This is a genomic window from Catenulispora rubra (genome assembly GCF_015356825.1).
Taxonomy (GTDB): domain Bacteria; phylum Actinomycetota; class Actinomycetes; order Streptomycetales; family Catenulisporaceae; genus Catenulispora; species Catenulispora rubra.
This window is the reverse complement of the sequence record NZ_JAACYW010000017.1, coordinates 1-57,671: the sequence shown is the minus strand read 5'-3', so window position 1 is coordinate 57,671 and position 57,671 is coordinate 1. Positions and strand designations below refer to the sequence as shown.

Sequence of the window (57,671 nt, the reverse complement as noted above, 5' to 3'; positions counted from 1 at the left end):
CCGCCAGCCCATTGCGGAAGTCTCCCGGCTCCCGACCGACCACAACCGCCCGGTGCTCGAACACCGAACGCCCCAGCAGCGCATGCCCCACCTGCGACAGTGCCGCCTCCGGCCGGGCATCGAGATGGTCCAGCAGCTGCCGCGCCTGCTCGGCCAGCGCCTCCGGCGACTTCGCCGACACCACCCACGGCAGCACCCCACCGGTCGCCACCCGCGGCTCGGGCACATCCGGCAACTCAGCATCCTGCGGCGCCTGCTCGACGATCACATGCGCGTTGGTGCCACTGATGCCGAACGACGAGATCCCGGCCCGGCGCGGACGTCCGGGATCCGGCCACGCCCGAGTCTCGGTCAGCAGCTCCACAGAGCCCGCCGACCAATCGACGTGCGAGCTCGGCGCATCCACCCGCAACGTCATCGGCAACGTCTCGTGTTGAAGCGCCATGACCATCTTGATCACGCCGGCCACACCCGCGGCCGCCATCGTGTGCCCGATGTTCGACTTCAGCGAACCCAGCCACAGCGGCCGGTCCTCGGGCCGGTTCTGGCCGTAGGTCGCGATCAGTGCCTGCGCCTCGATCGGGTCACCGAGTGTCGTGCCGGTACCGTGCCCTTCGACGGCATCGACTTCGTCCGCTGTGAGCCGGGAGTTGGCCAGGGCCTGACGGATCACCCGCTCTTGCGACGGACCGTTCGGCGCTGTCAGACCATTGCTAGCGCCGTCCTGGTTGACCGCGCTGCCCCGCACCACCGCGAGCACCTGGTGGCCGTTCCTCCGCGCGTCGGACAGACGCTCCAGCAGCAGGACGCCGACGCCCTCGCCCCAACCGGTACCGTCGGCCGCCTCGGCGAACGCCTTGATCCGGCCGTCGGCGGCCAGCCCGCGCTGTCGGCTGAACTCCGTGAACAGCCCGGGCGTCGCCATCACCGACACGCCACCGGCCACCGCCAGCGAGCACTCCCCCTGGCGCAGCGCCTGCGACGCCTGGTGCAGAGCGACCAACGACGACGAACACGCCGTGTCCACCGTGATCGCAGGCCCCTCCAGCCCCAGGAAGTAGGCCAGCCGACCCGAGATCACGCTGGTGGTCCTGCCGGTCAGCACGTAGCCGTCGAACCCGGGCGTGGTCATCGACCCGTAGTCCTGCGCCACCGCACCGATGAACACCCCGGCCTGGCTGCCGCGCACCGACTCCGGACGGATGCCCGCGCGCTCGAACGCCTCCCAGGCGACCTCCAGCAACAACCGCTGCTGCGGATCCATCGCCGTGGCCTCGCGCGGACTGATCCCGAAGAACCCCGCATCGAAGTCGGCCGCGTCGTAGAGGAAGCCGCCCTCACGCGCATACGTCTTGCCGGGCCGGTCAGGATCGGGGTCGTACAAACCCTCGACGTCCCAGCCCCGGTCGGTCGGCATCCCGCCGATCGCCTCAGCGCCGGACACCACGAGCTCCCACAGCTGCTCGGGCGACCCGACGCCGCCGGGCAGCCGGACCCCGACGCCCACGATCGCCACCGGCTCGTCCAGCGTGACGGCAGCCGCCGTCGGCTCTGCGACCGGCGTCGCATCGCGGAGCACCTCGCCGCGCAGATACCGGGCCATCAGCGCCGGCGTGGGGTAGTCGAACACCGCCGTCGCCGACATCCGCACGTCGATCACCGAGGTCAGCCGGTTGCGCAGCTCCACCGCCGACAGCGAGTCGAACCCCAGCTCCCGGAAGGCACTGTCCGGCCGGATCTGATCCGGCGCCGCGTGGCCCAAGACCGTCGCGGCATGAGCCCGCACCAGATCCAGCAACTCATGCTCGACATCGGCAGCCGACATCCCGGCGTACTTGCGACCCGCCGCCGAACCGCCGCCAGCAGCCGCGACCCGCCGCACCGCCCGCGACGGCACCAGCGCCCCCAGCACCACTGGCACCGAGCCCGCATCCGAACCCTGAGCCCGCGCCAACCGGGCCACGTCCATCCGCGCCGGAACTACGGTGGGCTCGTCGAGCGCGACCGCCGCGTCGAACAGCGCGACGCCCTCCGCCGACCGCAACGGCAGCAGCCCGAACCGGCCGAAGCGGGCCAGGTCCTCCCAGTCCACGTCCCCAGTCATGGCACTGCGCTGCTCCCACAGACCCCAGGCAAGCGAAGTCGCTGCAAGCCCCTGCCCGCGCCGATACTCAGCCAACGCGTCGAGGAAGACGTTCGCCGCCGCATAGTTCCCCTGGCCCGGGCTGCCCAGAACACCGGCCATCGACGAGAACAGCACGAACTCGGCCAGATCAGCATCCCGAGTCAGCTCGTGCAGGTTCCAGGCCGCGTCCGCCTTCGGTCGGAACACCCGGTCGACGCGCTCGGCCGTCAGCGACGTCAGCAGGCCGTCGTCGAGCACGCCTGCGGCATGCACGACCGCTGTCAGCGGATGTTCGCTCGGGATCGCGGCCATCACCGCGGCCAACGCGTCACGATCAGCCGCGTCGCAGGCGGCGAACGTCGTGCCCACGCCGAGTCCGGCCAGTTCGGCGGCCAGCTCCGAGGCGCCCGGGGCATCGGCGCCCCGGCGGCTGACCAGCACCACATGACCGGCCCGGCCTGCCTGCGCGTAGTGCCGCGCGAGCAGCCCGCCGAGCGTCCCGGTGCCACCGGTGATCAACACCGTGCCCTGCGGGTCCGGCGCCGGCGGGATGGTCAGCACGAGCTTGCCGACGTGCCGGGCCTGGCTCATGAAGCGGAACGCCTCGGCCGCCCGCCGGATGTCGGACGCGCGGACCGGCAACGGCCGCAGCGTCCCCGCCTCGAACAGGTCCACCAGCTCGGCGAGCAGCTCGGCGATCCGGTCCGGACCGGCCTCCATCAGGTCGAACGCGCGGTAGTGCACTCCAGCGTGCCGCTGCGCGATCTGCCCGGGGTCGCGGACGTCGGTCTTGCCCATCTCGATGAAGCGCCCGCCGCGCGGCAGCAGCCGCAGCGAGGCGTCCACCAGCTCGCCGCTGAGCGAGTCCAGGACGACGTCCATCCCGGCGCCCGCGGTAGCCGTGCCGAAGCGGCTCTCGAACTCGGCCGTGCGCGAGGAGGCGATGCGCTCGTCGTCGAGCCCGGCCGCGCGCAGCACGTCCCACTTGCCCTCGCTCGCGGTGCCGTAGACCTCAGCACCCAGATGCCGCGCCAACTGCACCGCAGCCATACCCACGCCGCCAGCCGCCGCATGAACCAGCAGCCGCTCGCCGGCCCGGAGCCCGGCCAGGTCGGTGAGGGCGTAGAGCGCGGTCAGAAAGACCGTGGTGGCCGAGGCCGCCTGCTCGAAGTCCCAGTCGGCGGGGACCGGCGCGACCAGGCGGCGGTCCACCACCGCCAGCGGCCCGAAGGCGCCGGGGATCAGGCCCATGACCCGGTCGCCGACCGCCAGGTCCGCGACCGCCGACCCGACCTCCACGACGGTGCCCGCGCCCTCGTTGCCCATCGACGCCGCACCCGGATACACGCCGAGCGCGATGAGCACGTCACGGAAGTTCAGCCCGGCCGCGCGCACGGCGACCCGGACCTCGTGCGGCAGCAGCGGCCGGACCGCGTCGGGCGCGGGCACCAGCGACAGCGCGTCCAAGGTGCCGGGAACCGTCGCGTCCAGCCGCCAGGCCGCCTGACCGGGCGGCGGTGTCAGGACACTGCCGGGCGCGGCGCGAACCAGCCGCGGCACCAGCAGCTCACCGGCACGGATCGCGAACTGCGGCTCACCGCCGGCCAACGCGGCGGGCAGAGCCTGGACGGAGCGCTCGTCCTCATCGAGATCGACAAGAACGAACCGCCCTGGGTTCTCCGCCTGGGCCGAGCGCAGCAGGCCCCACACCGGGGCGGTGCTCAGATCAGGCTGCCGGGTGTCACCGGCCGCCACGGCGCCGCGCGTGACCACTGCCAGGCGCATGCCCTCGAACCGCTCGTCGCCGAGCCACGCCTGGACCAGCGACAGGGCCTTGAGCAGTTCGGCGCGCGCCGAGTCGCTGGAAAAGTCGCCATCGGACAAGGCGGTGCCGGAGAACGCAGCGGCGCCGGAAGCTGCGCCATCGGACAAGACGGCCGTGCCGGAGAAGGCAGCCGCGCCGGAGCCTGCGCCATCGGACAAGACGGCCGTGCCGGAGAAGGCAGCCGCGCCGGAGCCTGCGCCATCGGACAAGGCGACCGCGCCGGAGAAGGCAGCCGCGCCGGAGCCTGCGCCATCGGACAAGGCGACCGCGCCGGAGAAGGCAGCCGCGCCGGAGCCTGCGCCATCGGACAAGGCGACCGCGCCGGAGAAAGCGGCCAGGACAAAGTCGTGTCCGGCGCTGGCATCGAGCTCGGCCAGGTCCGTGCACCGGATCGCTGCCACGCCGCCGAGACCGAGCCCGTCCTCGCCGACCAGGGCCAGCGAAGCCGCGGCGGCGGCCGGGGCCGGGGCCGGCCGACTGACCCACTCCATCCGGAACAGCGCATCCCGCATGCCGCCGAGCCGATCAGCCTCGACCGGCCGCATCGCCAGCGAACCGACCGAGGCGACCGGTGCACCGTCGGCGTCGGCGACGTCCACCCGGAGCGCATCGCGGCCCGCGGCGGCCAGCCGCACGCGCACGCTCGTCGCGCCGGTCGCATGCAGCCGCACATCCGTCCACGCGAACGGCAGCCGCAGCGGCTCATCCTCCGCGCCGGTCACCAACGCCGCATGCAGGGCAGCGTCGAGCACCGCGGGATGGATCCCGAAAGCGGTCGCCTCGGCGTGCCGATCCGTCGGCAGCTGGACCTCGGCGAACACCTCATCGCCACGCCGCCACACCGCCTGCAACCCCTGGAACGCCGGACCGTACTCATAGCCGGTCGCAGCCAGCCACAGATACCAACCGCCATCCGGCGCCGCAACCACGGTCGCCCCGGTCGGCGGCCACTCGCGCGCGTCCCACGGCGACTGCGCGCCGCCGGTGGCCAGCACACCAGCGGCATGACACGTCCACGGCGAGCCAACGACCGCACCACCAGGCCGCGAGTGAACCTCCACCACGCGCCGACCGGCCTCATCGGGCTCGCCGACCTCGACCCGCAGCTGCACCTCACCGGTCTCAGCCAGCACCAGCGGCGCCTGGAGCGTCAGCTCCTCCACCAGGTCGGCGCCCACCTCGTCACCAGCACGCAGCGCCAGCTCCACAAACGCCGCGCCCGGCAACAGAACGCTGCCTGCCACCGCATGATCAGCCAGCCACGACAGCGACGACAGCGCCAACCGGCCGGTCAGCACCACACCGTCGGAACCCGCCAACTCCACCACGGCACCGAGCAACGGATGCTCGACCGCCGCCTGCCCACTCGCCACCGCCGACCCGACGCTCTCCGACGCCGGCAGCCAGAAGCGTTCGCGCTGGAACGGATACGTCGGCAGGTCGAGAGCGCTGGGGTGAGTGCCGGGGTAGAAGCCGGCCCAGTCCACGGTGGTGTGGGTCGCGGCAACGGCCAGCGAAGCCAGCAGCCGATCCCAGCTGTCGTCATCGCGGCGCAGCGTGCCGGTGACAGCGACCGCGTACTCCTCGGCGGCCTCCTGCACCGCACCGGTCAACACCGGATGCGGACTGGCCTCGACGAACAACACGTGACCGTCGTCGAGCAGCGAGCGCGTGGCAGCGTGGAAGTCGACGGTACTGGCCAGGTTGTCGTACCAGTACTCGGCGCCCATCACCGTGGTGTCGGCCATCGAACCGCCGACATGGCTGGAGACTGTGGAGTAGAACGCGACTGTCGCCTGGTGTGCCTCGACCGGAGCCAGCACCTCCAGCAGTTCCTGACGCAGCTCCCGCACCTGCGCGGTGTGCGAGGCGTAGTCCACCGGGATCCTCCGAGCCCGAACACCCTCGGCCTCGCAGTGGACCAGAAACTCGTCCACGGCCTCGATCTCACCGGCAACGACCGTCGACGACGGCCCGTTCACCGTCGCGATAGCCAACCGATCCGACCACGGGGCGATCAGGCTCTCCGCATCGGACGCGGCAAGCGGCACCGACACCATCCCGCCCCGACCGGCAATCCCGGCCAGCGACTTCGAACGCAGCGCCACAATCCGAGCGGAATCCTCCAGCGACAACACACCAGCGATGTGCGCGGCGGCGATCTCACCTTGCGAGTGACCCACCACCGCATCCGGCGTCACGCCGAACGACTCCCAGAGACGCGCCAGTGACACCATCACGGCCCACAACGCAGGCTGCACCACATCGACGCGATCAAGATCCCCAGACAGCGCCTCGATCAGATCCCAGCCCGTAAACGGCTCCAACGCCGCCGCACAAGCCCGCATCGACTCCGCGAACACCAACGACGAGCCCATCAACTCGACGCCCATGCCCAACCACTGCGAACCCTGACCCGGAAACACGAACACCGTCTTGCCGGACTCCGTAACCCCCCTACCGGTCACCACGCGAGCCGAAGGATCACCGGCAGCCAACGCCGCCAGACCATCCCGGAAATCAGCAGACTCCCGGCCGATCACCACCGCTCGCTGCTCAAGTACCGAACGCCCCAGCAGCGCATGCCCCACCTGCGACGGCGTGAGTTCCGGACGGACATCGAGACGTCCCAACAGCTGCCGCGCCTGCTCGGCAAGCGCCTCCGGCGACTTCGCCGACAGCACCCACGGCACCGTCCCGTCCGTGCTCGTCGCCGGTTCCGGCGTCTCCGCGTCCGCGGCCTCAGGGGCCTGCTCCAGGATCAAGTGCGCATTGGTCCCACTGATCCCGAACGACGACACCCCGGCCCGCCGCGGACGTCCGGGATCCGGCCACGCCCGAGTCTCGGTCAGCAGCTCCACCGCACCGGCCGACCAGTCGACGTGTGACGTCGGCGCGTCCACCCGCAACGTCATCGGCAACGTCTCGTGCTGAAGCGCCATGACCATCTTGATCACGCCGGCGATGCCCGCGGCCGCCATCGTGTGACCGACGTTCGACTTCAACGACCCCAGCCACAACGGCCGGTCTTCGGACCGGTTCTGGCCGTAGGTCGCGATCAGCGCCTGCGCCTCGATCGGGTCACCCAACGTGGTGCCCGTGCCGTGCGCCTCGACCGCGTCGACCTCGTCCGGGGTCAGCCGGGAGTTGGCCAGCGCCTGCCGGATCACCCGTTCCTGCGACGGCCCGTTAGGCGCAGTAAGACCATTGCTGGCACCATCCTGGTTGACCGCAGAACCCTGAACCACCGCATATACCTGATGGCCCTTTTCGAGAGCATCCGAAAGGCGCTCCAGCAGTACAACACCGACGCCTTCGCCCCAGCCCGTGCCATCCGCCGCTTCTGCGAACGCTTTGATCCGGCCATCGGCCGCCAGCCCTCTCTGCCGACTGAACTCCGTGAACAACCCAGGCGTCGCCATCACCGACACGCCACCGGCCACGGCCAGGGAGCACTCGCCCTGGCGCAGCGCCTGCGACGCCTGGTGCAGCGCCACCAACGACGACGAACACGCGGTGTCCACCGTGATCGCAGGCCCCTCCAGCCCCAGTGCATAGGCCAGTCGGCCGGAGATGACGCTGGTCGTCCTGCCGGTCAGCAGATAGCCGTCGAAACCCGGCGTCGTCATCGACCCGTAGTCCTGCGCAATAGCGCCGACGAACACGCCGGTCTGGCTGCCGCGCACCGACTCCGGACGGATACCGGCCCGCTCGAACGCCTCCCAGGCAACCTCCAGCAGCAACCGTTGCTGCGGATCCATCGCCGTGGCCTCACGCGGACTGATCCCGAAGAACCCCGCGTCGAACTCCGCCGCGTCATACAGGAACCCGCCCTCACGGGCATAGGTCTTGCCATGACGGTCGGGATCGGGGTCGTACAACCCCTCCACGTCCCAACCCCGGTCAGTGGGCATCCCACCGATCGCCTCACGGCCGGACACGACCAGGTCCCACAGGTCCTCCGGAGAGCTGACGCCCCCGGGAAGCCGAATCCCGATGCCCACGATGGCAACCGGCTCGTCCAAAGCCATAGCGGCCGCCACCGGTCCGGCGACCGACACCGGCTCACCCGACAACTCGCTGCGCAGGAACCGGGCCAGAGCCACCGGGGTCGGGTAGTCGAACACCGCCGTCGCGGACAACCGCACGTCGAACAGCGAGGCCAGCCGGTTACGCAGCTCCACCGCCGACAACGAGTCGAACCCCAACTCCCGGAACGCACCGTCCGGCCGGATCTGGTCCACAGCCGCATGCCCCAACACCGCAGCGGCATGGGCCCGCACCAGATCCAGCAACTCGCGCTCGACATCCGCCGCCGACATCCCGGCGAACCGCCGACCGGCAACCGGACCGCCGACGGCCGCGACCCGCCGCACCGCCCGCGACGGCATCAGCGCTCTGAGCACCGCAGGCACCGAGCCCACGCCCGAGCCGGCGCCGGAGCCCTGGGCCCGCGCCAACCGGGCCACGTCCACCCGCGCCGGGACCACGGTCGGCTCGTCAAGGGCGACCGCAGCGTCGAACAGCGCCACCCCGTCCTGCGAACGCAACGGCAGCAGGCCGAACCGGCCCAGCCGGGCCAGATCCTCCTGATCCACCTCCCCGGTCATGGCACTGCGCTGCTCCCACAGACCCCACGCGAGTGAGGTCGCCGCAAGCCCCTGAGCGTGCCGATACTCGGCCAACGCGTCGAGGAAAACGTTCGCCGCCGCATAGTTCCCCTGGCCAGGGCTGCCCAACACGCCAGCCATCGAGGAGAACAGGACGAACGCGGCCAGATCAGCATCCCGCGTGAGCTCGTGCAGGTTCCAGGCGGCGTCGACCTTGGGCCGGAACACAATCCGCAGCCGCTCCGCCGTCAGCCCGCCGACCAGACCGTCGTCGAGCACGCCCGCCGCGTGCACGACCGCGGTCAGCGGATGCTCGGCCGGTATCGCATCCAGCACCGCCGCCAGCGCGTCCCGGTCGGCGGCGTCGCACGCAGAGATGGTCACCGCCACGCCCGACGCGGTCAGCTCCGCGACCAGTTCCGCCGCACCCGGGGCCGCCGGGCCGCGCCGGCCGAGCAGGACCAGGTGACCGGCCCGGCCGGTCGCCGCGACGTGCCGGGCGATCTGCGCGCCCAGCGTCCCGGTGCCGCCGGTGATCAGGACCGTGCCCTGCGGGTCCCATTCCGGCGGCATGGTCAGGACCAGCTTCCCGACGTGCTGCGCCTGGCTGAGCGTCCGGAAGGCGTCGGGGGCGCGCCGGATGTCCCAGGTCCGCACCGGCGAGAGCGTCAGCGCGCCCCGCTCGAAGAGGGCGACGACCTCGGCCAGCATCCGCTGGAACAGGTCCGGGTCCGCGAGCGCCGCCGCGGCCAGGTCGAACGCCTGGTAGTCGACCCCGGGATGAGCCCGGGCCACGGCCTGCGGATCGCGCAGGTCGGTCTTGCCCATCTCGATGAAGCGCCCGCCGCGCGGCAGCAGCCGCAGCGAGGCGTCCACGAACTCCCCGGCCAGGCTGTCCAGCACCACGTCCACGCCCCGACCACCGGTCGCGGCCAGGAACCGCTGCTCGAACTCCAGCGTCCGCGACGAGGCGATGTGCCCCTCGTCCAGACCGGAAGCACGCAGCGCGTCCCACTTTCCGGCGCTCGCGGTGCCGTAGACCTCAGCACCCAGATGCCACGCCAACTGCACCGCGGCCATACCCACCCCGCCGGCCGCCGCGTGCACGAGCACCGATTCGCCCGGCTGCACCCCGGCCAGGTTCACCAGGCCGTGGTAGGCGGTGACGAACACCGTCGGCACCGACGCCGCGTCCTGAAACGACCAGGCGTCCGGAACCCGGACGACCAGCCGGTGGTCGGTCACCGCCACCGGGCCGAACGCGCCGGCCATCAACCCCGTCACGCGGTCGCCGGGCCGCAGTCCGGCCACGTCCGAGCCGACCTCGGTGACTACCCCGGCCCCCTCCATCCCCATGGAGGCGGCGCCCGGATAGACGCCGAGCGCGATGAGCACGTCGCGGAAGTTCAGCCCGGCCGCGCGCACGGACACCCGGATCTGGTGCGGCAGCAGCGGCTGGGCCGACTCCGGGGCCGGGACCAGGGACAGCGCGTCCAGGGTCTCGCGGCTGGTCACGTCCAGCCGCCACGGCGTACGGCCCGGCGGCGGCATGAGCGCGCCGCCGGCCGCACCGGCCCGGACGAGCCTCGGCACCAGCACTACTCCCTCACGCACCGCGAACTGCGCATCGCCATCACCATCGCCATCACCGATGGCGAGCGCAGCCGGCAGGGCTTGCAGGGAGCGCGGGTCCTCGTCGATGTCGACGAGCACGAGACGGCCTGGATTCTCCGTCTGCGCACTGCGCAGCAGGCCCCAGACCGGTGCCGAGGCGAGGTCCGTGCGCTGCTCGGAGCCGACGGCCACCGCACCCCGGGTGAGCATCAACAGTCTGCTGTCGGCGAAGGCCTCGTCGGCCAGCCACGCCTGCGCTGTTTCCAGGGCGTACTGAGCAGCCTCGCGCACGGATCCGGGGACATCGCCTTCAGCGAGGCCGGAGTTCTCCATCAGGCCGGTCGCGACAACCAGGTCCGGCACGGCGGCGACAGCGCCGGCCGCGAGCGCCGCGAGTTCGGAACGGCTCGCGACCACGGCCGCGTCGGGCCACACGTCGACCAGCGCCTCGGGCACATCCCGGACGAGGAACACGACCCGACCGGCCGCGGATGAGCCGGTGGCGGACACCGGTGTCCACGCCAGCCGGAACAGGTTCTCGGTCACCGCGGAGGCCTCGGCCGTCGCCGGCTCGGCGACCGAAAGCGGCCGCATCGCCAGCGACCCGACCTCGGCGACCGGTTGCCCGGCCGGATCGGCGAGCCGGACCCGGACCGCGCCGGCGTCGGCGGGGGCGATCTGGACGCGCAGGGTGCGCGCGCCGACGGCGTGGAGCCGCACGTCCGACCACGCGAACGGAAGCAGCACCTGGCCCGCGTCCGGATCGGGACCCGTGGCGGCGATCGGGTGCAGCGCGGCGTCGAACAGCGCCGGGTGGATGCCGTACTGGTCGGCGTCGGCGAGGTCGGCCGGGAGCGCCACCTCGGCATAGAGGGTGTCGCCGGCCCTCCACGCCGCGGTCAGACCCTGGAAGGCCGGGCCGTAGTGGTAGCCGAGGTCGGCGAGGCGGTCGTAGAGGTCTGCGACGGACACGGAGGTGGTACCGGCCGGAGGCCAGACCGCCGGACCTGCCCACTCGTCCCAGTCCGGGACAGCAGCTGCCTGCGACGTCAGAACACCGGTGGCATGACGTGTCCAGGCATCCTCGGGGGCGGCACCGTCGGGCTGGGAGTGGATGGTCAGGGCCCGACGGCCGTCGTCGTCGGCGGCTGACACGTACACCTGGAGGTGCACGCCCCCGGAAGCCGGGATGACAAGGGGCGCCTCCAGGACGAGGTCTTCCAGCCACGGTGCTTCCACGGCCTCGCCGGCGTGCAGCGCCAGTTCGGCCAGCGCCGTCCCGGGCAGCAGCGGGCTGTGGACGGCGTGGTCGGCCAGCCAGGGATGGCTGCGCAGCGACAGGCGCCCGGTGAACAGGCGCCCCTCACCGTCCGCGAGCACCACGGCCGCACCGAGCAGACCGTGCTCGGCGGCGCGCAGGCCCATGCTGTGCGGATCGGCGGAGCCGGAGGTGCGCTCGATCCAGTAACGCTGACGCTGGAAGGGGTAGGTCGGCAGGCCGAGGTGGCCCGGCCGGGTCGCGGGGTAGAAGGCGGCCCAGTCCACGGCGGTGTGGGTCGCGGCGGTGGCCACGGAAGCCAGCAGCCGGTCCCAGCTGTCGTCATCGCGGCGCAGAGTGCCGGTGACAGCGACCGCGTACTCTTCGGCGGCTTCTTGGATTGCGCCGGTCAACACGGGATGCGGGCTGGCCTCGACGAACAACAAGTGGCCGTCTTCAAGCAGAGCGCGCGTGGCGGCATGGAAATCGACCGTGCTGGCCAAGTTGTCGTACCAATACTCGGCACCCATCACCGTGGTGTCAGCCATCGAACCACCGACGTGACCGGCCACCGTCGAATAGAACGCGACCGTCGCCTGCTGCGGCGCGACCGGAGCCAGCACCTCCAGCAACTCGCCACGCAACGCCTGAACCTGCGCGGTGTGCGAGGCATAGTCCACCGGGATCCGACGAGCCCTAACACCCTCGGCCTCACAATGGACCAGAAACTCGTCCACGGCCTCGATCTCACCGGCAACGACCGTCGACGACGGCCCGTTCACCGTCGCGATAGCCAACCGACCCGACCACGGGGCGATCAAATCCTCAGCATCGGATGCGGCAAGCGGAACCGACACCATCCCGCCCCGACCGGCAATCCCGGCCAGCGACTTCGAACGCAGCGCCACAATCCGAGCGGAATCCTCCAGCGACAACACACCGGCGATGTGCGCGGCGGCAATCTCCCCTTGCGAATGGCCCACCACCGCATCCGGCGTCACACCCAGCGACTCCCACAACCGGGCCAGCGACACCATCACCGCCCACAACGCAGGCTGCACCACATCAACGCGATCAAGATCCCCAGACAACGCCTCAATCAGATCCCAACCCGTAAACGGCTCCAAAGCCGCCGCACAAGCCCGCATCGACTCCGCGAACACCAACGACGAGCCCATCAGCCCGACACCCATGCCCAGCCACTGCGAACCCTGACCCGGGAAGACAAAGACGGTCTTGCTCAACCGACCTGGCGCAGCGCCGGTCACCACGTGCGCAGAAGGATCACCCGCAGCCAACGCCGCCAAGCCGCCCCGGAAGTCAGCCGACTTCCGACCGATCACCACCGCCCGCTGCTCGAACACCGAACGCCCCAGCAGCGCGTGCCCGACCTCCGTCGGCGCGACCTCCGGGTTCCGGTCAAGGTGCTCCAGCAACCGCCGCGCCTGGTCGGCGAGCGCCTCCGGCGACTTCGCCGACACCACCCACGGCAACGTTCCGTCGGTAGTCGTGACCGGCTCGGGCACAGCCACCGACTCAGCACCCTGCGGCGCCTGCTCGACGATCACATGCGCGTTCGTCCCACTGAACCCGAACGAGGACACGCCCGCCCGGCGCGGCCGCCCGACCTCCGGCCACGGCGTGGCCGCCCGGACCGGCTCGACCGCCCCGGCCGACCAGTCCACGTGCGACGACGGCTCGCCGACGTACAGCGACTCGGGCACCACGCCGTGCCGCATCGCCTCGACCATCTTGATCACGCCCGCCACCCCGGCGGCCGCCTGGGTGTGCCCGATGTTCGACTTCACCGAGCCGATCAGCAGCGGACGGTCCGCGGGCCGGCCCCGGCCGTAGGTGGCCAGCAGTGCCTGCGCCTCGATGGGGTCGCCGAGCGTGGTACCGGTGCCGTGCGCCTCCACCACGTCCACGTCGGCGGTGGTCAGGCCGGCGTTGGCCAGCGCCTGCCGGATCACCCGCTGCTGCGAGGGACCGTTCGGGGCGGTCAGGCCGTTGGAGGCGCCGTCCTGGTTGATCGCGCTGCCCCGCACCAGGGCCAGCACCCGGTGGCCCTTCCGTTCGGCCTCGGACAGCCGCTCGACCAGCAGCACGCCGACGCCCTCGCCCCAGCCGGTGCCGTCCGCATCGTCGGAGAACGCCTTGCACCGGCCATCGCGCGCCAGGCCCCGCTGCCGCGAGAAGTCAACGAACGTGTCGGGGGTGGCCATCACGGTCACCCCGCCGGCCAGCGCCAGGTCGCACTCGCCGGACCGCAGCGCCTGCACCGCCCAGTGCAGCGCCACCAGTGACGACGAGCACGCGGTGTCCACGGTCACCGCAGGGCCCTCCAGGCCGAACGTGTACGACACGCGCCCCGAGGCCACGCCCCCGGATCCACCGGTGCTGAGATACCCCTCGGTGCCGGGAGTGGCGGCGCCGCCCTGCGCGTAGTCGTGGTAGATCAGCCCCGTGAACACCCCGGTCCGGCTCCCCCGCAGGCCCGCGGGATCGATGCCGGCGTCCTCGAACGCCTCCCACGACGCCTCCAGCAGCAGCCGCTGCTGCGGGTCCATCGCCACCGCCTCGCGCGGGCTGATCCCGAAGAAGGCCGCGTCGAACTCCCCGGCGCCGTACAGGAACCCGCCCTCGCGCGCATAGCTCTTGCCCGCCGCGCCGGGGTCCGGGTCGTAGAGGTCCTCGGCCCAGCCACGGTCGGCGGGGAAGGCACCGATGGCGTCGCCACCGCGCGCCACCAGCTCCCAGAGCCCTTCCGGCGACTCGACACCGCCGGCGTAGCGGCAGCTCATGCCTACGATGGCGATCGGATCGGCGTCGGCGTCAGCATCGGCGGAGGCGGCCGGTGACACCGTGTTCTGCGACACGGCCACGTCCGCCTCGACAATGTCGCCCACCAGCTCCGCACGCAGGAACTCGCCGAGCTCCGCCGGAGTCGGGTAGTCGAAGACCAACGTGGCCGGCAGCCGGAGCCCGGTCTCGGCGGCCAGCCGGTTGCGCAGCTCCACGGCGGTCAGCGAGTCGAAGCCCGACTCGCGGAAGGTCCGCCCGGGATCCAGGGCGTCGGCGCGGGAGTGCCCCAGCACGTCCGCCACACTCGCCCGCACCACCTCCAGGACCTCAGCCGTCGCCTGCTCGGCGGACAGTCCGGCCAGCCGGGTGGCCACGTCCGCGCCACCAACACCGGCACCTGCACGACCCGCGCGTGCCGCCTGCTCGGCGCGTCGGCGGCCCGGAGCCCGGACCAGCCGGCGCAACAGCGGCCGCACAGCGTCGCCCTCGGCTCGCAGCCGGGCGAGGTCCAGATGAACCGGCAGCAGAACGGCTTCGCCAGGGGCATCTGCGGCGTCGAACAGCGCCATGCCGTGCTCGGCGGACAGCGGGATCATGCCCCCACGCGCGAGGCGCTCGTGGTCGACGCCGCTCATCGCGGCCATCAGGGCGCTGGTCTGCGCCCACGGCCCCCACGCCAGCGAAGTGGCGCGCAGGCCGAGGCCGTGTCGATGAGCGGCCAGCACGTCCAGGAACGCGTTCGCGGCCGCGTAGTTCGCCTGCCCCGCGCTGCCGAAGGTCGCCGACACCGACGAGAACAGCACGAACATCGACAGGTCGAGTCCGCGGGTCAGCTCGTGGAGATGCCACGCGGCGTCCACCTTCGGCCGCATCACGGCGTCCACGCGCGGCGCGGACAGCGAGCCGATCACTCCGTCGTCCACCACACCGGCGGCGTGCACCACCCCGGTCAGCGGATGGTCCGGCCCGATCGAGGCGATCACCGCGGCGAGCGCCTGCCGATCAGCGGCGTCGCAGGCCTCGAACCGCGCGGTGGCGCCGAGCGCTTCCAGCTCGGCGACCAGCTCGGCGGCACCCGGGGCGTCGGCACCGCGCCGGCTCAGCAGCACCAGCCGACGCACACCTCGTGCGGCGACCAGGTGCCGCGCCAGCAACCCGCCCAGGGCACCCGAGGCGCCGGTCACCAACACGGTCCCGTCCGGATCCGGTGCCGACGGAACGGTCAGGACGACCTTCCCGACGTTGCGCGCCTGGTTCAGGTGACGCAGCGCGTTCGGCGCGCGCCGCACGTCCCAGGCGGCGAACGGCAGCGGACGCAGGCTGCCGCTTTCGAAGAGCCCTGCCAAAGCCTGGAACATCTCGGCGATCCGGTCCGGGCCGACGTCCATCAGGTCGAACGCCTGGTACTGGACGCCCGGATGGTCAGCGGCGACCTGATCCGCGTCGCGGATGTCGGTCTTGCCCATCTCCAGGAAGCGCCCGCCGCGCAGCAGCAGCCGCAGCGAGGCGTCCACGAACTCGCGCGCCAGGGAGTCCAGGACCACGTCCACGCCGCGACCGTCGGTGGCGGTCAGGAATGCGTGCTCGAAGTCCAGGGTCCGGGACGAGGCCACGTGCGCCCCCTCCAACCCCCAGGACCGCAGCGCGTCCCATTTGCCGGGGCTGGCCGTCCCGTAGACCTCGGCGCCGAGGTGTCGGGCCAGCTGCGTGGCCGCCATCCCGACGCCGCCGGCCGCCGCGTGGATCAGGACCGACTCGCCGGCGCGCAGACCGGCCAGGTCGACCAGGCCGTGGTAGGCCGTCAGGTAGACCACCGGCGCGGTCGCGGCCTCGGCGAACGACCAGCCGGCCGGGACCGGCGCCATCATCCGCCGATCGGCCACGGCCACCGGCCCGAAGGCCCCGGGGAACAAGCCCATCACCCGGTCGCCGGGCGCCAGGTCGGTCACGCCCGGACCGGTCTGGAGGACCACGCCCGCGCCCTCCAGCCCGAGCAGGCCGGCCTCACCGGGATACATACCGAGGACGTTCAGCGCGTCCCGGAAGTTCACGCCCGCGGCCCGGATTCCCACCCGGACCTCGCCGGGGCCCAGCGGACCGGACACGTCGGAGCGTTCGATGACGCGCAGCGCGTCGAGGCTTCCGCGCTCTGCGACGTCCAGCCGCCAAGCAGAAACTCCATGCGGGACCTGGAGCGCGCCGGACGACGCCGCCCGCGCGAGCCCGGGCACGCGCAGCTCGCCGTCACGGACCGCGAACTCACCGAGCTTCGCGCCGGCCAGGACCAGGTCGCCGGATCCGGCGAGCTCATCGACGTCGGCCAGCACGAACCGGCCGGGGTTCTCCGAGCGCGCGGTGCGCAGCAGACCCCACAACGGGGCGGCGGCCAGGTCCAGGGAGCCCGCCGGGTCGCCGGCCGCGACGGCCCGCCGAGTGAGGACGACCAGGCTGGAGTCCGCGAACCGCTGGTCGTCCAGCCAGGTCCGGACGACGTCCAGGACCTGGTGCGCGGCCTGCCGAGCGGCGTGCGCGACCTGCGAACCGCCGTCGCCGAACTCACCCGGCAGGCAGGGCAGCAGGACGTGGTCGGGCATCGCCGCGCCGGCCTCGACCGCCGCACCCAGCGCCTCAAGGTCCGGATACGTCGGGACGCTCTGGCTGAATCCGAGCCCTGGATCGTCGCCGAGGACGGCCCAGGTACCCGTGCCTGCCGCAGGGTCCGGTGCTCCGGCCGGGACCGGCGACCACTCCATGCGAAACAGCGAGTCACCGATCGCCGCAGACGCGCGCTCCAGCTGGTCGACGGATGCTTCCCGCAGGTGCAGGGCGCTCACCGTCGCCACCGGAGCGCCGCTGCCGTCGGCGATGTCCAGGCTGATGGTGTCGGCGCCGACCGAGGTCAGCCGCACGCGCAGGGCCGTGGCTCCCGTGGCCAGCAGGGAGACCCCGCGCCAGGAGAACGGCAGCAGCGGAGCGTCGGGGTGCGCCACGAGGTCGCCGAACCAGATCGCGTGCAGCGCGGCGTCGAACAGCGCGGGGTGCAGACCGAAGCCCGACCACTCGACGTCCTCAGGCAGTTCGACCTCTGCGAACAGCTCGTCGTCACGCCGCCACACCGCTCGCAGGCCACGGAACGCCGGTCCGTAGTGCAGACCGGTCGGCGCCAGATCCTCGAACTCCGCGTCCGGCTCCACCGGCACGGCACCCGCCGGCGGCCACTGCCGCAGATCAGAGCCCTGGCTCCCGCTGCCGACCGTCTCGGACGCCAGCGTGCCCTCGGCGTGCTGAACCCACGGATCGCCCACCGCCGAACCTGTGGGCTGCGAATGGACGCCCACCTCCCGGCGTCCCGCCTCGTCCGGCGCCCCGACCACGACCTGGATCTGCACACCGCCGCGCTCCGGCACCACCAGCGGCGCCTGCAACGTCAACTCCTCCACCCCGGCGGCGCCGACCTCGTCGCCGGCCCGCATCGCCAGCTCGACGAGGGCCGTCCCCGGCACCACCGCCGCCGCGCCGACCCGGTGGTCGCCGAGCCAGGGGTGCGAGCCCAGCGACAGCCGGCCGGTCAGCAGCACCTCGTCGGAACCCGCGAGCGCGACCGCGGCTCCCAGCAGGCCGTGCTTCGCAGAGCTCTGTCCCAGTCCGTCCGCGTCCGTCGCGGCCGGGGTCCGGAGCCAGTAGCGCCGGTGTTGGAAGGCGTACGTGGGCAGCTCGACCCGCTGCGCGTCCCAGCCGGCCAGGTAGCTCCGCCAGTCGACCGGCACGCCTTGGACGTGCAGCCGCCCGAGCCCGGTGACCAGCGCCCGCGCCTCGTCCTGGTCCGGGCGCAACAGCGCCAGCAGCGCCACGTCCGCGGCCGGGTCCTGCTCGACGGCGGCGGTGGCCGTCGCCATCAGCACGCCGCTCGGCCCGACCTCGACGAACGTGCGCGCGCCGGCGTCGCGCATCGCGTGCACGGCGTCGGCGAACCGCACGGTCTCGCGCACGTGCCGTACCCAATACGCCGGGTCGGTCATCTCCCCGGCCCGCACGGCCCGGCCGGTCAGCGCCGAGACCAGCGCCATCCGCGGCTCGGCGAGCGTCAGGCCCGCGACCACCGAGGCGAACTCCGCCAGCATCGGCTTCATCAGCTCCGAGTGGAACGCGTGGCTGACGCGCAGCCGTCGGTTCCGCACGCCTCGGGCGTCCAGGTCGGCCGCCATCGCCGCTACGGCGGTCTGCGTCCCGGAGACCACGACCTGCGAAGGCCCGTTGACGGCCGCGAGGTCCAGGCCCGCGCCGAGCAGCGGCCGCACGTCGGGCTCGGCCGCCTCGACCGCGAGCATCGCCCCGCCTTCGGGCAGCGCCTGCATCAGCCGGGCGCGGGCCGCGACCAGCGCGCAGGCGTCGCTCAGCGAGAACACTCCGGCGACGTGCGCGGCAGCGATCTCGCCGACCGAATGACCGGCCAGCACGTCCCCGCCGACGCCCAGCCAGGAGAGCAGCCGGTGGAAGGCCACTTCGAAGGCGAACAGCGCGGGCTGCGTCATCCCGGTCTGGTCGAGGACGCCCTCAGGGTCGCTGAACATGGTCGGCCGGATCGGGTGCTCCAGCAGGGGATCCAGAACCCGGCAGATCTCCTCCAGCGCCTCGGCGAACACCGGGAACGCCGCCGCCAGACCAGCTCCCATGCCGGGTCGCTGGCTGCCCTGGCCGGCGAACAGCAACGCCACCGGGCCGGCCGAACCAGCCGGGCCAGCTGTGCCAGCCCTGCCAGCCGTGCCGACCGGGCCGCTGCCGGTGACCGCGCCCAGCGCGCTAGCACCCTCGGCCACCGTGCGCAGGTTCGCGACGAGCTCGTCACGGTCGGCGCCGACGACCACGGCACGGTGGTCCAGCATGGCCCGGTCGCCGGCCAGAGCCGCGCCGACGGCGGCGATCGGCACGTCGCCGGCGGCCCACGACGCCAGCCGGGCGGCCTGCGCGCGCAGCGCCTGCGGGTCCGCGGCGGATATCACCCACGGCACCACTTCCGGCGTGTCCGGGGCGGAAGCGTCGGCCTCGGCACCGACGTCGGCGTCCGGGGCCGACTCAATGATCACGTGCGCATTGGTGCCGCTGATACCGAACGACGAGACACCGGCCCGCCGCGGACGGTCTGTCTCAGGCCACGTCTGCGCCTCGGTGAGCAGTTCCACCGCGCCGGACTCCCAGTCGACGTGCCGCGAGGGCTCGTCGACGTGGATGGTCCGGGGCAGCACGCCGTGCTGGAGGGCCATGACCATCTTGATCACGCCGCCGACGCCGGAAGCCGCCTGCGTGTGGCCGATGTTCGACTTCAGCGATCCCAGCCACAGCGGCCGGCCCTCGGGCCGGTCCTGACCGTAGGTCGCGATCAGTGCCTCAGCCTCGATCGGGTCACCGAGGGTGGTGCCGGTGCCGTGCGCCTCCACCGCGTCGACCTCGTCCGCGGACAGCCCCGCGGCAGTCAGCGCCTCGCGGATCACCTGCTCCTGCGCCAGCCCGTTCGGCGCGGTCAGACCGTTGCTGGCGCCGTCCTGGTTGATCGCCGAGCCGCGGATCACGGCCAGCACCCGGTGCCCGCGCTCGCGGGCGTCGGAGAGCCGTTCCAGCACGAGCAGCCCGGCGCCCTCGGCCCAGGCCGTGCCGTCCGCAGCCGCGGCGAACGGCTTGCACCGGCCGTCGGCGGCCAGCCCGTGCTGCCGGCTGAACTCCACGAACATGCCCGGCGTCGCCATGATCGCGACGCCGCCGGCGAGCGCGAGCTCGCACTCCCCGCGCCGCAGCGCCTGCGCCGCCTGGTGCAGCGCCACCAACGACGACGAGCACGCGGTGTCCACGGTCACCGCAGGGCCCTGCAACCCGAGCGCGTAGGCGACCCGCCCGGAGATGACGCTCGCGCTGGTGCCCGTCAGCAGGTAGCCGTCGAACCCCTCGGCACCGTCCTGCAGACGCGCGCCGTACTCAAGGTTCGTAGCGCCGACGAAGACGCCAGTCTTGCTGCCCCGCAGTCCGTCCGGGTCGATGCCGGCCCGCTCGAACGCCTCCCAGGCGGTCTCCAGCAACACCCGCTGCTGCGGATCCATCGCCGTCGCCTCGCGGGGGCTGATGCCGAAGAAGCCGGCGTCGAACTCCGCCGCCTCGGACAGGAAGCCGCCGCTGGCCACCGAGGAGGTGCCGGAGCGCTCCGGGTCGGGGTCCAGCAGCTTGGTGAGGTCCCAGCCGCGGTCCGTCGGGAAGCCGCTGATGGCATCGACGCCGTCGCTGACGACCCGCCACAGGTCTTCCGGGCTGCGGACGTCGCCGGGAAAACGGCACGCCATGCCCACGATCGCCAGCGGCTCGCGCGCCGCCTCCTCCAGCTCGCGGGTACGCCGGCGCAACGCCTGCGCGTCATCGACGGCACGGCGCAGATATGACCGGAGCTTGTCGACTTCGTCCACCGGAACCTCCCCAACGAAATAGGTGCTGCTGGCTGCTAGACGTATCCGCGGTCGATCAATTCGAAGATCTCGTCGTCACTGCGGCTGGCCGGAGGCACCCCGACGGGGTTCTCCGCAGCGGCAGGAGACTCCTGCGGCGCCAGGACCGAGAACAGGTGGCGCCCGAGCGCCTGCGGCGTGGGATACAGGAACGCCACCGTCGCCGGAAGCCGCACTCCGCCGGCCGCGATCAGCCGGTTGCGCAGCCGCACCGCCATCGAGGAGTCGAAGCCCAAGTCCTTGAACGTCCGGGTCGATCCAGCCGCCAGATCGCCGCCGGTCACCCCCGAGTCCTTCTCGTTCAAGACCGCCGCGGCCTCGGCGCACACGAGCTGCAGGACAGCCGACTCAGAGATCAGGTCTGCTGCCGCGAAACCGCCGGTACTGGCACTGGAATCGCCGGTTTCCTCGGGTGCGGTCAGCCAGAACTTCTGGCGTTGGAACGCGTATGTCGGCAGTGCGACCCGACGCGGCCGATGAGCCGCGAACACCGCGTCCCAGTCCACCGGCACGCCCCGCACATGCAGCTCGGCGAGCGAGGCCAGGATCCGGCCGGCGCTCCCGTCGTCCTTGTGCAAGGTGTCGGCCAGCACCGGCGAGGCCTGCAATGCGTCGGCCGTCTCGGCCATCGCCACCGCGAGCACCGGATGCGGACTGACTTCGACGAACACCGCGCCGGCTCGCATCAGGTTCTCGGCCACCTCGCCGAACCGCACCGTCGAGCGCAGGTTGTCGTACCAATAGGAGCCGTCGAGCTGGCGCGCGCCGAGCGGTCCGCCGGTCACCGTGGAGTGGAACTCGACCGTCGGCGGCCGCGGATCCAGACCCGCGGTGTCCGCCAGCAGCCGCTGCCGGATGCGTTCGACCTGGTGGGAATGGGCCGCGTAGTCCACGCGGACCCGCCGCACCCGGACGCCCTCGCCTTCGGCCCCGGCCGCGAACTCCTCCAACGCCTCGATCTCGCCGGAGACCAGCACTGAACTCGGCCCGTTGACAGCGGCCAGGGAAAGCCGGCCCGGCCACCGCCGCAACCGCTCCTCGGCCCAGGCCCGGGACGCGGCCACCGCGTGCAGTCCGCCCAGGCCCGCCAGCTCGGTCAGAGCCTTGCTGCGGACGGCGACGACCCGCGCCGCGTCCTCGACGGACAGCGCTCCGGCCACACACGCCGCGGCGATCTCGCCCTGCGAGTGCCCCACCACAGCCTGAGGGACCACCCCGAGCGACTGCCACACTCGCGCCAGGGAGACCATCATCGCGAACAGCGCCGGCTGGATCACGTCGTCGCGGCCTTCCAGCGACGCCGTCGACTCCACCCCGGTCACCACGTCGACCAGGGACCAATCCACCCACGGCGCCAGCGCCCGCGCGCACTCGTCGATCGAGGACGCGAAGACCTCCGACTCCGCGTACAGCCGCCGTGCCATGCCAGGCCACTGCGATCCCTGGCCGGGGAATACGAAGACGACGGGACCCACCGGCGCCGCAGCCACGCCGCGCACCAACCGCGCCGCGTTCCGGTCCGCGGCCACCGCGTCGAGACCGGCCAGCAGCTCGGCCCGATCCGTGCCGAGCACCACCGCCCGGTGCTCGAACTCCGACCGCGTCGCCGTCAGCGAGTACCCGACGTCGGCCGGCGACAGCGACGCGTCGGCAGCCACGAGCTCCTGCAGCCGCTCCGCCTGCTCCCGCAACGCCGGCGCCGAGCGCGCCGACAGCACCCACGGCAGCATCCCGGGGACGCCAGCAGCCTCGGCCCCGGTGTCAGCCCCGGTGTCGGCTTCCGGCGCGCGCCGCGGCTCCGGCGCCTGTTCGAGGATCGCGTGCGCGTTCGTGCCGCCCATCCCGAACGACGACACCCCGGCCCGCCGCGGCCGGTCCGGCCCACCGGGCCAGGGCCGCGCGCGGACGACGACCTCGAAGTCCGCCAGCAGGCCGGGGATGTCAGGGTTCGGGGACTCGAAGTTCAGGCTCGGCACCAGGTGCGCCCGGTCCAGGCACAGTGCCGTCTTGACGAACCCGGCGATCCCGGCGGCCGCCTCCAGGTGCCCGACGTTCGTCTTCACCGAGCCGATCGCCACCACGTAGTCGCGGCCGGTCTGCCGGAACACTTCGCGCAGCCCGGCGATCTCCGCCGGATCGCCGCGCCGGGTGCCGGTGCCGTGCGCCTCGACGTAATCGATGCCGTCGAAGGGGACGCCGGCGCGCTCCAGGGCGGCCAGGACGGTCGCGGCCTGCGCGTTCGGGCTGGGGTCCGGCATCCGCGTGGCGGCACCGCTCCCGCCGACGTCCCAGCCGCGGACCACCGCGTAGACGTGGTCGCCGTCCGCAACAGCCAGGTCGAGCCGCTTGAGCACGACGAACGCCCCGCCCTCGCCCCGGACGAAGCCGTTGGCCCGCGCGTCGAAGGTGTGGCAGCGGCCGTCGGGCGACAGGACGCCCAGATTCGCCAGCCCGGCACCGGATGCCGGATCGACGATCAGCTGCACGCCGCCGGCGATCGCGATGTCGACCGCGCCGCCACGGATCCGGTCGCACGCCAGCGCCAACGACACCAGGGAGGAGGACTGGCCGGAGTCGGCGCAGAAACTCATGCCGCGGACGTCGAACAGGTTCGAGATCCGGTTGGCGACCAGGGCACCGCTGGATCCGAGCGCGGCGTAGTGGTCGTCCCGGTCGCTGCCGGAGGACGCGCGCAGCTGCTCGTATCCGGAGGATGCGGTACCGACCACCACGTCGATCTCCCGGCCGGCGAGCGCGGACGCCGGAACCCGGGCGTCCTCGACGGCCTCCCAGGCCAGCTCCAGCCCGAGCCGCTGCACCGGATCCATGGCTGCCGCCTCGGCCGGACCGGTTCCGAAGAACTGCGCGTCGAATCCGTCGATAGTGTCGAAGTACGACCCCGAACTCAGCGTCGCAGCGTCAGGATCGGCGGCGTTCTGCGGGAAGTCGCCCCGCTGCTCGGGAAAGCTCCCGACGGTCGACCTGCCGTCGATGAGCAGTCGCCAGAACTCCTCCAGGCCGGCCACGCCGGGGAACCGACACGCCATCCCGACCACGGCGACATCAGTGCGCGCGCCGCTCATATCCATCCGACCAGCGCCTTGCTCAGTTCTTCCGGCGGCGTCGCGAAGTCCTGGCGCCCGCCGTCGACGACGCGGATCTCGACCGAGTCCGCGTAGCGCCGCCACTCCTGGATGTGGTCCGTGCTCACGTCGGGGTCGTCCCGCCACTGCAGGACCACGATGGGGCAGCCCACTGCGACGGGCTCGTCCCGCCGGTAGGCGCGCGCCGCGGCGACGTCGCCCCGCAGTGTGAGCATGCCCAGATCGATCATGTCGGGCCGCGGCTCGATTCCCCGGCCGCGGACCACCGCCTCCAGCTCCGCGCGCAGCTCGGCCTCGCTCATGGCCAGCATCCGGTCGCTGCCGGCGTGCCGCGGCGCCGGCTGGCCGGACACGATCAGGCAGCTCGGCAGCGGCAGCGAGCGTTCGGCGAGCCGGAGCACGGTCTCGAAGGCCGGCATCGCGCCGGCGCAGTGGCCGAAGAACGCGAACGGGCGGTCCAGCAGCGGCGTCAGCGGTTCGACCAGGCGGTCGGCGAGCTCTTCGTACGTGCCGTAGTGGGGTTCGGCCAGCCGGTTCTCGCGGCCGGGGAACTGGATCGGGCAGACCTCCGCCTCGCCGATCGCAGCTGGCCACGCGCTGAAGGCCGAGGCGCCGGTCCCGGACCGAGGGAAGCAGAAGATCCGGGCGGCGGGGCCGGACGGGGCCGGCGGCCGCAGGAACCACGGCGACCGGGTGGAGGTGGTACCGGATGTCATGACGTCATTCATTTCTTGGCGACGACGGGCAGGTGGGTCATGCCGGCGATGAAGTAGGAGCGCAGGTGCTCCGGCTCGCCGGCGAGTTCGACGGATCCGAACCGCCGCAGCAGTTCGCCGAAGAAGATCCGCAGGGTCAGCCGGGCCAGCGGGGCCCCGATGCAGTAGTGCGGCCCGAATCCGAACGCGATCTGCCGGCCGGCGTTGCGGGTGACGTCGAACTCGTGCGGATCAGGGAACTGCGACTCGTCCCGGTTGGCCGACCCGATCCAGGCGACGACCGCGCCGCGGGCCGGGACCACGCCCCCGCCGATCGGGGTGTCGCCCACCGCGTAGCGCATGAAGTTGCAGGCGGCCGAGGTCCACCGCAGCCCCTCCTCGACCAGGTTCGGCACCAGCGTGGGGTCGGCCTTGACCTTCGCGAACTGTTCGGGGTGCTCGATGAGCGCGAGCACCGTGCCGGAAACGGTGTGCGGGGTCGTCACGTTGGCGCCCAGCAGGATGCTGTAGCCGTCCAGCGCGATCTCCTCGTCGGTCAGCGGCACACCGCCGACGCTGACGTTCATGAGGTGGTCCAGCAGGCTGCCGTCCCGGCCGCCGGTGGAACGCCGTGCCCTGACCCACTCGGTGACGTAGGTGACGAGTTCGTGGTGCGAGATGGCCAGCGTCGAGGCCTCGTTGCCGAGCTGGAAGTGCGGGTCCGAGGGGGCCGTGACCATCGCGGTCAGCTGCACGAGCTTGTCCCAGTCCGGCTCCGGGATCCCCAGCACCGGGCCGGCGACGACCATCGGCAGGCGGAGCGCCCGCTCGGCGAGGTCGAAGACGCCGCCGTCGAGCGCCGGTTCGAGGAAGCGCCCGACCGCCGCCCGGATCCGGTCCTCCCACGGCGCCACGGCCCGCGCGGTGAGCATGGTGCCGATCGCCCGGCGGACCTGGCTGTGCCGCGGCGGGTCGGTGGAGGTCAGCAGAGTGCCGGCGGCGACGTCGTCGACCCCGAGGTGGGTGACCACCGTGCCGCGCTCGGAGGTGAAGAACCGGTGGTCGCCGAGCACGCGGCAGACGTCGTCGTACCGGGTCACCGACCAGAACTCCCGGCCGTCGGGCAGCACCTGGTGGTGCAGGGGCGCCTCGGCGCGCATCACGTCCCAGACGCGGTGCGGATCGCCGGAGCTGTAGAGGTCCAGGTCGAACAAGTCGACGCGGTCGAGGTCGGTTTCCTGGCCGGTACCGGGCGTCAACCTCACGGCGGTGCCCTCCCTGTTCCCTGGAGTGGATTGCAGCCAGAAGCGAATTGCTGCCGGCAGCAAAGAAACCACATTTCTCGGAGGAATCTCCATTACCCGGGCCGACGCCGCCGTCTTGGCAGGTGGGACCACACAGCCGTCCCGCCGACAAGACAGCGGCCGATTCGGAACCACGGGTATCACAAAGATGCCGCACGCCACTGATAGTGCTAGTAGGCGGGCGGCTCTGAACGACCGACAATAGCCGGTCGAGGAATAGTGGGGGGCCTAACCGATCTGCGGCAAATGCAGATCGTTGCGCTCGCCGGTGGCTTCCGCCACGGCCACGAGGATCTGGGCGACCCACGCGTCGAGGTTGAGACCGAGTCTGTTGGCCGTCGCCAGGCAGAACTCAAGACAGTCCGGGGGGACCGACACGCTGAGCGAGACCGTGCCTTCCGCCGAGGTGGCGGGCGTCGGGTCGCCGGCCCTGACCGGGAGCTGGTGCACGTTCTGGGCCTCGTCGGGGAGCTGGCCCACGCCGCCGGTGTTCCGTTCCACCAGGCTGGCCCGCACCTCGCGGCGCAGCCGCTTGACCGACCACGCGTGCTGTTCGGCCTTCAGCAGCCAGAAATCCTGTTCGGGTTCAGGAAGGGCCGCCACCTCGGCGTGGTGGGTGAAACTCAATCTGTCCCGGCGACGAGACATCGGGAAACTCCGGGCCACCCAAGCGTGATTTCGCAGTGTCTGGTAGTCCAGTGAGGTCAATTCGATCGCATCGCGGTATCTTCCAGTGAAGGTCGCCTCCCCGTAGACCAGCCAGTCCCCGAGGCACCACGACGAGGCCGACATCACCCCGGACAAGTAGTTGCCGATTCCCACCCATTTCTCGAACGCCATCCGCCTGGGCAGTCGCAGACCTCGCCTCGTTATGAATGTCGAGGTGTCCAATGCGCTGCCAAGGTCTCTGTCGCCTCTCGCCACGTCTTTCCGGGCTTGCACAGACGGGTCCCCGTGAAGCATGCGTCTCCTTAGGTTGCAGTTTCGTTCACCTGCAGATACATCTCAGAGAACTGACATTCAACCTAGCATGAGGAGGCATGGCCAAAAAGGCTTTAGGAACCCGCCCGGTGCGCGGACGGTGTCAATGGCCGATGTTATCCGGTCACGCTCCGCTGCGCCTGGCGAAAGCGTGCGGAAGCACATCCGGGCCCCGGACCTGCAACAACTGTGCGACCGACCGGCGCCTCTCGGTAGTCGATCTTTATGTTGGCAAAAGGGGGGAATCACAATGCGCTGGGACAAACAAGGACGAGTCGCAGCCCGAAACATGCCACGTCAATCCACGGCAATTTCTCAGGAATCTGTCATCCGCTTCCCCCGGCCGGCCCGACGCGCGCCGCCCCGCGGCCGACGGTGATCACCGGGGCGCCGGGTACGGGCGGATCGCGTGAAGCCGTCTCGGGTCGGCCCGTCAAGGTCAAGATCGAAGAGGCCCGTCGGCGATGACACCATCCGGTCCATCTGCGTACCGACCGCCTACCGGCCCGCCGGCACCTCGACCTGCCCGCTCTCGGCGTCGCGCTGGATTTCCCGTCATCGCCGGCCTTCGAGATCGGTCTGGTGGATTTCCGAACCCGACCGGAGTCAAGACTGTTGAAACTTCATGGAAACCCCTGCGGGCAAACCCTGCCTCCGGCGATCATCGGTGCCGGGCGCCGACGAACCCCGCTCCGAGCAGGCACATGTGGAATCCCGTGGATTGCTGAGCGAGATCCGCTCACCATCGACCGTGCCGAACGGCCGGGTCCCGGGTGTCCCGTCGGCGGGACACCCGGGACAAGCGGACAGCCCGCTCTATGCCGCCTGACAACCGCCCCGGACAATGCATATGAGAGACCGAACTACCTCTCAATTCTCTGACACAAAATCAGAGATTACATATGTGACCTGAGCCTTCAGGCAGCGAAAAACACATGGCAGACGACCGGGAGAATTCTTGATGAGTGAGAGTGAACACGATATCCACGACGTGGTAGGCGTCGGTTTCGGTCCGTCCAACCTGTCGCTTGCCATCGCCCTGGAGGAGCAGCGGACGGAGGCTCCGGAGAGCCGGATCAGCAGCCTGTTCCTGGAGCGGCAGGCGGCCTTCGGCTGGCACCGCAACATGCTGCTGCCGTCGACCACCATGCAGATCTCCTTCCTCAAGGATCTGGCGACCTTCCGCAACCCGACGTCGAGCTTCAGCTTCATCGCCTTCCTGCACGCGTCGGGGCGGCTGCTGCAGTTCGTGAACAACCAGGACTTCTTCCCCACGCGCAAGGAGTTCCACCAGTACCTGGACTGGGCGCAGGCCAGGGTGGCGCACCGGGTCTCCTACGGCTCGGAGGTGCGGTCGATCCGGCTGGCCCCGGACGCCGCGCCGGAGCGGCCGGTGCTGGAGCTGGAGGTCGCCGACACCGCCGGCCGGGGCAGCCGGACCGTCCTGGCGCGCAACGTCGTCATCTCCACCGGGCTGGTGCCGAGCATGCCCGAGGGGGTGAGCCGGGACGAGCGGGTGTGGCACAGCTCGGAGTTCCTGGAGAAGTACCGCACGATGGACCCCCGCGAACTGCGGCGCGTCGCGGTCGCCGGAGCCGGCCAGAGCGCCGCGGAGATCGTCAGGTTCCTCTACGACGAGCTGCCGCACGCTCAGGTGCACGCGATCGTCCCGGCCTACGGCTACCCCATCTCGGACGACTCACCGTTCGCCAACCAGGTGTTCAACCCCGAGGCCGTCGACGACTACTACTTCGGCAGCGACCGCACTCGGGACACGTTCTGGCGGTACCACCGCAACACCAACTACTCGGTCGTCGACGAGGACGTCATCAAGGGCCTGTACCAGCGGTGGTACGACGACGAGATCCAGGGCGTCAAGCGCCTGGAGTTCATCAACCTGACGCGGGTCGCCGGCGTCAAGCGCGTCGGCACCGAGACCCGTGTGTCCCTGCAGGAAGGCCCCGGCGCCGAGATCCGCGACCTCAACGTCGACGCCCTGGTCTGCGCGACCGGCTACGCCGCGATGAACCCCTCGGGCCTGCTCGGCGAACTGGACCGCTTGTGCCTGCGCGACGAGTCGGGCCGCTACCGTATGGAGCGCGACTACCGCATAGCCACCGCTCCCGAACTGCGCTGCGGCATCTACCTGCAGGGCGGCACCGAGCACAGCCACGGCCTGGCCTCCTCGCTGCTGTCGAACATCGCGCTGCGCAGCGGTGAGATCATCGACTCGATCGTGGCCCGGCGCGCCGACCAGGACGCCCAGGGCCCGGTCCTCGCCGAGTTCGGAGGATGACGTCCGTGGACGACGAACTACTGATCCGGCGCTACCGCGACGATCACGGGTGCCGGACCAAGCTGGTCTGCTTCGCGCCGGCCGGCGCGGGCGCGAGCACCTTCCACACCTGGGCCAAGGGGCTCCCGTCGGACGTCGGCCTGCTCGCCGTCCGATACCCGGGCCGGGAGGACCGCCTGCGCGATCCGATCCCGCCCCGGCTGGAGGACCTCGCCGACGAGATCGCCGACGGGATCAGGGCCTTGAGCGGGTACCGGCTGGTGCTGTTCGGCCACAGCATGGGGGCCACCGTCGCGCACGAGGTGGCGCTGCGTCTGCAGGAGCAGGGCAGGCCGCCGGCGGCCTTGTGCGTGTCCGGGCGCCGGCCCACGCATCTGCTGCCCGGCCGGAAGATGATCTCCGGCTCCGACGCTGAGATCATCGCGCACATCGTGGGTTTCGACGACAGCCGCTCGGCGGTCTTCGACGACGAGGCCCTGCGCGAGCTCGTGCTCCCCGCGATCCGTGCGGACTACCGCCTGGTGGACAACTTCGACGGCGGCGAGCGCCCGCTGCTGGACTGTCCCATCTACGGCTACACCGGCGACGTCGACACCGAGGTGACCCCGGAGCAGATGGACCGCTGGGCGGACCTGACCCGGGGCTCGTTCCGGCTCGTGGTGATGCCCGGCGGGCATTTCTATCTCAGGGCCGAGGAGGCCGCGCTGCTGGCCGACCTCAGCGGCGTCCTCGCCGAGGTCAAGGCCCGGAAGTCCCGGACGGCGACCGTACCGTGAGCCGGTGACCCCACCGCCGGCGAGCCGGCAGCGCGTCCGCCGGTCGCCGGCGGTGGGCTGCCGGCTCTTCCATGTCGCCCGATGGTCAGGCCGGCCGGATCAGGCAGGTCGGGCAGGCCGGTCAGGAAGGTCAGGAAGGTCAGGTAGGTCAGGTAGGTCAGGCCGACCCGGCCGGGTCGGGCAAGCGGTTCATCAGGTCCCCCACGGCCTGGCGCCGGGTGTCCGCGTGCGCGCGGAAGGACTGTTCCACCCGGGCACGGACCGGATCGCTCTGCTCCTGGCTCAGCTTGAACATCCCCTCGGCTCCGGTCACGTGGACCCGGAAGGCACCGACCGCGGGGACGATGCGGCGGAAGTACTCCACCGACTCGGTCATGTCCCACTGGCTGCCGAAGCGCCCTTCGAAGGTCTTCACCGTGGCCTTGACCACGTCGAGCGTCTCCTCGAGCGTATCGATCTTGTACACCGTCCCGCGCACGTGCACCGAGGTGAAGTTCCAGGTCGGCGCGGCCGGGGTGTAGTCGTAGGCGGTCGGCGTGACGTAGCCGTGCGGCCCGGTGAACGTCAGCAGCACGGCGCCGCCGTCCTCCAGCGCCGCCCAGTGCGGGTTCGCCCGGTTCAGGTGGCCCAGCAGGACGCTGCCGACCAGGTCGGGCGCCTCGGTGACGAGCGATTCCGGGATCGACGGGAGATGGGTGGCGAACGGGACGCCGTCGGCCGGGCCGTTGCTCGTCATCAGGGCCAGCGGATTGTCATGGAGGACCTCGATCATCCATGAGGCGTCGGGCGCACGATAGTGACCGGGTACGAACATGGGGGCCTCCCTGGACTCCTCGGATGACGCCGCGCTCGGTGGCGGACGGAAGGCCCAGCGGCGCACGCGCGAGGGGACGTTCCCTGTCTCGTCGCCGGGACACGCTGGGCTTCACTCACCTTGGCCGAGGTCTCAGTGCCCTGCCTACCTTTGGACAAGGCCTGAGCTGGTTTCCACCACGCTTGTTTCCACCACCACCGCGGTCACCACGAACCCGTCCGCCACCGCGAACCGCCCGCTCATCCGCGTCAGCGGCACTCCCCCGACGTCCGGCCCGACCTGCTCCAGCTCCGCCACGAACGTTCGCGCCTCCGGCTCGAACCGCACCGTCGCGTCCTGGAAGTCCAGCCACCGCCGGGCCAGCGGGAACCAGGCCTTGTACACCGACTCCTTCGCGCTGAACATCACCTTGTCCCAGTGCGTCGCCGGATACCGCGAGCGCAGCTCCGCCAGCACCGGGATCTCCTCCGGCCGCGCCACGACCTCCAGCACCCCCTCCGGCAGCCGCAGGTGCGGCTCGGCGTCGATGCCGACCGCCGCCAGGCGTCCGGCGCGCGCCACCGCCGCGGCCCGGTAGCCGTCGCAGTGCGTCAGGCTGCCGATGACGCCCTCGGGCCACACCGGCTCGTGCTTCGGCCCCGCCAGGATCGGCCCGGCCTCGCACCCGAGCTCGGCCAGCGCCTTGTGGGCGCACCAGCGCGCCGTCGCGAACTCCCGGCGCCGCTTGTCGACGGCCCGGGCGACCAGCGCGGCCTCCTCCGGGAACAGGTCGTCGGCATCGGCGTACGACTCAATCGCCACGACGTCCGCCGGCAGAATCCCGTCGATCACAGTTGCCCCCAAGCTCTCTGTACTACGGCCACTGACATGGTCGGCCAGACGCTGGGCGTCCAACAACTCTGATATCGCGGAGGTCCTTGACTCCTCACACTCTTATTCATACATTCACGCATCATCTGTATGAATGGATGGCAGCGATGGGCAGAGGCGGCAGAGGCACAGCGGTCGTGGCAGGCGGCAGCATCGCAGGGCTTTGCGCTGCGGGGGTACTCGCCCGCCACTTCGAGAAGGTGATCGTCCTGGAGCGGGACCAGCTGCCGTCGGACGCGGAGCACCGACGGGGCGTCCCGCAGAGCAAGCACCCGCACTTCCTGCTGAACTCCGGGCGGCGGGCGATCGGCGAGATCTTTCCAGGCTTCGAAGACGCGCTGATCGCCGCCGGCGGGATGCTGCTGATGCCGTCGATGGACGCCGCGTACTGCGAGAACGACGGCTGGGCGCCACGCAAACGCGGCTCCATGACGATGGTCTACAGCTCCCGCGTACTGATCGAACGCGTCCTCCGCGACTTGGTTCGTCGGCTGCCCGTCATCGAACTACGCGAAGGCGCCACAGTTGTCGGCCTGCTCTCCCTCGGCGGAGGCTCCACGACCGGACGCGTCGCCGGGGTCGAATACCGCACCGCCGACGGCGACCTCACCCGAGTACCGGCCGACCTGGTCGTCGACGCCCTCGGCCGCGGATCGTCGACCGTCGACTGGCTCGCCGCAGCCGGCTGGCCCGCGCCGCCGGAGAAGACGCTCGACGCCAAGGTCACCTACACCTCGCGCTGGTACGACCTGCCGCCGACTCCTCAGCGGCCGACCTCCTGGTGGTGGAAGCACCTGATCATCACGCCGACCCAGGACACCGGCAGCCATCCCGCCGAGCACGAGTTCCTGAGCAACTTCTTCCCGATCGAGGGCGATCGCGCCATCGTCTGTCTGGGGTCGTGGGGCATCGCCATGCCGCGCGACGTCGAGGCCTTCGAAACGGCGGCGGACCGGGTGCGGGCCACGGCGTTCGGCGCGGCGGCCAGGGCCTGCACGCCGACCTCGCCGGTGCACCTGACGCGCTCGACCGGCAACAAGTGGCGCCGGTTCGATCTGCTCGACGCCCCGCCGACCGGCCTGGTGTGCGTCGGGGACTCGATCTGCGCGTTCAACCCGTTCTACGCGCAGGGCATGAGCTCCGCGGCCCGCTCGGCGTTGGTCCTCGGCGACATGCTGCGCGAGCGCGGCGTCTGCGACGCTGCGTTCTTCCGGCAGTTCCTCACCCGGCAGAGGAAGTCGCTGGCCGTGCCGTGGATGCTGGCGATGGCACGCGACCAGGCCTACGACTTCGCCACCGGAACGGAGCTCCCGCCGCGGTGGCGTCGGCGGCTGGCCGCGCGCTTGAGCTGGCCGGTCTTCAATGCCATCAACGCTGCCAGCCGGGAGGATGCCTACGTCGAGCGGACGTTCGCGGAGGTCTTCAACCTGGACAAGTCGCTGCGGCGGCTCGTCGCGGATCCGCGCTTCTGGTATGGCGTCGGGCGTTACAGGCTGCGGCAACGGCTCGGGCGGACGGTCGTGCCCGGCGGGTTCGACCAGCGGCGGGATCCGCCGGCCACGGACTACAGCGACTACACGACTTGCACGACCTACACGACCTACACGACCTACAAGGCCTAGACGGCCTACGCGGCCTGAGAAGCGGAGGCACCTGTGTTGGACCCGACCTGCGATCCGACCGCCGAGCGCATCGCTGAAGGCCTCGGCTTCTCCTGCCGCCACGCCAACGCGATCGTGACCTTCCGCGACCCGTTCAGGCTGAGCAACGGCACCATGCCGGTGCTGGAGCTGCTCATCGTCGGCGGCGCCGTGTTCGCGCTCTGGCACGCGTGGCGCCGGTGGCGGCACGATGGGGATCCTGCCAACCTCACGCTGTGGTTCGCCTCGGTGGTCTACCTGGCCGTCATCGAACCGCCGTTGTACTTCCCCGGCTGGTTCGGGCTCGACAGGCAGGTCGGGTTCGTCTTCTCGCACAACGTGTTCACGGTGCAGTTCATGTACGACCGGCTGCCGCTCTACATCGTGGCCTTCTATCCGGCGCTGTCACAGCTCGCCTACGAGCTGGTCCGGACGCTGGGCGTGTTCGCACGGCGCGGCGCCCTCGGCGGTGCGCTGGCTGTGGCGTTCGTCTGCCAGGTTTTCTACGAGGTCTTCGACCAACTCGGTCCGCAGCTGCGGTGGTGGGCTTGGAATCCCGGCGACGCCAAGGTGAACCAGCCTGCGTTGGCTTCTGTGCCGATGAACAGCATGTTCCTGTTCGCTTCGGTGTCTTTCGGGGCGCTAACGTACCTCGTCGTTAGGCTGACCAGCCCCAGCACCAGCCTCGCCATCGCCTGGCGATCCGTCGTCGCAGGAGCCCTCGCTCCCCTGGCGATGCTCATCGCCGGCGCACCTGCGGGTGCCTTCCAAGGCCCCAGCCACCTCACCATCCAAAAGACGATCATCGGCATCGAACTCGCCGCCGTCTGGATCATCGGCCTCGCCCTGATCGCAGACTCCTGGCGCGCGCCCCGCACCGCCCCGGCGCCCGCTCCCGCTCCTGCTGCTCTGGCGCCCGCTTCTCCCGCTCCCGCTCCCGCTCGTGCTTCCGCTTCCGCTTCCGCTCCCGCTTCCGCTTCCGCTTCCGCTCCCGCTTCCGCTCCCGCTTCCGCTCCCGCTTCCGCTCCCGCTTCCGCTCCCGCTTCCGCTCCCGTTCCCGCTCCTGCTCCCGTTCCCGCTTCCGCTCCTCCCGCTGCTGCTCCTGCTGCTGCTTCCGCGCCTGCTCCCGCCCCCGCGACATTGTTCGCCCGCACCTATCCCCCGATCTACCTGGCCACCCTGGCCGCCCTGTGGCTGACCGCACTGCCCGCCTACTTCGCCGCAACCAACGGCGTCACCTCGGCAGGCGCACCGATCGGCAGCCTGTGGTACTCCACCCTCTGCGCGACTGCGGCCACCGGCGTCATCCTCGCTGCACGTCATGCGACCAGGTAGAGTCCTGAGGTCGTGGCGAAGCACGGATGGGGCGGCCGGCCCCCGGCGTCGGAGGCCGAGGCGCGGCAACGGATCGTCGACGCGACCGCGCGCTGCGTCGACAGGTACGGCGTCACCAAGACGACCCTGTCCGACGTCGCCACGGAGCTGGGCGTCACCCGCCAGACGGTGTACCGGCACTTCGCCCGCGTCAGCGACATCATCGCCGAGGTCGCGGCCCAGGGCGCCGACGCCTTCGTGGACCGCCTCGTCGCGCACCTGGCGGGCATCACCGACCCGGCCGAGGCCGTGATCGAGGGCATGCTCTTCTGCACCCGCACCATCCCGACCGAACCCCGCGTCAGCCTCCTGCTCCGCCTCGACGACTCCACCGCCTTCGCCCGCGGCGCCACCACCGACACCACCATCGCCTACGGCGCCCGCATGCTCCGCCGCTTCGCCGTCGACTGGACCGCCGCCGGATTCACAGACGCAGATCTGCACGACCTGGCCGAGGTCATCATGCGGCTGCTCACCTCGTTCCTGCAGAACCCTGACGCGCCTGAGGACGAGGACCGGTTGCGGGCGCTGCTCAACCGCTGGCTGGCGCCGGCGTTTCGCGCGGGTGCGGTTCGGTGACGGTGGCGGTGGCGGTGGCGGTAGCCAGCGGGCGAGGTGCGGTCGGGCTGTGGTTTACAGGCGTTTTCTGACGGCTTCGCCAATGGTTGGATGACCTCGCGGGGGGACGCAGTTCGGTTGTGCGGCTCATGTCGCGCTGGCGGCCGCCGGTATTCGTGGACACGACCGCGCGGCGGTTCAGGTCTCCGCGGCTGTGCGTTGGCGGCTGACGGTTTTCGCGTACAAGACCACGCATGGGTCCGAGTCACTGCGCACGCGTCGTGCGGGCGGGCGGCGGCCGCGTTTGGTGGGTGCGTTGAGGCCTCTGGCGGGCCTCCTCGACGAGGGGGCGACCCGCGCGTCCGGCAGTTTGGCGGCGGCCCGCGACTGTTCGGCTTTCTATCCGCTGTTGCCTGCGCCGCGTTGGTCGGCGGCGGTGCTGCTTGTGGTCGCCGAGGTTCTGGGTCCCTCGCCGCGTCATCGCCGTAAACGGAACCAGCCCGGTCTGGCGGAATCAAGCCGCACCCCACCTGCTGTGGTCCAGCTCCGTCCGGCTTGACACCGCCAAACCGGGCAGGTTGGCTGCACCCGCTGACGCGGCGAGGGACCCAGAACCAAACCCCCGCATGGTCCGGTCGGACCCGACGAACCGCGCGGCCGGTCGCGCTGGCCCGTCACCAACCGCTGCCGCCACAAGGCGTCGGCTCACCGCGAGCGAACCGTAGCCTTTCGCGAATCAGCCGACTGCGAACCCCGCGCCGGTCTAGTCTCTGCTGGTGTCCTCCACGCGAGCACCCTTCCGAGCCTCTTACGCGCTGGCCGCCATCGCCGTCGCCGTGTCGATAGGCACCGCGGCCTGTAGCTCCTCGGCCACCACCTCGGCTCAAGCCGCGAACTCGGCGACATCCGCGTCGCTCACCCCCGCATCTGGCGCCGCCGCGACTACGCCCCACGCGTCGCCGTCCTCTTCCTCCGCGCCGGCGGCGACGAGCGCCAAGTCCGCCCCGTCCAGCGCCGGCGCCGCGACTACCGCCGTCCCGCCGCCGGCGGCGTTCGGCAACCCCGACGGCCATGCCCCGGTCCCGGCGGCGGCGCAGGCGGTCGACACGTCGCACCCGACCACCGTCGTCGGGGACGGCAGCGCGGCAAGCTGCACGTCGGCTGCCGTGGTGGCGGCTGTCGCGAAGGGCGGGGTCATCACCTTCTCGTGCGGTTCCGCGCCGGTGGTGATCACCATGTCGGCCACCGCCAAGGTGGTCAACACCTCCCAGCGCGTCGTGCTCGACGGGGGCGGCAGGGTCACGCTCAGCGGCGGCGGTCAGCGGCGCATCCTGTACATGAACACCTGCGACCAGGCGCAGACCTGGACGACGTCGCACTGCCAGAACCAGTCCACCCCGCAGCTGACCCTGCAGAACATCACCTTCGCCGACGGCAACTCGACCGGCCAGCAGGCCTATGGCGGCGGGGGCGGCGCGGTGTTCGCCAACGGTGGCCGGCTGGCGATCGTCGACGCCCGCTTCATCAACAACCGCTGCGATTCCACCGGCCCCGACCTCGGCGGCGCTGCGGTGCGGGCCTTGGAGCAGTGGCAGAACCTGCCGGTCTACGTCGTCGGCAGCACCTTCGGCGGCAGCCCGGGCCAAGGCGGCGTGTGCTCCAACGGCGGCGCCCTGAGCAGCATCGGCGTCTCCTGGGACGTCATCAACTGCGTCATGTCCTACAACAAGGCCATCGGCACCGGCGCCAACCCCGCGGCCCCGGGCACCCCCGGCGGCGGCAGCGGCGGCGCCATCTACACCGACGGCGACGACTACACCGTCACCATCGCCGGCAGCCGCATCGACCACAACACCGCCGCCGAGGGCGGTGGCGCCCTCTTCTACGTCAGCAACAACCGCACCGGCACCCTGACCATCCGCGACTCCACCCTGACCGCCAACATCAACGACAAGTTCTCCACCGACGGCTACCCCGGCGTGTTCTTCCTGGGAGCCGGCAAGCCGGCGGTCAGTGGATCAACGCTCGAATAAGGCGGCCGGGGCGCACCTCAATCAGGCAGCCACGCACCCTGGCGCTCAAGCTCTCGACGAACGGTGGTCGTTTCGATATCCGTGCCGCCGACGGCGAAAGCCGCCGCCACGCCCGCCGCCTGTCCGGTCGCGAAGGCCGTACCCATCACCCGCATCGAGGCGCCCGCGCCGCGATCGCCGTCCACGGTGCGGCCCGCCGCGAAGAGGTTCGGCGTGTTGCGGCTGCGCAGCACGTCCAGGGGGATGCCGTAGTACCCCGGCTCGCCGAGATACATCCATTCCACCGGCATACCGGGACCGGGATGGGACTCTATCGGCCATGCGCCCAGCGCCACGGCGTCACCCGTCGGTCCGGGTTCCAACACCTCCTTCTCAGTGAGCTGAGAGAGTCCGATCACGTGTCGCGACTCCCGCGTGCCCAGCTCGGGCCCGGTGCTCACGATGTACCCCGAAGCTCCCCCAGGCATGGCCCGGATGACCTGGAGCACGGCCTGGGCCTGGCCCCGCCCACCCCGCTCGGCGCGGCTGGTGTCCGCGGCGCTGCGCGCGTCGTACTCCTCGTCGGCGAGATAGGTGATTAAGTCCCCTGACACCGGCATCCGCGCTATCAGGCCGGTGGTCCCGCTCAGTCCGGGCGTTCCGGCCACTTTGGCCGCGCGGAGCGCCGCGGACAGCGACGCGCGGGTGATCGGCGCGTCGGCCGGTATGCCCCCGAACCGCACGCCGAGGGTGCCGTTGAGCACCTTGCCGTCGTTGCCGTAGCGCACGTCCGCGCCGCCGAGATGAGCCAGGTCTGCCTCGCCGGTGGCGTCGACGAACGTATCGGCGCAGTACTCGTGGATGCCGGAGTGGTCGGTGACCTGCACGCCGACGATCCGCTCCCCCTCGCGGACGGCCGCGCAGATGTGGCTGTGCAGGAGCACGTCCACTCCCGCGCGCTCACAGAGCTCGTCCGCGACCCGTTTGACCGCCTCGGGATCGAAGACGACGGCCACCGCCATCAGCTTGCGCGGCTCGGTCACCGCACCGAGTTCGCGCAGCCCGGCCAGCATCTCCTCGGCGACTCCGAACACGACCTGCTTGAGGTCCTGCGTGTAGAGACCGCAGTAGGTCACCACATTGCGCAGGGTCGCCGCGCCGCCCAGGCAGGCCCCGCGCTCGATCAGCAGGACCCTGGCACCCGCTCGCCTTGCCCCGATCGCCGCCGCGATCCCCGCGGATCCCCCACCCGCGACGATGACGTCATAGTGATCAATCACTGACAACCTCTTCCCCCGAGGAACGGACCGTCGGCCAATGTCCGCCTAGTAGATCGACTTTGACAGGGCCCGTCCAATGCCGACGCATCAGAGCTCATATGCTCTACAGGCATATCCGGGAGGAAAGAGAGCCCCGTGGAACTGCGTCATCTCAGGTATTTCGCGGCCGTCGTGGACGAGGGTTCGTTCTCCCGCGCGGCCGACGTGCTGCACATCACACAGCCGTCGCTGAGCCGGCAGATCCGGCACCTCGAACGCGAAGTCGGCGCGCAGCTGTTCGAGCGCAGCGCCAGCGGAACGAAGGTCACCGACGCCGGCGTGGCGCTGCGCCACCACGCGCTCGTCGTGCTGCGGCTCGCCGACGCCACCAAGGAGATGGTCCACACCGCGACCAGCTCGGCGCGCGAGGCGGTGCACGTCGGGATCCCTCAGGGGCTCACGGCCGAATGGCTGCTCCGCCTACTGGCCGCCCTGCGGATCGACGTCCCGCACGCAGCGATCACCTTCACCGAGGCCGGCAGCGCCGACCAGCTGCACATGCTCCGCGAAGGCCGCCTCGACCTGGGCATCGTGCGCGAACAACCCAGCGCCGAACTCAACGGCAGGCACCTGTTCGACGTCCCGTTCGGCATCGCCGTCCGCCCCGGCCACCCCCTCGCCGACAAGCCGACCTGCCGCCTCAGCGACCTCGACGGCATCCGCACCCTGGCCCACGGCAGAGGCCAGGTCCCCACCGTCGACGACCGCCTGGTCCTCGCCGCCCACAACGCCGGCGCAGCCCCCCTCTGGCAGTTCGCTCAATTCTCCGAGCACGCCCTGGCCTGCGCCGAAGCCACCAAGGCCGACGCAGTCCTGCTCATCGAACACTCCGCCCGCCGCCTACTCCCAGGCTGGCCCTGGCTCCCCCTGACCGAACCAGGGGTCGCACTCTCCACCTGGCTCGCCTGGCCACCGGACGCCCGCCCGGTCGTGAGCGAGGTCGCGCGGGTCACCATCGCTTGCAGCGCTGAAGGTGAAGCAGGGTTCTCACACGGTCGCCAGCCGTCTGCTCAGCCGGGCGGTCCACACGCCGGCCCGGAGCGCGCTATAACGGTCGTCCGCCGCTAAGGACTAACCGGAAAGGGTGAACCTATAGCAAAGCTCTGCTTTAGTCCGTTCCGCTCGGGTAGGCGACCGGCCGACCGCGCCCCGACCACGGCGCCCTGCTCCAGAATGAGGTAGCCCCATGGCCCAAGCATCCGACGGCGTCTACCGGTTCGATGACCATATGGGATTCCTGGCAATCCGAGACCCCAGTCCCGAATCTCCGGTGGTCGTCTCCACCGGCTACTCCCTGCCGCCGGTCTGGCAGATCAAGAACGAGGACGACGGCACCCTCACGATCTGGTCGACGTTCCAGGGCTTGCGGATGTACCTGTCCTACACCGGCGGGCCGCGAGTGGCGACGCCACTCATCTCCGGCGCCCAACCGACCCGGTGGGAGCTCCGGCCCGGCTTCGACGAATACCACGTCGTCATCGCCGTCCCCGCCAGGCTGCTGGCGCCCGAGGACAAGGACGGGCTCGCCGTCGACCTCGGCAGGGCGCGCAGCTACCCGGCCGAAACCGCGCTCATGAGGCTCGACCCCGAGAAGGACGTCCAGAACTGGCGCCTTCAGCGTCTGAGCTGACCACCGTGAGGAAGACGCCCCGGTGCGGCGCACGCCGCCGGCCCGGGGCGTCTGCGCGGCCCGACGATGCGTCAGGGACGGCTTCCAAGGGCCTCGCGCCCGTATCGAGAAACCGCCCCTGAACTACGAATCAGATCCTCACCCCACCCAGCACCTGCCGAGCCATCACGATCCGCTGCACCTGGTTCGTGCCCTCATAAATCTGCGTGATCTTCGCATCCCGCATCATCCGCTCCAGCGGATAGTCCTTCGTGTACCCGTACCCGCCCAACAACTGCACCGCGTCGGTCGTAACCTCCATCGCCACGTCCGAGGCGAAGCACTTCGCCGCCGCCCCGAAGTACGTCAGGTCCCCGTCCCCGCGCTCCGACTTCGCCGCCGCGGTGTACGTCAGCTGCCGTGCCGCGGTCAGCTTCATCGCCATGTCCGCCAGCATGAACTGGATGCCCTGGAAGTCGGCGATCGCCTTGCCGAACTGCTTGCGCTCCTTCACGTAGTTCGACGCGTAGTCCAGCGCTCCCTGCGCGATCCCGAGCGCCTGCGCCGCGATCGTCACGCGGGTGTGGTCCAGGGTGCGCATCGCCGTGGCGAAGCCCGTGCCCTCGGCGCCGATCATGCGGTCGGCGGGGATGCGGACGTTGTCGAAGTACACCTCGCGGGTCGGGGAGCCCTTGATGCCCAGCTTCTTCTCCGGCGCGCCGAAGGTCACGCCCTCGTCGCCCTTCTCGACCACGAAGGCCGAGATGCCCTTGGAGCGGGCCGTGGGGTCGGTCACCGCCATCACCGTGTAGAACTCCGACACGCCGGCGTTCGTGATCCAGCGCTTCACGCCGTTGAGGATGTAGTGATCCCCGTCACGCTCCGCGCGGGTCTTCATCCCGGCGGCGTCCGAGCCCGCGTCCGGCTCGGACAGGCAGTAGGAGAACATCGCGCTGCCGGCCGCCAGCGGGGTCAGGTACTTCTGCTTCAGCTCCTCCGAGCCGGACAGGATCACCGGCATCGAGCCCAGCTTGTTCACCGCCGGGATCAGCGAGGAGCTGGCGCACACCCGGGCGACCTCCTCGATCACGATGCAGGTCGCCAGCGCGTCCGCGCCCTGGCCGCCGTACTGCTCGGCCACGTGCACCGCCGCCAGGTCGGAGGAGACCAGGGCGTCCAGCGCCTCCTGGGGGAAGCGGGACTGCTCGTCGACCTCGGCGGCGAAGGGCAGGATCTTCTCCTCGCACAGCGAGCGCACCGCCTCCCGCAGCAGGTCGTGCTCCTCGGAGACCTTGAACAGGTCGAAGTCGGCGGCCATGGCTCGCTCCTAGGCTGAAGGTACTGGGTACCCTCGATTATCCACACTCGGTGCCACAGATACCCTGTGGTACGCACCACAAGTGCTGCACAAGCCGCAACACCGGAACCGGAGGCATCGGTGATCGAACGAGTCGGAGTGGTCGGAGTCGGCCAGATGGGAGCGGGCATCGCGGAGGTCTGCGCGCGCAGCGGGCTGGACGTGATCGTCGCCGACGAGAACGCCGAGGGCCTCAAGCGCGGGCGCGACCGCATCGCGGTGTCCCTCAAGCGCGCGGTCAAGGCCGGCAAGATGAGCGAGGCCGACGCCGAGGCGGCGCTGGGCCGGATCCGCTTCACCGAGGACCTGCAGGAGTTCGCCGACCGGCAGCTCGCGGTGGAGGCCGTGGTCGAGGTCGAGGCCGTCAAGACCGCCGTGCTGAGCAAGCTGGACCTGATCCTGCCCGAGGACGCCATCCTGGCCTCCAACACGTCCTCCATCCCGATCATGCGATTGGGCACGGCCACCACCCGCCCGCACAACGTGGTCGGCGTCCACTTCTTCAACCCGGTCCCGGTGCTGAAGCTGGTCGAGGTCATCCCCTCGCTGGCCACCAGCGACGAGACCCAGGCCCGCGCCGTGGCCTTCGTCGAGCAGCTGGGCAAGCAGGCCGTGGTCGCCCAGGACCGCGCCGGGTTCGTGGTGAACTCCCTGCTCATCCCCTACCTGCTGGCCGCGATCCGGATGGCCGAGGGCGGCTTCGCCTCCGCCGAGGACATCGACTCCGGCATGGTCCTGGGCTGCGCGCACCCGATGGGCCCGCTGGCGCTGTCGGACCTGATCGGCCTGGACACCGTGAAGCTGGCTGCCGAGGCGATGTACGAGGAGTTCAAGGAGCCCCTGTACACCCCGCCGGCGCTGCTGCTGCGCATGGTCGAGGCCGGACGCCTGGGCCGCAAGGCCGGGCGCGGGTTCTACGAGTACCCGAGCGTCTAGGCCAGGGCGCCTAGGTCATAGCGCCTCGGCCAGCGCGGCCAGACCAGAGCGTCTAGGCCGGGGCTCCCACCACGGCACCGGGATCGGGCTCCTCCTCAAGGGCCCCGATCCCGACCCTGCGCACCGAGGACAGCAGCAGCGGCGCGACCATCGCCACCGCGAACAGCACCCCGGTGGCGACCATGACGTGGCGCGCGCCGAAGGCGTCGGCGATCGGGATGATCGTCAACTGCCCCGCCGGGACCGCCAAGGCACGGCCGAACTGGTCGTAGGACACGACGCGGGACATCATCTCGTTGGGCACGTACGTGTGCAGCGACGTGTCCCAGCCCACGGACGCGACCGTGATTCCGAACCCTGCGACGAACGACGCCGCCGCGACCGCCGCCACCCCCGCGTTCAGGCCGAGCAGCACATACGGCACCGCCTGCAACGTGATGGCCAGCTGCCCGACCAGCAACGGTCGCCGTACCCTCGTCCGGATCATCAGCACACTCATAATGAGCTGCCCCGCCGCCCGGCAGCTGATGATCACGCCCCAGCCCTCGGCACCGAACGTCTCCTTGGCCAGCACCAGCCCGAGCACCTGCCCGGCGCCCATCTGCAGGAAGCCGGAGACGGCGAACGCGACGGTCATCGACCAGATCCAGGACGAGGACCGGAAGTACGTCCAGCCCTGGCGCAGCTCGGTGAACAGCTTCCGGTCGCTGCGTACGCGACGGTCCTGCACCGGGATGAAGCAGAACACTGCGCCCGCGACGAAGAACGACGCCGAGTCCGCGACCAGCGCCCAACCGCCGCCGACCGTGCTGACCAGCACGCCCCCGACCGTCGGCCCGAGCACCTTGGCGGCGTTACCCACGCTGGCCAGCAGCGAGTTCGCCTTCTGCAACCCCTCGGGGCCGACCAGCTGCGGCACGATCCCGCTCAGCGACGGCCCGGCGAACGCCGACAGCACACCGGTCACGAAGGCCAGCCCGATCAGGTAGCCGACCGGCTGCTTGGTGAGGATGCACACCGCCATCGCACCCTGCGTCACCCCGAGCCCGACGTGCGTGACCCGCAGCAGCAACGCCTGCCCGAGCCGATCGCCGATCCCGCCGCCGATCAGCAGCAGAGCGACCGTCGGGAGCATCTGGGCGGCGATGACGATGCTGAGATCCCGCGGGCTGCCGGTGAGCTGCAGGACGGCGAAGAACAGGGCGATCTGGCTGGCTGCGCCACCGGTCACGGAGATCGACTGACCGACGAAGAACCGGCGGAACGGCTTCTCGCGAAGCGGATTCATGATGGCGATCCCCACAAGCCGAACGGCACAAGGATCGCGAGGCTAGCAGCGGTTTCCGCCGGGCCGCACGTGGTTTTCCGCGCGGCCGGACACCCGCCCGGCCTGCCGTCACGCCGCCGTCGATCGGCGCCAAACCTCCCGCCCCGCCGAATACGCAGATCCGCGTACAACGCTGTGAACAGCCCTTACATCAGCATTAGCGTCACGCGCATGCCGCCGCGCCGGCCACCGACGGCAGCGCCCGAAAACGCCGGCGAACGTGGGAGGTCCCATGACCGTGTACCTCGCGCCGGGTCGGCCCGACGCCCTGATGAGCTACCAGCCCCGGTACGACCACTGGATCGGCGGGGAGTACGTGGCGCCCGCCCGCGGCCAGTACTTCGAGAACCCGACGCCGATCACCGGGCAGCCGTTCTGCGAGGTGGCGCGGGGTACCGCCGAGGACGTCGAGCGGGCCCTGGACGCCGCGCACGCCGCCGCGCCGGCCTGGGGCCGCACCTCGCCGGCGGTGCGGGCCGAGGTGCTGAACAAGATCGCCGACCGGATGGCGATGAACGTGGACCGGCTGGCGCTGGCCGAGTCGTTCGAGAACGGCAAGCCGATCCGCGAGACGCTGGCCGCCGACATCCCGCTGGCGATCGACCACCTGCGCTACTTCGCCGGGGCGATCCGCGCGCAGGAGGGCGGGCTGTCGGAGATCGACGAGGACACCGTCGCCTACCACTTCCACGAGCCGCTGGGCGTGGTCGCGCAGATCATCCCGTGGAACTTCCCGATCCTGATGGCGATCTGGAAGCTGGCCCCGGCGCTGGCCGCGGGCAACGCCGTGGTGCTCAAGCCGGCCGAGCAGACGCCGGCGTCCGTGCACTATCTCATGAGCCTGATAGCCGACCTGCTGCCGCCGGGCGTGGTGAACATCGTCAACGGCTTCGGCGTCGAGGCCGGCAAGCCCCTGGCCTCCAGCGGCCGGGTCGCCAAGGTGGCCTTCACCGGCGAGACCACCACCGGCCGGCTGATCATGCAGTACGCCTCCGAGCACATCAAGCCGGTCACCCTGGAACTCGGCGGCAAGAGCCCGAACATCTTCTTCGACGACGTCTCCCGCGACCGCGACGACTTCTACGACAAGGCACAGGAGGGCTTCGCGATGTTCGCCCTGAACCAGGGCGAGGTCTGCACCTGCCCCAGCAGGGCCCTGATCCAGCGTGGCCACTACAGCGACTTCCTCGCCGACGCCCTGGCGCGCACCGAGCGCATGAAGCAGGGCAACCCGCTGGACTCCGAGACCATGGTCGGCGCGCAGGCCTCCAACGACCAGTTGGAGAAGATCCTGTCCTACCTGGAGATCGGCCAGAGCGAGGGAGCGAAGATCCTGATCGGCGGCGAGCGCGTGGACCTCGGCGGCGAGCTGTCCGGCGGGTACTACGTGCAGCCGACGGTGTTCGAGGGCGACAACTCGATGCGCATCTTCCAGGAGGAGATCTTCGGCCCGGTGGTCGCCGTGACCCAGTTCGAGCACTACGACGACGCGATCCGCATCGCCAACGACACCCTCTACGGCCTCGGCGCCGCGGTCTGGACCCGCGACGGCACCACGGCCTACCGCGCCGGCCGCGCGATCCAGGCCGGCCGCGTCTGGACCAACTGCTACCACCTGTACCCGGCGCACGCGGCCTTCGGCGGCTACAAGAGCTCCGGCATCGGGCGCGAGAACCACAAGATGATGCTCGAGCACTACCAGCAGACCAAGAACCTGCTGGTCAGCTACTCGGCGAAGGCGATGGGCTTCTTCTGATGCCGGAAGCGAACGGAGCCGCGGCGGCGACCCGGGACGCGGCCGGCGCACCGTCCCGAGACGGGACCGGCGCGCCGGCCCGGGTGGCCGTCACCGACGCCGCGGCCGCGATGATGCGCAAGCTCTACACGGCGCACGGCCCGCTGATGTTCCACCAGTCCGGCGGCTGCTGCGACGGCAGCTCCCCGATGTGCTACCTGGAAGGCGAGTTCCGCACCGGGGCCGCGGACGTCCTGCTGGCGCGCCTGGTGGTCGAGGGCATCACGGAACCGGTGACGTTCTGGATGGGCGCCGAGCAGTTCGAACGCTGGCGCCACACCCACCTGACCGTGGACGTGGTCCCGGGCCGCGGCGGCGGGTTCTCGCTGGAGGCGCCGGAGGGAGTCAGGTTCCTGATCCGCTCGCGGCTGCTGACCGACGCCGAGGACGCGGTGCTGAACCGATAGGGCGGGGCAAAGGGGGCGGCGGCCGACCGCCCCCTTTGCCGCGCCGCCGGTGTCTATGGGAGGGAAAGCGTCCGAGCCATAGGAACCTGGAGCACACCCCCATGACAAACACGGCATCGCACCTGCACGAGCGGCTCCGGCAGCCGTCGGAGATCCGGTCCCTGAGACTCGGCGAGACGAAGCTGAGCTTCGTGCCGGACGGAGTCGCCCTGTTGAAGGCCCGGCTCTGGCTGGACACCGCCGACGACGAGGACTGGGCGGAGAACGCCGAGTATGTCGACGAGGACGGTCACCTGGTCGTCAGCATGGGCGGACTGTTGGTGGAACGTGACGGCCGGGCACTGCTCATCGACGCCGGCTTCGGTCCGCTGGAGGTCGGGCCGCCGCAGAGCCCGTTCGGCACCTTGAGGGGAGGCGCGCTTCTGGACAGCCTCGCCGCCCTCGGCCGCAGCCCGGCGGACATCGAGGCGGTCGCCTTCACCCACCTGCACCCCGACCACGTCGGGTGGGCCTGGCATCCCGCCCCCGGCAGCGACCGACCGGCGTTCACCGCCGCCGACTACCTCGTCGCCGAACCCGAGTGGACCCAGCGGCACCACGCCGAGGAAATGGGCATGGGCGACATGCTGAAGGCCATGGAACCGCGGGTGCGCACCGTGCACGAGGGCGAGGAGATCTTCCCGGGCGTCCAGGTCAGGCTCGCCGCGGGCCACAGCGCCGGGCACACCGCCTACGTGATCGGCGCGGGCGCACAGCGGGTGATCGCCTTCGGCGACGCGTTCCACTCCCCGGTCCAGGTGAGCCACCCGGAATGGGCGGCCGCCGTCGACCACGACCGCGCACAGTCCACGGCCCTGCGCCGCACCCTCCTGGCCGACCTGGCCGAGCCCGACACCATCGGCTACGGCGGGCACTTCGCCGACGTGGTGTTCGGCCGAGTCCACAACGACGGGGACCGGCCGGTCTGGCGCCCGGTGTGAGAGGTGTCGTGACCGTGGATCCGGGGGGAGCTGATCTGGTCATCAGGGCGCGTTCACCTAACGCCCGGGAATCAGCGGCGGCTCAAGATACGTCAACGTCGCCGCCCCCGTGTCCAGCCGAGCCCGCACGCCCAGCGGCAGCGACTGCATGAACACCCCGTGCCCGATGTCCGCGCCGAGCAGCACCGGCACCCCGAGGTCGCCGAGCCGGTCCGCCAGCAGCTCCTCGACCTCGGGCAGCGGGCCGCAGTCGTCCCAGGTGCCGCACAGGATGCCGCGCACGCCGTCGAGGTAGCCGCTGCGGCGCAGCTGCGTCAGCACCCTGTCGAGGCGGTAGGGCATCTCGCCGACGTCCTCCAGGAACAGGATGCCGTCGCGCGCCGGGACGGAGAACGACGTGGCCAGCGACGTGGCGAGCAGGCTCGCCGTGCCGCCGACGGTCACGCCCTCCGCGACGCCGGGCACCAGGACGCGCGTGTCCTGGAACACCAGCTCGGTGCACTTCTCCGGCGTCAGCAGCAGCCGCGCCAGCCCCTCGAACGACGGCACCCCGGAGCGGAACATCACGCTCGACACCATCGGCCCGTACACCGCCGTCCAGCCGAACCGGCTCCGCACCGCCTCGATCAGCGCCGTGGCGTCGGAGAACCCGACCACCACCCGCGGCTCCGGCGTCCCGACGGCGTCCCAGTCCAGCGCCTCCAGCGCCCGCTGCACCCCGTACCCGCCGCGCGCGCAGAACACCGCCGCGAACCCCGGCTCCCCCAGCGCCCGCGCCAGGTCCTCGGCCCGCACCTTGTCGTCGGCCGCAAGATACGGATACGGCCCCACCGACCGCGCCGACGGGAACACCTCCGGCAGCAGCCCCACGCTCCGCAGCGCCGCCAACCCGAGGTCCAGCTCCTGCCGCCCGGGCGGCCCGCTGAGCGCGACGACGGCGACGCGGTCGCCGGGCTTGAGGGCCGGAGGCGTGACGAGGGAACGCATGATCAGACTGTCTCACGGGGAACGAGGAACGTTGAACCCGTCGACGAGCGCCGTCAGCGCGTCCCGCCACAGCGGCTCGGCCACTTCCGCCGGGAAGCCTCGGCGGATCTCCAAGGCCGCCAGACCTCCGCAGAGTGCGTTGAAGGCAGTGGCGGCCCCGTCGACGCTGCGCGCGCCCAGCCGGCCTTGCTCCTGGAGCCGGGCCACGCGGGCCCGGAGTACGGGCCAGGCGCGGTCTCCCGCCTCGTGGATCTCGGCCGCCTGCCCGGGGGTGACCCCTGTCTGCTCCACGCCGAGCCGGAACAGCGCCGGATGCTCCAGGACGAGACCGCGGAAGCCCGTGACCCCGGCCTCGACGAGGTCGGCGGCGGCGTCGGGCGTGGTGGGCAGCGCCTCGACGGCGGCTCCGAGCAGGTCGAACATCCGGGCGCCGAGAGCGGCGATCAGTCCGTCCTTGGAGCCGAAGAGGCTGTAGATGGCGCGCGTGGACGTTCCCACGTCGTCGGCCAGCGCGCGCACGGACAGGCCGCCGGGCCCGGTCCTCTCCACGATGCGCTCGGCGGAATCCAGCAATGCGACGGCGATGCCCGCGCCGTGTTCTCTGGGGCGGCCCATGTTGCGAGTATAGCGCAACGATGTTACGTTACAACGTATCGAAACGAGGGAGCGATGATGTCTGGAAGCGACAGCACCAGCGTGAACACCACCATGTCGGCACAAACCATGCCGGCACCAACCCCGCCAGACTGGGGACGCGGCCGGTACGAACGGACAGCGGCCCAGCTCCTGCCCGCCGCGCAGGCGGTGGTGGACGCCGCCGGCGTCGGTCCGGGAGAGCGCGTCCTGGACATCGGGTGCGGCACCGGGAACGCGGCGCTGATCGCCGCCCGCCTCGGGGCCCGGGTCACCGGGGTGGATCCGGCCGAACGGCTGCTCGACGTGGCCCGCGGCCTGGCCCGCGAGGAAGGGCTCGACGTGGGTTTCCGCTCCGGCGACGCCGCTTCGCTACCGGTACCCGACGACAGCTTCGACGCGGTGCTGTCCAACTTCGCAGTGATCTTCGCGTCCGACGCGGACGCCGCGGTGGCGGAGATGGTCCGGGTCCTGGCGCCGGCGGGACGGATCGTGTTCAGCTCCTGGCTCCGGCACGGGGCGGTCGGGCAGCTCAGCGCGGTGGCCCCGGACCTGATCCGGCGCGCGCTCGACGCTCCGCCGCCGCCCAGGCCTTTCGCCTGGCACGACGAGAACGCTCTGCGAACCCTGTTCGCCGCTCACGACATGACCGTCACCGTCGCGCAGCACGACCTCGTCTTCACCGACGAGTCGCCGGAGGCGTACCTGGAGGCCGAACGCCACAGCCATCCGTTGGCGGTCGCGGGCTTCGAAGTGCTCGAGCGGCTCGGCCAGGCCGAACAGGCGCACAAGCAGCTCCTGCAGATCCTCACGGACGGCAACGAGGACACCGGCGCCTTCCGGAGCACGAGCCACTACCTGACGGTCACCGCGGTCGGACGGTAGCCGGCGCTGCGACCCGCCGGCCGACGAGGTCAGTGCCGACGGGGTCAGTAGGGAAGGGCTCGCAAGCAATCGTCAGCAAGCGAAGGCCGGCAAGCGTCCGAGGAACGGACCGCGTCAACACCTCTACCCCGCGAACCGCACCGACCGAGGCGCCTTCTCCACCACCTCCGGCAGCACCAACGTCCCCCCGGCCGGCGGGCTGATCCGCCCCAGCACCCGCTCACCCGCAGCCCCCGTGCACGCCGCGATCGTCCCCGGCAGCCCGTGCGCGGTGAACCAGCCGATCAGCGCGAACGCGATCGCCTCCTTCGCGTCCGACGGCACCCGGTACGCGTCCGACCGCAGCACCTCCACCCCCGGAAGCCGCTTCGTGATCCGCTTCATCAGCTCCGGGTTCTCCGTACCGCCGCCGGACACCGCCAGCGTCGCGATGCCGTGCGAGCGCACCGCGTCGACCACCGTCATCGCGGTCAGAGTCGCCAACGTCGACATCAGGTCCTCGGGCGTGAGGTCCGGGAACGCCTCGATGTGCGCGGCGAGGTAGGCGTCGTGGAACAGTTCCTTGCCCGTCGTCTTCGGCGGACGCCGCGCATAGTAGGGCTCTGCCATCAACCCCGCCAGCAGCCCCGGATGCACCAAGCCAGCGGCGGCGAGGCGACCATCGCGGTCGAAGGCCTTGCCTGTGAGCTGTCGGCACGCCGCGTCCAGCAGCGCGTTGGCCGGTCCGATGTCGAACGCCACCGGCGGATCGGCGACGACCGTCAGGTTCGCGATCCCGCCCAGGTTCAGCGCACCGACCGGCCCCGGCAACCCCCGCAGCAGCAACAGGTCCAGCAACGACACCAGCGGCGCGCCCTGCCCGCCGGCGGCCACATCGGCGGCGCGCACGTCCGACACCACCGGCACGCCCAGCCGTTCGCTGATCCACGCTGGCTGCCCGAGTTGCAGCGTGCCGAGCACCTCGCCGTCCTCGGTCCAGTGGTACAGGGTCTGGCCGTGCGAGCAGACCACGTCCACCGGCCCCGCGGCCCGCACCGCCCGCCACGCCGCCGTCGCGAACGCCTGCCCGATCCCGGTGTCCAGGCGGCAGACCGCGCCGAGGTCGGTCGCGTTCGGCGGCAGCGCGGCGATGAGCTGCGCCCGCAGGTGATCCGGGTACGGGACGTGCTCGGCGTGGCACAGCTCGCCGACCAGCACGTCGCCGTCGAGCCGGAAGTCCACCAGCGCGACGTCGATGGCGTCGTGCGAGGTGCCGGAGCTCAGTCCCAGGACTCTCACGCGCTCGCGGCCCCGACCTCGACGCCGACCACCCGGCGCGCCTCCGGATAGAAGCAGGCGTGCAGATGTTCGGATGCCTCGCCGGCGACGTCCCCGAGCGGCACCAACACCGGATGTTGCTCAGCACACTGATCCTGTGCGAACGGACACCGCGGCTGGAACAAGCACCCCGGCGTCACCGCTCGCTCGTCCAAAGCCGCCGTCGGCGACGTCCGATCCGGCCCCGGCTCCTCCAGCCCCCGCATGATCGGCACCGCCGACAGCAGGCACTGCGTGTACGGATGCACCGGCGCCAGGATCACCTCGTCGGTGAGCCCGCGCTCGACGACCTCGCCGCGGTAGATCACGTGCAGCTCGCCGTCGTCGCCGACATACCGCGCGGTGGCCACGTCATGCGTGATGAACACCAGCGAGATCCCCAGCCGCGCCCGCAGATCGCGCAGCAGGCTCAGGATCCCCAGCCGCATCGACACGTCGATCATCGACACCGCCTCGTCGGCGATCAGCACCGTCGGATCCACGGTCAACGCCCGCGCGATGACCACGCGCTGCCGCTGCCCGCCGGAGAGCTGGTGCGGGTACTTCGGCAGGACCGCGTCCGGCTCCAGACCGACCAGCGTCAGCAGTTCCGCGGCCCGATCGCGCCGGGTCTCGGCGTCCGCACCGGTCTCCTTGGCGCGCATCCGCAACGGATCACCCAGGATCGAAGCAATAGTGCGCGTAGGGTTCAGCGCCGAATAAGGGTCCTGATGGATCATCTGGATCCTGCGAAAGTACTTCGCCCGCTGATGCGGCTTCAGCCCGGACAGCTCCACGCCGTCCACGACCAGCTCGCCGCCGTCGAACGTCTCCAGACCGGTGAGGATCTTCCCCAGCGTCGTCTTGCCGCAGCCCGACTCACCGATGAACGACACCGCGCCGCCGTCCGGCAGTGTGAAGTCGACGCCGCGCAGCGCCTGCACGGTCCGGGCACCGGTGAAGGCGCCGTGCGTCTGGTAGGTGCGGGTGATCCCGCGCGCCTCGATCATGCCGGTTCTCCCACGGCGGCGGGTGTCCCGGGCGTCCCGGAGAGCACGGTGGACGGGTCGACGTGGCACGCGCGCCGGCGCCCGGGCTGCGTTTCGGCCCCGACCTTCCAGGCCTCCAGCGGCGGCTCGACCTCGGCGCAGACCGCGACCGCGAACGGGCAGCGGTCACGGAAGACGCAGCCGACACGCGCCACGGTGGTCAGGTCCGGCGGCCGGCCGGGCAGCGCGCGGGCGACGTCGATGTCGCCGGTGATGCGCGCGGTGGCGCCTATCAGAGCCTTGGTATACGGATGCGTCGGCCGGCGCAGCACGTCCAGCAGCGGACCGTCCTCCACGATCCGGCCGCCGTACATCACGGCCAGCCGGTCGGCGATCTCGGAGATCGCGCCGATGTCGTGCGTGATGATCAGGGTGCTGAGCTGGTTCTCATCATGCACCTTGCGCACGATCTCCAGCACCGAGGCCTGCGAGAGCATGTCCAGCGCGGTCGTCGGCTCGTCGAGAATCAGGACCTTGGCATTGAGGACCAGCGCGAAGACGATGCCGATGCGCTGCCGCATGCCGCCGGAGAGCTCGTGCTGGTAGGAGTCCAGCACCCGCTTGCCGTCCAGGCCCATCCGGTTCGCCAGGTCCAGGGCGCGCGCGATCAGCCCGCGCAGGTCGTCGACCTCGTGCGAGCGCCCCAGATCCAGCAGCTGCTTGCCGATGGTCTTCAGCGGGTTCAACGAGTTCTGCGATGCCTGGAACACGTAGCCGATGGCCCCGCCGCGTGCCTTGCGCAGCTGCTTGCCGCCGAGCCGCGTGAGATCCCCGACACCGGCCACCTCGATCGTCCCGGCCGCGATCCGGCCCGGCGCCGGCACCGCGTTCAGCAGCGACAGCGCCAGCGTGGACTTGCCGGAGCCGGACTCGCCGACCAGGCCGGTGATCTCACCGGCCCGCAGGTCCAGGGAGGCGTCGGCCACCGCCGGCAGCCAGCCGGCGGACGTCTGGTACTCGACCGTCAGGCCGCGTACTTGTACCTCGCTCACACGCGCTCCCTCAGCCGCGGGTTGAACAGTTCGTCGATGGCGTCCAGGAAGAGCACGATGCCCAACGTCAGCAGCAGGATGCAGATCAGCGGCGCCAGCAGGTAGATCAGCGCCGACGGGGTCTCCATCGCGCCGCCGGAGAACACCGCCTGGTTCAGCATCACGCCCCAGTTGGTGCTGGAGAACGGCACCAGGCCCAGGAAGAACAGGCCGACCTCGGCGCCGACGAAGGCGATCATCGACAGCATCAGCTGCATGGTGGCGTAGGGCGCGATGTTCGGCAGCATCTCCTTGAAGATGATGTGCCGCCGGGACAGGCCCAGCCCGCGCGCCGCCTCCAGGAAGCCGCGCTCGCGCAGCGACAGCGCCTGCGAGCGCACGGCGCGGGCCACGCCGCCCCAGCCGGTGATGCCCAGCACCAGGCCCATCTCCCACGGGCTCCCGAAGCTCCACACCGTGGACAGGATGATCAGCAGCGGCAGGCCCGGGATGGTCAGGACGAAGTCCGTCAGGCGCATCAGGACACTGTCGGTCAGGCCGCGCTGGTAGCCGGCGACCAGGCCGACGGTGACGCCGAACAGGCTGGTGAAGAACGCCGACAGGGCCGCGGTGGCCAGCACGTAGCGCGCCCCTGTGACCACCTCCTGCAGCACGTCGGAGCCGGCGAAGTCGGTGCCGAGCCAGTGCTTGGCGCTGGGCCCGGCGTACAGCGCGTTCGGGTCCACGTCCAGCCGGCCGTAGAACCAGGGCCCGCAGATCCCCATCAGGACGAAGAACACGATGATGATCAGGCCGATCAGCCGGCCGGGCTTGCGAGTCACGGCCTTGCGGAAGGCGGTCAGGGCCGGGCGGCGGCGGCCCACCGACGCGGCGAGGGTCGCGGTTGTCACGGCCATCTCAGCGCCTCACTCTCGGGTCGATCAGGGTGTAGCACAGGTCGGCGAGAATGTTCGCGACGATGATGGATACGGTGATCAGCAGGAACGCCCCGGCCATCACCGGGTAGTCGCGGGTGCCGATGCTCTTCAGAAGCAGGTCGCCGAGTCCGGGGTAGTCGAAGGTGTCCTCGATGAAGAAGGACCCTGCGAACATCACGCCGAAGGACAGCGCCAGCACCGTGAACAGCGGCAGGATCGCGTTGCGGCCGATGTAGCGGGCCCGGGTGACCGGGGCGATGCCGCGCAGCTCGGAGGCCAGGATGAAGTCGTCGCCGAGCACTGATACGACAGAGGACTTCATCGCCAGCAGCCAGCCTCCGTAGCTGAGCAGCGCGTAGGCGCACACCGGCAGCACCGCGTGCTGCACGACCGAGCCGATGTAGGGCAGGTTCCAGCCCGGGTTGTACTGGATGTCGCTGGTGCCGGCATCTGGCAGCAGATTCCACTCGGTGTGGAACACCACCAGGAGCAGCAGGGCCAGGACGAAGGCGGGGACGCCGGCGACCAGCGAGCCGGAGACGGTCAGCAGACCGCCCCAGCGGCTGGACCGCCTGACCGCGGCGATGATGCCGGCGACCACCCCGAACAGGAAGCTGACCAGCAGCCCGGACAGCACCGGGATCACGGTCCACGGCAGCGCCGACCAGATCAGGTGGGTGACCGGGACGCCGGTGTAGCTGATCGACTGCCCCAGGTCGCCGTGCGCCAGCCGGCCGAGGTAGCCGCCGTACTGCGAGAGCAGCGAGGCGTGGGAGGTGAAGCCGTAGACCTGCTGCACCCTGGCCGAGGCCTGCTCCGAGCTCATCCCCGACATGATGTATTGCTCGTACTGCACATCACCGGGCTTGCCGGGCAGCGCGTGCACGAGGAAGAACGTGAACGTCACCACGACCCAGACCATCACCAGCCCGGTCAGCAGCTTGCCGGCCAGTCGCCGGGCGAATCCCGTCATCTTCCTCCCCTCCCTCTTGAGCTTCGGCGTCATCGTCCTGGCCCTGTTCTTGTTCTCAGAACCCTTGTTTTAATCCCAGGACCCTTACTTGCCCTGCACGTAGCCCTGCATCATCCAGACCCCGGGCGGGTTGGCCAGCAGGTCGTTCTGCCCGGTCTTCGGGAAGTTCGTGAACCGCTTGTCCAGGGTGAACACCACGTGGGTGTAGTTCCAGATCTGGATCATCGGCAGTTCCTGGTTGGTGGCCGCGGCCAGCTGCGCGACGATCGGGGCCTGGCCGGGCACCGGGGTCACCGACAGCTGGGCGGCGAGCTGGCCGGGGTCGATGCTCTGGCCGTTGACCGTGTAGGTGGCCGGGGTGTGCTCCCAGTTCGCCGGCGAGGCGTCGTTGTGCGTGGCCTGGCCTGCGGTGACGCTGTAGCCGTCGGCAGAGCCGTAGATGCGGGCGTAGGCCTTGTCGGTCTGCGGGCCCAGGGCGACCAGCCACCAGCCGACCGCGTACTTGCCGGCGGCCATCTCCTTCTGGTAGGTGGCGAAGTCGGCGGTGATCGCCGCGGTGGTCGGGATGCCGAACTGGGTGAGCTCGTTGGCGATGATCGTGGAGGCCGAGATCCAGTCGGAGAAGCCGTTGACGGTCTGCAGCGTGATCTTCCACGGCGTGCCGTCGGGCAGGTGCCACTGGCCGGAGGAGTCCTTGGTGAAGCCGGCGCCCTGCAGCAGGGACGTGGCCTTGGCCGCGTCCGGCTTGTAGGCGTTCAGCGCGGCCTTCTGGTCGCCGGACAGGATCGAGTCGGACTGCGAGCCGACCAGGCCGGTGGTGGTCGGGGCGGCGATGCCGCCGACCGGCTCGCCGACCTTGGTGACGGCGTCGCGGTCGATGACGTAGGCCAGCGCCTGGCGGACCGGGGTGAGGTTGTACGGGGCCTGCTTCTCGTTGAACGCGATCGAGGCGCTGACGTAGCTCGGGGCGTCGATGCGGCTGTAGCCGGCGCCCAGGACCTGGTTCAGGATGTTGGTGGGCATCGAGGTGTACGGGGCGAAGTCCAGCTCGCCGCCGTTCATGTAGCCCCAGATCTGCTGGTTGCCGGAGTAGCTGCGCAGGATGACCTGCTTCGGCGAGATCTTGCTGGCTGCGTAGAAGTACTGGTTGCGGTCCAGCAGGGCCTCGCCGGGGTTGACGCGGGTCTCGACGAACGGGCCGGCGGAGACGTCCTTGGCCGGGGCGAAGGCGGCGATGGTCTTGCCCTCGGCGGCCAGCTTGGTGGACGCGGCGGTGGCGGCGGCCTGGTCGGTGCCCTGGACGGCGGCGATCTGGGTCCAGATGTCGGCCGGGAGCTGGCCGCCGTAGACCTTGTCGCTGACGATGGTCGCGGTGAGCACCAGGCGCTGGAAGTAAAGATTCTTCACACCGGGCTGCTGGTCGATCTCGATCTTGCCGCCGCCGAGGTCCTTGACGTCGGAGACCTCGAAGTTCGAGCCGGCGACGATGGTTCCGCCGGCGCCGGCCACGGGGCCCGCGGTGCCCTGGGTGTAGGCGATGGCCAGCGAGGTCTTGACGTCGGCGACGGTGACCGGGGTGCCGTCGGACCACTTGGCGCCGGGCTGGAGCTGGACGGTCAGGCCGGTGTCGGCGGCGGTCCAGCTCGCGGCCAGGCCCGGGAGCAGGTCGTTGGGGTCGGCGGGGTTGTTCTTGCTGAAGCCCAGCTGCATCTGGTTGTAGCCGAGGAACATGTTGGGCGCGGCGTTGAAGGGGTTCATCGGCGCGCCGGCGGTGATCTTGTTCGTGGCGTCGATGCTGGTGAAGACACCGCCGGTGCCGCCACCGCCGCTCCCACCGTTGGATTTCTTCGCCGAGGAGCCGGAGCACGCGGACAGCGCGGTCGCCGCTATCGTCGCCACGGCTATGGCCGCGACCAGTGGTTTGGGTCGGGACATGGTCCTGACATCTCCGTTCGGGTCGGTGGGACGGTGTCGGGTGGGTCTGGTGCGTCGGGTGTGTCTCGCGTGCGCAGGGTGTGCACGGTGCGTGCGGACGGCGTGCGGGAGACGCGCCGAGGAATTGCGGACACGGCGGGGCCGGGTCGGTGTGTGGAACCGTAGAACCGGTCACCGAGCTACGTCAATGAGTTGCGCACATCGCGTTCATTCCGTAACTTGCCAACGGCACGCCCCCGCGCCGACCATCGAGGCTGAGCTGCCCGCACGGCCACTGTCGTCGACCACACCGGCTGACCCCGAGAGGAAACGCCACGCATGAGCCCCCTCACCCCGCCCACCGCAGAGCGCGTGGCCGCGCCGACCGAGGATCGCAACCCGGCGACCGCGGACATCGACGCCGTGCCGACGGTGGAGGTGCTCAGGCTGCTGAACGCCGAGGACGCCCGGGTCCCCGCCGCGGTCGCCGCGCTCCTGCCGGCGCTGGCCGACGTGGTGGACGAGACCGTCCGCCGCCTGCGCGCCGGAGGCCGCGTGCACTACTTCGGCGCCGGCACCTCCGGCCGCGTGGCGGTGATGGACGCCGCGGAACTGATCCCCACCTTCGGCCTGCCCCCCGGCGTGGTCGTGGCGCACATCGCCGGCGGCATCCAGGCCCTGACGATCCCGGTGGAGGGCGCCGAGGACTCGGCGGAGGGCGGCGCCGCGGACGCTGCGGAGGTCACCGGCGCGGACGTGGTGGTCGGCCTGACCGCCAGCGGCCGCGCGCCGTACGTCGCCGGCGCACTGCGCGCGGCCCGCGCGGTCGGGGCGTTCACCGCGCTGGTGTCGGCGAACCCGGACGCGGCGCTGGCATCGGAGGCGGACGTGCACCTCGGCGCGGACACGGGGCCGGAAGCCATCGCCGGCTCGACGCGACTGAAGGCGGCCACGGCGCAGAAGCTGATCCTCAACGGCCTGTCGACTGCGACGATGATCGCCCTGGGCCACACCTACTCGAACTTCTGGACCGCCTGGAACTGGCCGTCGTGATCGAAACCGGCGCGCGCTACCTGCTCGATCCGCGCCGCAAGCACCAGCCGTCGCTCGTCTCGCCCGAGGCCGAGCGCCGACTGCGCCTGATGGACC

The 57,671-nt window shown here is 71.0% G+C and carries 31 protein-coding genes and 1 pseudogene (1 of these 32 running past the window's edge); 14 read left to right on the top strand and 18 right to left on the bottom strand.

All coding sequences use genetic code 11. From position 1 onward, the window contains the following. The 5 genes from GWK61_RS56110 to GWK61_RS07640 form a co-directional block, all read right to left on the bottom strand. Positions 1–20,683 carry the 5' portion of a type I polyketide synthase gene (locus GWK61_RS56110; protein ID WP_323747450.1) on the bottom strand. The gene continues 8,600 nt to the left of window position 1, outside the view, so only the first 20,683 of its 29,283 coding nucleotides appear in the window; its start codon is at positions 20,681–20,683; its stop codon lies off the left edge, out of view. Between the two features lie 35 nt (positions 20,684–20,718). Then, the gene (locus tag GWK61_RS07655) at positions 20,719–23,811 is read right to left on the bottom strand and encodes a type I polyketide synthase (protein WP_228561902.1); all 3,093 of its coding nucleotides are present in this window, start codon (positions 23,809–23,811) and stop codon (positions 20,719–20,721) included. Next, a complete protein-coding gene (locus GWK61_RS07650; protein WP_194906497.1) occupies positions 23,802–24,542 on the bottom strand; it encodes a thioesterase II family protein in 741 nt (246 codons plus the stop codon). Before GWK61_RS07650 ends, GWK61_RS07655 begins: the two co-directional genes overlap by 10 nt. A gap of 8 nt (positions 24,543–24,550) precedes the next feature. Continuing rightward, complete coding sequence (locus tag GWK61_RS07645; RefSeq protein ID WP_194906495.1) at positions 24,551–25,786, bottom strand: cytochrome P450; 1,236 nt, start codon at positions 25,784–25,786, stop codon at positions 24,551–24,553. 267 nt (positions 25,787–26,053) lie between these two features. Next, positions 26,054–26,665 (bottom strand): LmbU family transcriptional regulator, encoded by a 612-nt coding sequence (locus GWK61_RS07640; protein ID WP_438939756.1) that lies wholly within the window; start codon positions 26,663–26,665, stop codon positions 26,054–26,056. A 1,102-nt stretch (positions 26,666–27,767) separates the two neighbouring features. On the opposite strand from GWK61_RS07640, the gene GWK61_RS07635 reads away from it, so the two are divergent. Together GWK61_RS07635 and GWK61_RS07630 are read left to right on the top strand one after the other, a co-directional pair. Beyond that, the gene (locus GWK61_RS07635; RefSeq protein WP_194906491.1) at positions 27,768–29,102 is read left to right on the top strand and encodes a lysine N(6)-hydroxylase/L-ornithine N(5)-oxygenase family protein; all 1,335 of its coding nucleotides are present in this window, start codon (positions 27,768–27,770) and stop codon (positions 29,100–29,102) included. Then, the gene (locus tag GWK61_RS07630; protein WP_194906489.1) at positions 29,099–29,878 is read left to right on the top strand and encodes a thioesterase II family protein; all 780 of its coding nucleotides are present in this window, start codon (positions 29,099–29,101) and stop codon (positions 29,876–29,878) included. The genes GWK61_RS07635 and GWK61_RS07630 overlap by 4 nt, the downstream gene beginning before the upstream one ends. A gap of 157 nt (positions 29,879–30,035) precedes the next feature. Here the strand turns inward: GWK61_RS07630 and GWK61_RS07625 are convergent, their stop codons facing one another. Both GWK61_RS07625 and GWK61_RS07620 read right to left on the bottom strand, forming a co-directional pair. Next, a complete protein-coding gene (locus GWK61_RS07625; protein ID WP_194906487.1) occupies positions 30,036–30,692 on the bottom strand; it encodes an FMN-binding negative transcriptional regulator in 657 nt (218 codons plus the stop codon). Positions 30,693–30,836: 144 nt separating this feature from the next. Beyond that, positions 30,837–31,523 (bottom strand): 4'-phosphopantetheinyl transferase family protein, encoded by a 687-nt coding sequence (locus GWK61_RS07620; protein WP_194906485.1) that lies wholly within the window; start codon positions 31,521–31,523, stop codon positions 30,837–30,839. Between the two features lie 146 nt (positions 31,524–31,669). Between GWK61_RS07620 and GWK61_RS07615 the strand changes: the two genes are divergently transcribed. The 4 genes from GWK61_RS07615 (at position 31,670) to GWK61_RS07600 (ending at position 37,167) form a co-directional block, all read left to right on the top strand. Next, positions 31,670–33,184 carry an FAD-dependent oxidoreductase gene (locus tag GWK61_RS07615; protein WP_194906482.1) on the top strand — a complete coding sequence of 505 codons (1,515 nt, stop codon included), beginning with the start codon at positions 31,670–31,672 and terminating at the stop codon, positions 33,182–33,184. Positions 33,185–33,217: 33 nt separating this feature from the next. Then, a complete protein-coding gene (locus GWK61_RS07610; protein WP_194906479.1) occupies positions 33,218–34,537 on the top strand; it encodes a hypothetical protein in 1,320 nt (439 codons plus the stop codon). Positions 34,538–34,549: 12 nt separating this feature from the next. Then, positions 34,550–35,155 (top strand): TetR/AcrR family transcriptional regulator, encoded by a 606-nt coding sequence (locus GWK61_RS07605; protein ID WP_194906477.1) that lies wholly within the window; start codon positions 34,550–34,552, stop codon positions 35,153–35,155. Between the two features lie 821 nt (positions 35,156–35,976). Next, positions 35,977–37,167, top strand: coding sequence for a hypothetical protein (locus tag GWK61_RS07600; protein WP_194906509.1), 1,191 nt, complete (start codon positions 35,977–35,979; stop codon positions 37,165–37,167). A 17-nt stretch (positions 37,168–37,184) separates the two neighbouring features. Here GWK61_RS07600 and GWK61_RS07595 read toward each other — a convergent pair whose 3' ends face one another. Further along, complete coding sequence (locus tag GWK61_RS07595; protein ID WP_194906475.1) at positions 37,185–38,426, bottom strand: FAD-dependent oxidoreductase; 1,242 nt, start codon at positions 38,424–38,426, stop codon at positions 37,185–37,187. Positions 38,427–38,561: 135 nt separating this feature from the next. On the opposite strand from GWK61_RS07595, the gene GWK61_RS07590 reads away from it, so the two are divergent. Together GWK61_RS07590 and GWK61_RS07585 are read left to right on the top strand one after the other, a co-directional pair. After that, positions 38,562–39,533 carry a LysR family transcriptional regulator gene (locus GWK61_RS07590; RefSeq protein WP_194906473.1) on the top strand — a complete coding sequence of 324 codons (972 nt, stop codon included), beginning with the start codon at positions 38,562–38,564 and terminating at the stop codon, positions 39,531–39,533. Between the two features lie 118 nt (positions 39,534–39,651). Further along, positions 39,652–40,095, top strand: a complete 444-nt coding sequence (locus GWK61_RS07585; protein ID WP_194906470.1) for a ricin-type beta-trefoil lectin domain protein — start codon at positions 39,652–39,654, stop codon at positions 40,093–40,095. A 130-nt stretch (positions 40,096–40,225) separates the two neighbouring features. Here GWK61_RS07585 and GWK61_RS07580 read toward each other — a convergent pair whose 3' ends face one another. After that, on the bottom strand, positions 40,226–41,392 hold the full coding sequence (locus tag GWK61_RS07580) for an acyl-CoA dehydrogenase family protein (RefSeq protein ID WP_194906468.1): 1,167 nt from the start codon (positions 41,390–41,392) through the stop codon (positions 40,226–40,228). 120 nt (positions 41,393–41,512) lie between these two features. On the opposite strand from GWK61_RS07580, the gene GWK61_RS07575 reads away from it, so the two are divergent. Next, positions 41,513–42,367, top strand: coding sequence for a 3-hydroxybutyryl-CoA dehydrogenase (locus tag GWK61_RS07575; RefSeq protein WP_194906466.1), 855 nt, complete (start codon positions 41,513–41,515; stop codon positions 42,365–42,367). 52 nt (positions 42,368–42,419) lie between these two features. Here the strand turns inward: GWK61_RS07575 and GWK61_RS07570 are convergent, their stop codons facing one another. Next, on the bottom strand, positions 42,420–43,655 hold the full coding sequence (locus tag GWK61_RS07570; protein WP_194906465.1) for an MFS transporter: 1,236 nt from the start codon (positions 43,653–43,655) through the stop codon (positions 42,420–42,422). Positions 43,656–43,926: 271 nt separating this feature from the next. On the opposite strand from GWK61_RS07570, the gene exaC reads away from it, so the two are divergent. From exaC to GWK61_RS07555, 3 genes are all read left to right on the top strand, one after another. After that, complete coding sequence (gene exaC / locus GWK61_RS07565; protein ID WP_194906461.1) at positions 43,927–45,450, top strand: acetaldehyde dehydrogenase ExaC; 1,524 nt, start codon at positions 43,927–43,929, stop codon at positions 45,448–45,450. Further along, on the top strand, positions 45,450–45,896 hold the full coding sequence (locus GWK61_RS07560; RefSeq protein WP_194906459.1) for a DUF779 domain-containing protein: 447 nt from the start codon (positions 45,450–45,452) through the stop codon (positions 45,894–45,896). The genes exaC and GWK61_RS07560 overlap by 1 nt, the downstream gene beginning before the upstream one ends. Positions 45,897–45,997: 101 nt before the next feature. Next, the gene (locus GWK61_RS07555; RefSeq protein ID WP_194906457.1) at positions 45,998–46,876 is read left to right on the top strand and encodes an MBL fold metallo-hydrolase; all 879 of its coding nucleotides are present in this window, start codon (positions 45,998–46,000) and stop codon (positions 46,874–46,876) included. Between the two features lie 57 nt (positions 46,877–46,933). Here the strand turns inward: GWK61_RS07555 and GWK61_RS07550 are convergent, their stop codons facing one another. Together GWK61_RS07550 and GWK61_RS07545 are read right to left on the bottom strand one after the other, a co-directional pair. After that, on the bottom strand, positions 46,934–47,863 hold the full coding sequence (locus GWK61_RS07550; protein WP_194906455.1) for a S66 peptidase family protein: 930 nt from the start codon (positions 47,861–47,863) through the stop codon (positions 46,934–46,936). Between the two features lie 12 nt (positions 47,864–47,875). Continuing rightward, positions 47,876–48,478 carry a TetR/AcrR family transcriptional regulator gene (locus GWK61_RS07545; RefSeq protein WP_194906451.1) on the bottom strand — a complete coding sequence of 201 codons (603 nt, stop codon included), beginning with the start codon at positions 48,476–48,478 and terminating at the stop codon, positions 47,876–47,878. Between the two features lie 57 nt (positions 48,479–48,535). Between GWK61_RS07545 and GWK61_RS07540 the strand changes: the two genes are divergently transcribed. Then, the gene (locus tag GWK61_RS07540; RefSeq protein ID WP_194906449.1) at positions 48,536–49,381 is read left to right on the top strand and encodes a class I SAM-dependent methyltransferase; all 846 of its coding nucleotides are present in this window, start codon (positions 48,536–48,538) and stop codon (positions 49,379–49,381) included. A 123-nt stretch (positions 49,382–49,504) separates the two neighbouring features. Here the strand turns inward: GWK61_RS07540 and GWK61_RS07535 are convergent, their stop codons facing one another. From GWK61_RS07535 to GWK61_RS07510, 6 genes are all read right to left on the bottom strand, one after another. After that, positions 49,505–50,659 (bottom strand): anhydro-N-acetylmuramic acid kinase, encoded by a 1,155-nt coding sequence (locus GWK61_RS07535; RefSeq protein WP_194906447.1) that lies wholly within the window; start codon positions 50,657–50,659, stop codon positions 49,505–49,507. After that, positions 50,656–51,687 carry an ABC transporter ATP-binding protein gene (locus tag GWK61_RS07530; protein ID WP_194906445.1) on the bottom strand — a complete coding sequence of 344 codons (1,032 nt, stop codon included), beginning with the start codon at positions 51,685–51,687 and terminating at the stop codon, positions 50,656–50,658. The genes GWK61_RS07535 and GWK61_RS07530 overlap by 4 nt, the downstream gene beginning before the upstream one ends. Then, positions 51,684–52,718, bottom strand: a complete 1,035-nt coding sequence (locus GWK61_RS07525; protein WP_194906434.1) for an ABC transporter ATP-binding protein — start codon at positions 52,716–52,718, stop codon at positions 51,684–51,686. The genes GWK61_RS07530 and GWK61_RS07525 overlap by 4 nt, the downstream gene beginning before the upstream one ends. Beyond that, positions 52,715–53,614, bottom strand: a complete 900-nt coding sequence (locus GWK61_RS07520; protein ID WP_194906432.1) for an ABC transporter permease — start codon at positions 53,612–53,614, stop codon at positions 52,715–52,717. Before GWK61_RS07520 ends, GWK61_RS07525 begins: the two co-directional genes overlap by 4 nt. Before the next feature lies 1 nt (position 53,615). Then, on the bottom strand, positions 53,616–54,608 hold the full coding sequence (locus tag GWK61_RS07515; RefSeq protein ID WP_194906429.1) for an ABC transporter permease: 993 nt from the start codon (positions 54,606–54,608) through the stop codon (positions 53,616–53,618). An 84-nt stretch (positions 54,609–54,692) separates the two neighbouring features. Next, on the bottom strand, positions 54,693–56,543 hold the full coding sequence (locus GWK61_RS07510; RefSeq protein WP_194906427.1) for an ABC transporter substrate-binding protein: 1,851 nt from the start codon (positions 56,541–56,543) through the stop codon (positions 54,693–54,695). Positions 56,544–56,861: 318 nt separating this feature from the next. Here GWK61_RS07510 and GWK61_RS07505 point away from each other — a divergent pair. Beyond that, a pseudogene (locus tag GWK61_RS07505) lies at positions 56,862–57,545 on the top strand (N-acetylmuramic acid 6-phosphate etherase); the annotation flags it as partial. Between the last annotated feature and the right edge of the window lie 126 nt (positions 57,546–57,671).

Bases quoted from the DNA above. Each gene is read 5' to 3' on its own strand.
- GWK61_RS07515 (WP_194906429.1), bottom strand. From the start codon at position 54,608: ATGACGGGATTCGCCCGGCGACTGGCCGGCAAGCTGCTGACCGGGCTG.
- GWK61_RS07630 (WP_194906489.1), top strand. From the start codon at position 29,099: ATGACGTCCGTGGACGACGAACTACTGATCCGGCGCTACCGCGACGAT.
- GWK61_RS07615 (WP_194906482.1), top strand. From the start codon at position 31,670: ATGGGCAGAGGCGGCAGAGGCACAGCGGTCGTGGCAGGCGGCAGCATC.
- GWK61_RS07650 (WP_194906497.1), bottom strand. From the start codon at position 24,542: ATGACATCCGGTACCACCTCCACCCGGTCGCCGTGGTTCCTGCGGCCG.
- GWK61_RS07580 (WP_194906468.1), bottom strand. From the start codon at position 41,392: ATGGCCGCCGACTTCGACCTGTTCAAGGTCTCCGAGGAGCACGACCTG.
- GWK61_RS07585 (WP_194906470.1), top strand. From the start codon at position 39,652: ATGGCCCAAGCATCCGACGGCGTCTACCGGTTCGATGACCATATGGGA.
- GWK61_RS07520 (WP_194906432.1), bottom strand. From the start codon at position 53,614: ATGGCCGTGACAACCGCGACCCTCGCCGCGTCGGTGGGCCGCCGCCGC.
- GWK61_RS07530 (WP_194906445.1), bottom strand. From the start codon at position 51,687: ATGATCGAGGCGCGCGGGATCACCCGCACCTACCAGACGCACGGCGCC.
- GWK61_RS07550 (WP_194906455.1), bottom strand. From the start codon at position 47,863: ATGCGTTCCCTCGTCACGCCTCCGGCCCTCAAGCCCGGCGACCGCGTC.
- GWK61_RS07545 (WP_194906451.1), bottom strand. From the start codon at position 48,478: ATGGGCCGCCCCAGAGAACACGGCGCGGGCATCGCCGTCGCATTGCTG.
- GWK61_RS07570 (WP_194906465.1), bottom strand. From the start codon at position 43,655: ATGAATCCGCTTCGCGAGAAGCCGTTCCGCCGGTTCTTCGTCGGTCAG.
- GWK61_RS07560 (WP_194906459.1), top strand. From the start codon at position 45,450: ATGCCGGAAGCGAACGGAGCCGCGGCGGCGACCCGGGACGCGGCCGGC.
- GWK61_RS07655 (WP_228561902.1), bottom strand. From the start codon at position 23,811: ATGGATATGAGCGGCGCGCGCACTGATGTCGCCGTGGTCGGGATGGCG.
- exaC (WP_194906461.1), top strand. From the start codon at position 43,927: ATGACCGTGTACCTCGCGCCGGGTCGGCCCGACGCCCTGATGAGCTAC.
- GWK61_RS07540 (WP_194906449.1), top strand. From the start codon at position 48,536: ATGTCTGGAAGCGACAGCACCAGCGTGAACACCACCATGTCGGCACAA.
- GWK61_RS07640 (WP_438939756.1), bottom strand. From the start codon at position 26,665: ATGGCGTTCGAGAAATGGGTGGGAATCGGCAACTACTTGTCCGGGGTG.
- GWK61_RS07555 (WP_194906457.1), top strand. From the start codon at position 45,998: ATGACAAACACGGCATCGCACCTGCACGAGCGGCTCCGGCAGCCGTCG.
- GWK61_RS07625 (WP_194906487.1), bottom strand. From the start codon at position 30,692: ATGTTCGTACCCGGTCACTATCGTGCGCCCGACGCCTCATGGATGATC.
- GWK61_RS07510 (WP_194906427.1), bottom strand. From the start codon at position 56,543: ATGTCCCGACCCAAACCACTGGTCGCGGCCATAGCCGTGGCGACGATA.
- GWK61_RS07635 (WP_194906491.1), top strand. From the start codon at position 27,768: ATGAGTGAGAGTGAACACGATATCCACGACGTGGTAGGCGTCGGTTTC.